This window comes from Flavobacterium sediminis, assembly GCF_003148385.1.
GTDB classification, from domain to species: domain Bacteria; phylum Bacteroidota; class Bacteroidia; order Flavobacteriales; family Flavobacteriaceae; genus Flavobacterium; species Flavobacterium sediminis.
The window spans coordinates 1613751-1671421 of the sequence record NZ_CP029463.1 but is presented as its reverse complement, the minus strand read 5'-3'; the positions used below and the strand labels follow the sequence as shown (position 1 = coordinate 1671421).

Sequence of the window (57671 nt, the reverse complement as noted above, 5' to 3'; positions counted from 1 at the left end):
CTTTTTTTATTATTTAAAACCTAAATATTTACAGTTCTAAAGCTTTTTTAGGATTATTATCCATTAAAATTTCAACCGGATTTTCCAATGCCTCTTTAACAGCAACTAAGAACCCTACAGACTCACGCCCGTCAATGATTCTATGGTCATATGATAAAGCCACATACATTACCGGAGCGATCACGATTTGTCCATTTTTAACAATCGCTCTCTCAACTACATTATGCATTCCTAAAATACCGGATTGAGGAGGATTGATAATTGGTGTAGACAACATACTTCCGAATACTCCACCATTAGAAATAGTAAATGTACCTCCGGTCATTTCATCAACTGTAATTTGTCCGTCACGAGCACGTATAGCTAAACGTTTGATTTCAGCTTCAACGCCGCGGAAAGACAATAGTTCTGCATTGCGAACTACAGGAACCATTAACCCTTTCGGACCTGATACAGCTACTGAAATATCACAAAAATCGTAAGCAATTTGCTCTTGACCGTCGATCATAGAGTTCACATCCGGATATAACTGTAAAGCTCTGGTAACTGCTTTCGTAAAGAATGACATAAATCCTAAGCCTAAACCATGTTTTGCTTTAAAAGCTTCTTTGTATTCATTACGTAAAGCATAGATAGCACTCATATCAACTTCGTTGAACGTAGTTAACATTGCTGTTTCGTTTTTAGCCGCTACTAAACGTTCTGCTACTTTACGACGCAACATTGATAATTTTTTACGCTCACTACCACGTGGACCACCGGTTGGAGTTCCCATTGAAGGTACTGCATTTACAGCATCATCTTTTGTAATCCTTCCGCCTTTTCCTGTTCCTGCAATAGTCGTAGGATCAATGTTTTTCTCGGCTAATATTTTCTTAGCAGCAGGAGACGGTGCGCTGGTAGCATAAGTTGGTGCCGGCGTTGGCGTCGGTACCGGAGCTGCTTCAACTTTTTTCTCTTCTGCTTTAGGTTCTTCTTTTGCTACAGGAGCTGCATCACCTTCAGGTTTAGCAGCACTCGTATCAATTAAACAAACTACTTGCCCCACTGCAACTGCATCACCTTCTTCTGCTTTAAGGGTAATAATACCGCTTGCTTCAGCAGGTAATTCTAAAGTCGCTTTATCTGAATCCACTTCAGCAATAGCTTGATCTTTTTCTACGTAATCACCATCTTTTACTAACCAAGTTGCAATTTCAACTTCGGTGATAGATTCTCCCGGAGAAGGGACTTTCATTTCTAAAATCATAACTCTATGTTGTTTAACGTTTTCCCTTTTCGTTCTTAATTATGAAACAGGGAGCCTTTTATTATTGTTGTGTAAAATTAATTAAATAAATCTTTATCAAAAACCATTGCAATAGCATTAGCCTGACGTTTTTTAGAACGCTCATAACTACCTGCTGCAGGAGCACTATAAGCTTTAGGCGAAGCCAATCGTAGCTTAACTAAGTTAAAATTCATCAACATGAAACTGTACGCTCCCATGTTCTTAGGTTCTTCCTGCGCCCAAACATAATCGTCAACATTAGGATAACTTGCAATTATATCTCTCAATTGCTCAACCGGCAACGGGAACAATTGTTCTAAACGCACAACTGCAACATCATTTCTTCCTAACTCTTCACGTTTAGCAATGATATCATAATATACTTTACCGGTACAGAACACCAACGATTTGATCGCTTTTTTGTCTGTTACTGCCGGATCATCAATTACTTCCTGGAATCGACCGTTAGCTAATTCATCCACCTTTGAAACTGCTAGTGGGTGACGTAATAAACTTTTTGGCGAGAATACTACCAATGGTTTACGGAAATTCGTTTTCATTTGTCTTCTCATCAAATGGAAGAAGTTAGCCGGAGTTGTACAATCAGCTATATACATGTTGTGTTTTGCACATAACTGTAAATAACGCTCCATACGTGCTGATGAGTGTTCTGCTCCCTGGTTCTCATACCCGTGAGGCAACAATAAAACAATTCCGTTTTGACTGTTCCATTTGTCTTCTCCTGCAGAAATGTACTGATCCATCATAATTTGGGCTCCGTTTGAGAAATCACCGAATTGTGCTTCCCAAATGGTTAATGTTTTAGGAGATGCTAAAGCATAACCGTATTCAAAACCAAGTACACCATATTCCGACAATAATGAATTGTAGATATAGAAGTTTCCTTTTTTGTCTGCTATTTCATTTAACAGTACTACTTCTTCTTCAGAATCTTCTACTTTAACTACGGCATGACGGTGAGAGAATGTTCCTCTTTCCACATCCTGGCCTGACATTCTTACATCATATCCTTCCGCTAATAAAGAGCCATAAGCCAATAACTCTCCCATTGCCCAATCTAACTGATCTTTCTCAAAATACATTGCATTTCTGTCAGCGATCAAGCGTGAGATTTTGTTAATGAATTTTTTGTCTTTCGGAAGATTAGTGATCGTAGTAGCAATTTCTGTTAATTTTTCTTTATCAAAAGAAGTATCTACTTTTTGAAGCATCACGTCATCTGAAACCTGATGAAAACCTTCCCACTCATTTTGCATAAAAGGAGTAATCACCGTTAGATCTTTTTTACGAGACTCTTCTAAATTTTCATCTAATTTAGCTTTGTAAGCTTCTTCTAAACTTTTTACAAAAGTGGCATCAATAACACCTTCTGATTTTAGTTTTTCAGCATAAATGTCACGAGCATTTTCGTGTTTAGAAATAATCTTGTATAGTTTCGGTTGTGTAAAACGAGGTTCATCTCCTTCATTATGTCCATATTTTCTATAGCCTAATAAATCGATGAATACATCACCGCCAAACTGCATTCTGTAATCCAATGCAAATAACATAGCGTGTACAACAGCCTCAGCATCGTCTGCATTAACATGCAACACAGGAGACAATGTTACTTTAGCTACATCTGTACAGTAGGTCGACGAACGAGCATCTAAATAGTTAGTGGTAAAACCTACCTGGTTATTGATCACTAAGTGAATTGTTCCGCCTGTTTTATAACCATCCAGTTTTGCCATCTGTACAATTTCATAAACGATTCCCTGACCTGCTATTGCAGCGTCGCCGTGAACGGCAATCGGCAATACTTTAGAAGTATCATTTGAATGATTATGATCTTGTTTAGCACGAGCAATTCCTTCAATCACAGCACCAACTGTTTCTAAGTGCGAAGGATTAGGTGCTAAATTTAAGTTTATTTTTTTACCGGAATCCGTTGAGCGATCAGATGTAAGCCCTAAATGGTATTTAACATCTCCGTCAAAATACATATCATCATCATAATCCTTACCGTCAAATTCAGAGAATATATTTTGAGTGTTTTTTCCGAAAATATTTGCCAACACATTCAATCTACCTCTATGCGCCATTCCCATTACAAATTGTTCAACTCCCTTTTCTGCAGCCGCTTCTATCAAAGCGTCTAAAGCCGGGATTGCAGATTCACACCCTTCAAGTGAGAAACGCTTTTGTCCAACATATTTAGTATGTAAAAATGTTTCGAAAGAAACTGCTTCATTGAGCTTCTTTAAGATGTTTTTCTTCTGATCCGGAGAGAAAGCCGGTTGATTGTCGTTAACATCTAACCGATTTTTAATCCATTCCTGTATTTCAGGATTTCTGATATACATAAATTCAACCCCGATAGACTGACAATAAACACGTTCAAGGTGTTTAATGATCTCAGCTAAAGTTGTCGGCTGCATATTTACCATTTTAGCAGCATCAAAAACTGTATTCAAATCAGCCGATGAAAGTCCGAAATTCTCCAGTGCTAAAGTAGGCGTGTACGTTCTTCTTTCCCGAACCGGATTTGTTTTGGTAAACAAATGCCCTCTTGTTCTGTAACCTTCAATTAATTTAAGTACATTAAATTCTTTTTGTAATTTTTCAGAAACTTTTCCTGAATCTTGGGACTCACCTGAAGCAATGTAGGCAATTTGTTGTCCTACTTCTTCTGAACCGTAATTTGCCAGTGCAAAATCGAACCCTTGAAAAAAACTTCTCCAACTTGGTTCTACGCTGTCTGGACTTTGCAAATATTGATCGTATAAATCGGCAAAAAAAGCCGTGTGTGCAGCGTTTAAAAAGGAAAACCTATCCATAATCGTGTCTAAATGACCTTTTAATTAAAAAATTTTTATGCAAAAGTAAAACATTTGTGATAATCTTTTAAAGAAAATCGTATTTTTATATCATTAATTTTTTAGAAAAGGTTTTATGAAAATGAAATTCTCAAAGATTTTAACAGTTTTATTGAATTCTGTGTTTTTATTTTATTTTAGCCTATCCATTTCTGCTCAAAATTCGCAAGAATTCAAAACAAAATCTAATTTTTGGGAAAAAGTACAGTTCGGTGGCGGTTTAGGTTTAGGATTTGGCAACGGATATACTGATATTTCTGTAGCCCCTAGTGCTATTTATAATTTTAACCAATATGTTGCTGCCGGCCTGGGATTACAGTATTCTTATTCCCAACAAAAAGACCTCTATAAAGCTAATATTTACGGAGCAAGTGTAATAGGCTTATTCAATCCTATTGAAGAAGTTCAGCTTTCCGTTGAAGTAGAACAACTAAGGGTTAATACAGTCTTTGAAGATTTCTACAACCACTATGAAGATGATTTCTGGAATACGGCTTTATTTTTCGGAGCCGGTTACAGAACTGACAATATTACTTTCGGTGTTCGCTATAATGTGTTGCACAAAGATAACCGAGGAGTCTATGCAGATGCTTTCATGCCTTTTATCAGAATCTATTTCTAAACCATACCTTTTGCCATTCTCGTTTTAAGACTAAAAAGGCAACTTGTTCTGAAAGTTCAACCAGATCAGATCCGTCTAATTTTTTTACCTCACTCTCAGAAACGTCAATCACATAAAGCAGATTAAGGTATTCTGCAAATTTATGTTGGATTAAAAAATATATCTTTTCGTGTAATTGCTGCTTCAACTCTAAAGGAAGCATTGTTGTCTCTACATCCAAACTTTCATTTGCCAGATGAAAATCCTTTTGCAATTGCAATATCAACTTTTCGTATAGATTTTCTTCTTCAGCCTGAAAGAATAAGGCTTCTATGTTTGCCGGTGGATTATACATTTCTATTCATTAAATTTTCACCAAAAGCTCTTAAAACTTTCTTTTTATCTTCAGCAACTTGTATTGCCTCTAATGTTTTCATCGCTTTATCAGTATATTCCCGAATTGCCAATTTTGTCATTTCATCAGCTCTTGAATTCCTGAAAATATTTTTAACCAATTCTACCTTCTCTGAACTATCATTAGGTTTTAATGAAAATAAATACTGCAACTGACGTTGTATATCTTCTTCCGCATTTTGCATAGCCATTAAATACAAATAGGTCTTTTTATTTTCTATGATATCCCCTCCTACTTGCTTCCCGAAAGTCTCCGGATCTCCGAAAGCATCTAAATAATCATCCTGCAATTGGAATGCAATTCCCAGATTTAAACCAAAATCATAGACCAAATTTGCATCTTCTTCATTTGCTTCAGCAACAATGGCGCCCATTTTCATTGCTGCCCCCACTAAAACAGCTGTTTTATATTCGATCATTTTTAAATATTCCGGAACCGTAACATCTTCTCGAATTTCAAAATCCACATCATATTGCTGCCCTTCACAAACTTCTAAGGCTGTTTTACTAAATAATTTTGCTAATTGCCGAAATATTTTGGGTTCGTAATTTTCAAAAAACTGATATGCCAAAATCAACATGGCATCTCCTGATAATATTCCTGTATTCAAATCCCACTTTTCATGAACTGTCTGATGTCCTCTTCTTAATGGAGCTTCATCCATAATATCGTCATGAATCAATGAAAAATTATGAAAAACCTCAACAGCAGTTGCTGCCGGCAATGCTTTTTCAATAGCACAATTAAAAATATCTGCAACCATAACGGTCAACATAGGTCTTATTCGCTTTCCTCCTATGTTTAAGATATACTGAATAGGACTGTACAAATTTGCAGGCTCTTTCTGTACATCTAAAGAGTTAAAATGTTCCGCTATGGAATTCTGATAGTCAGTTATAGTTTGCATGGATTTTAAAAAATTATCGCAAAGGCAAAGTACGCTATTTTTTTATGAAAAACCGAAAACTTTACCTGAGTTTTAAATCTTTGTTAAAAAAATGCAAAAACTTAGGAAACTTTTTTTGTTTTAAAAGTTTCCTATGTAGCTTTGTACGCAAATTAAACGCATATTATGCAAACAGAAATTTTAGAAAAAGCCACTGAAATGTTTCTTACACTAGGGTTCAAAAGTGTAACTATGGATGATATTGCTAATGAAATGGGGATTTCTAAAAAAACTATTTACCAACATTTTGCAACTAAGCCCGAATTAGTTAAGAGTGTAACACTTCGTTTGTTTGAGACTATTTCTTGCGGAATTGACGGAATCTGCAACACTGGTAAAAATCCGATTGAAGAGCTTTTTGAAGTCAAAAATTTTGTTCTTCAACATTTAAAAGATGAAAACTCTTCGCCGATTTATCAATTACAAAAATATTACCCCAAGATTCACAACACTTTAAAACAAATGCAATTTGAAAAAATGGATGATTGTGTTATTGACAATTTGAATCGCGGTATTACAGAAGGTTTGTACCGAAAAGAAATAAATACCGAGATCATCGGTCGTTTGTATTTTGCCGGCATGAACAGCATTAAAGACGGGGAACTGTTTCCTGCTAATCAATTTAGTCTGAAAAATGTTCAGAACCAATATTTAGAATATCACTTAAGAGGAATTTGCACCTTAAAAGGCATACAGATTTTAGAAAGTTTAATACAGTAAAAACAACTAATGAAGCAAAAATTTATTTTAGCGCTATTGGTCATATCAGGTTTGCTGAATGCCCAAGAAAAACAAGAGGATTATAATTTTTCCTTAGAAGAAGCTATTGCATACGCATTAGAGCATAACTATCAATCGCAAAACGCTTCTAAAGATGTTGAAGCAGCCAAAAAGAAAAAATGGGAAACAACCGCCAGTGGTTTACCACAGATCAATGCAGGAGCTGATTACCAGCACAATTTTGTGTTGCAAAAATCAATTATCCCTGCTGAATTCTTTGGTGGTAATCCCGGGGAGTTTGTAGAAGTCGCTTTCGGCACTAAACATACGATGAATGCTTACGGAAATATTAGCCAGTTGATCTTTGACGGTTCTTATTTAGTAGGACTACAATCTGCAAAAGTCTATCTTCAGATCTCAGAAAATGCTAAAGAGAAAACAGATCTTGAGATCAGAGAACTGGTAATCAACTCTTACGGAAATGTGCTTTTAGCAAGAGAAAGTGTAAGCATTTTAGAAAGCAATAAATCTTCCATAGAAAAAACACTTTTTGAGACCAATGAAACGTTCCAAAACGGTTTAACGGAAGAAGAAGATGTGGAACAATTACAAATAACACTTTCTCAGATCAACAGTTCGTTAGCCAATGCTGAACGAAATGAGATCATTGCTTTAAACATGTTGAAATATGTTTTAGGTATTGATTTAGAAGAAAGCATTACATTAAAAGATGAATTAGAAAATCTAACTCAGGAAAATGTTGATCTAACGGTTTCTCAAGGTTCTTTTTCTGTTGAAAACTCGATTGATTACAAGATTGAACAAAACAATTTAGAATCAAATCGTTTATTGCTAAAATTGGAAAAAAGTAAAGCCTTACCTAGTTTGTCTGCAAATTACAATTTCGGTTATAACGCATTTAATGACCAGTTCAAGTTCTTCACAACAGAGCAAAAATGGCTGAACTATTCCTATTTAGGTGTTAACTTAACGGTTCCTTTATTTAGCAGCTTGGCCCGAAGTGCCCGTACTCAGCAAGCCCGTATTGCTTTTGAACAATCTAAAACGAGCCTGAAATCAACAGAACAAAAGTTGCTTTTAGATTATCAAAAAGCAAAAAGCGACTACGAATTGAGCATTGAGCTATACGGAACTAATAAAGATAATTTACAACTAGCAGAGCGTATTGAGAAAAAACAATCTGTAAAATTTAAAGAAGGGATCTCCAGTAGTTTTGAATATACCGAAGCACAGAGACAATTATACTCGGCACAACAAAACTATTTACAATCCATGATCGATGTTATCAACAAAAAAACAGCTTTAGATAAAATCACCAACACAAAATAATCTTTCCTCATGAAAAAACTATATATCACAAGTCTTGCTGCTTTACTTTTAACAGCATGTGGCAATAACAAAAAAAACTCTACCGAATCTATTATAGAAAAGGGAAATTTACAAGAATTGCGTCAAAAAAGAAGCGAACTGGTAACAGAAGCTGATGCCTTAACTAAAGAAATTGAACTGATTGACAATGCTATCGGAAAATTAGATGACAATCAAAAACTAGCCTTAATCACAACTTTTACAGCAAAAGATTCGATCTTTGATCACTATCTGGAGCTACAGGCTGATGTTCAAACCAAAGAAAATATCGTTCTTAATGCTGAATATGCCGGAACTCTTCAAAAAGTTTATGTAACGGAAGGGCAAAAAGTAAGTAAAGGTCAGACTTTAGCTAAAATTGACGACGGAGGATTGAGCCAACAATTAGCCCAATTAGAGATTCAAGCAAATCTGGCTAAAACAACTTATGAAAGACAAGAAAATCTTTGGAATCAAAAAATAGGTTCTGAAATCCAATATTTACAAGCTAAATCTAATTATGAGGCTCAGGCAAAAGCCGTTGCACAACTACAAAGCCAGATCGCTAAAACTTATGTTAAAGCGCCGTTCTCCGGAACCATTGACGATGTTATTACAGATCAAGGATCAGCAGTGGCTCCCGGCACCCAACTTATCCGTATCGTCAACTTAAGCAATATGTACTTAGAAGCCGAAGTACCGGAGAAATATGTAGGTAGTGTTAAAAAAGGTACAGATGTTAATGTAAACATCCCTGTTTTAAACGAAGTATTTACTACAAAGATTAATCAGGCCAGTGATTATATCAATCCGGGAAACCGTTCGTTTAAAATATTAATCAACATTACTAATAAAAAAGGAACGATCAAACCGAATTTAACGTCTAAAATAAGCATCAAAGATTATACAAATCCGAAAGTTATTGCAGTTCCTTTGAGTATTGTATCTGAAAATGCTGAAGGAGAACAATATGTTTACATTACTGAAAAGCAAGAAAACAACTTAGTCGCTAAAAAAGTAATTGTAAAAACCGGTAAAACACAAGGAGATCTAGTAGAAATATTAGAAGGTATTAAAGATGGTGACCAAATTGTAAAAGAAGGTGCAAGAAGTGTGAAAGACGGTCAAAAAGTTTCAATCATCAAATAATTTAAGATAATGAGTAATAACACTTCCGATAAAGAATTCAGACTGTCATCGTGGGCCATTGAAAACAAAATGACCATTTATGTGATGATGGGGTTATTTTTCTTCTTGGGATTATCGGCATACTATTCTATGCCCAGAGAAGACTTCCCAGAGGTTAAAGAAACAAAAATTTACATCAGCACCGTTTATCCGGGAAATACTGCTGAAGATATTGAGCGTTTGATCATCGATCCGCTAGAAGAAGAACTAAAGAACATCAGTAATGTAGATGAGATCACTTCTACTTCTCAAGAAGATTACGGAATCATCACCATTGAATTTGATGAAAAGATCACTGTTGAAGCAGCAAAGCAAAAAGTAAAAGACAAAGTAGATGTAGAAAAAGCAAAAGAAGACTGGCCTACATTCAACGATGCTAAGGTAGATCCGAATGTATTTGACCTAAACCTTTCAGAAGAGGTTCCGATCCTGAACATTAATATTTCTGGAGATTATCCGGTAGACAAATTAAAAAAATTCGGAGAATACCTGGAAGATGAAATAGAAGCTTTAACCGAAATCAAGCAAGTCGATATCAGGGGAGCTCAGGACAAAGAAGTAGAAGTTAGTGTTGACATCTATAAAATGATGGCCTCAAAAGTAAGTTTTGACGATGTTTTAAATGCGATCAGAGGAGGCAACGTAACTACTTCTGCCGGGAACTTAATTGCTAACGGACAACGTAGAACCATTCGAATTGAAGGCGAAATTGACCAGCCTAAAGATCTGGAAAACTTTGTAGTAAAAACTCAAAACGGGGTCGTTTACCTAAGAGATATCGCAGAAGTAGAGTTCAAAGATGTTGACAAAACTACGTATGCACGTGAATTCGGTAACAGTGTCGTGATGCTCGACGTTAAAAAACGTGCTGGGAAAAACATGATTGAAGCTTCCGAAAAGATAAAAGAAATCATTAAAAATGCCGAAGAAAACGTTTTCCCCAAAGACTTAAAAATCACATTAGCAAATGACCAATCTTCAAGAACCTTGAATCAGGTTGACGACTTAGTTAACAATATTATTTTCGGTATTATTCTGGTAGTAGGAGTCCTGATGTTCTTCTTAGGGTTCCGTAACGCTTTATTCGTTGGCTTCGCCATCCCGATGTCTATGTTCATGTCATTCATGATCTTAAATTTAATGGGCTACACAATGAATACCATGATCCTTTTCGGATTAATCATGGGACTGGGAATGCTAGTAGATAACGGAATTGTAGTTGTTGAAAACGTTTACCGCTTAATGGACGAAGAAGGTATGAGCCGACTGGAAGCTGCTAAAAAAGGAATTGGCGAAATCGCATTACCTATTATTATTTCAACTGCAACTACAGTTGCCGCTTTCGTTCCGCTAGGATTGTGGCCGGGAGTAATGGGACAGTTCATGAAGTTTTTCCCGATCACACTTTCAGTTGTATTAGGTTCGTCCTTATTTGTTGCCGTGTTCTTCAACTCTTTGATGGTATCTCAATTTATGGATGTCAATGAAAAAATACTGAGTAGAAGACAACTTCTTATCTTAAGTGCTATCCTTGTTTCTATCGGAACCTTTATGTTAATTACCGGTGGTGCTGTCAGAGGTTTAGGAACAGTATTGATCTTTACGGCTGTTTGTTTCTGGATCTATCGTTATTTTATCAAAAAAATCACGACGGTTTTCCAGACCAAAATTTTATCCCGTTGGGAAAGTATTTATGAGCGTTCGCTTTTATTTTTCCTTTCCGGAAGAAAACCATACGTTGTTGTCGGCTTAATGATCGTTATGTTCTTTGTTGTATTAATGACTTATTTTGGTTGGAGCGTTGGTAGTGGTAGAACAAAAGTAGAATTCTTTCCGGATAACAAACCTAATCAGGTTATAGTTTATATTGAATACCCGCAAGGAACCGATATTGAAAAAACCAATAAAATAACTAAAGCCATTGAAAAAAGGGTTTATGCAGTAATGAACTCTCCGGAATTCACCGAAGGTGATCACAACTTCCTTGTTGAATCTGCGGTATCTCAAGTAGGTGAAGGTGCCGGAAACCCTCAAACTGACGGAGGTTCGAGTGCCGAAATGCCGCACAAAGGTAAAATAACCGTTTCTATGAGAGAATATAAATTCCGAAACGGATTAGACTCTGAGGACTTACGTAAAAAAGTACAAGAATCTCTGAAAAATATTTATCCCGGAGTATTGATTTCAGTTGAAAAAGATGCGGTAGGACCGCCTGCCGGATATCCGATTAACATCGAGATCAAAGGTGATGATTACAATGAATTGATTGTTACTGCTGAAAAGATGAAAGATTTCCTGAATGCTAAAAACATTCCCGGAATTGAAGAGCTGAAAGTAGACGTCAACAAAGATAAACCTGCCATGAAAGTGGTCGTTGACAGAGAAAAAGCAGGTGAAATGGGCGTTTCAGCCGGACAAGTCGGTAATCAGTTAAGAAGATCCGTTTTCGGAGAAAAAGCCGGTATATATAAAGAAGGTAAAGACGATTATGACATTTATGTCCGTTTTAACGAAGACAATCGCTACAATCAAAGTGCCATCTTCAATCAGAATATTACGTTTAGAGATGTTGCTACCGGTCAGTTAAAAGAAATTCCGGTTTCAACTGTCGCTACACAAAAAAATGCGTCTTCGTTTAGTGCCATTAAACACCGTGACCTTGACCGTGTAGTTGTCCTTTATTCTGCTTTGGCACCAGGATTTACAGATGCAGGTGCTATCGTAAAACAAATTCAAGCTGAAATGGGTGACTTTGATGCACCTAAATCAGTTGAATTTGATTATACAGGGCAAATTGAGGAACAAAACAAACAGATGGCTTTCTTAATGGGGGCTTTAATAAGCGGATTAGGCTTGATTATGCTCATTTTAGTATTTCAATTTAACTCTATATCTAAACCTTCGATCATTATGATCGCGGTATTCTTAAGTTTCATTGGAGTATTTTTAGGACTGATGGTAACCGGTTGGCCTTTCGTGATCATGATGACCATGATGGGGATTATTTCCCTCGCCGGTATTGTGGTAAATAACGGAGTAGTACTTCTGGATTATACTCAGTTATTGATGGATCGTAAAAAAGAACAATTGAACATTCCTGAAGGAACGTTTCTAGATAAAAAATATGTTTTTGAAGCTATTGTAAAAGGTGGAAAGTCACGTTTAAGACCGGTACTTTTAACAGCCATTACTACGGTATTAGGATTAATTCCTTTAGCTATTGGTTTTAACATCGATTTCTTTTCGCTATTCAGCGAACTAGATCCGAAAATATACATCGGTGGAGACAATGTAATTTTCTGGGGACCACTGGCATGGACTGTAATCTTCGGATTAATTTTTGCCACTTTCTTGACATTAATTGTGGTTCCGGTATTATTCTATTTGGTTTGTATACTTAAAATTTGGTGGTTCAACGAACGAAAACAAAAAGTTTTAGATTAAAAAAGGCTGCTGCTTAAGCAGCTTTTTTTATTTTTAGAAAAAATTTTCATGAAAAAGATTCTATATTCCTTTCTGGTTTCTGCCTTTTTAATTGCATGTCAAGGCAGTCAAACCTATACTGAACATAAATCTCAAAATTTCAGCATTAAGGTTCGTGACGACCTGAGTGAAACCGATGCTTTAAACGATGAGGCTATTTTACAATTTAAAAATGAATTTCAGGAATTATATCTTATTGTTCTGGAAGAGCCTAAAACTGATGTTTCTCTTTATTTTCCGGAAATCCGTGAAGAAAATGACGCTGATGAACGAATTAAGCTGTATGCCGATATTTTACTGAAAAATTATGAAAACTCATTAACGCTTACTAATTTTTCAGGATACATACCTGTAACGATCAACGGATCAAATGCTATCGAAATGACTTTTAACGCTGTTGATCCTGAAAGTAAGATCAATGTCTTTTACTACGTAACTTTTATAGAAACTCAAAACCATTTTTTTCAAATACTAACCTGGACTTTATTTGATAGTAAAAAGGAACATTTAGACAGTATGGAAAAAATGATTCGTTCTTTTAAAAGCAGAAATCAAAATATAAAATTAAAAAAGGCTACTAAAAAGTAGCCTTTTACATTTGAATTTATTTGGTTGAGTTAGTTTTTTGCTAATGCTTCTCTAGACCATTTTTTAACATCAGTTATCTTACTGTTGCTAAAATCAACTTCACTTAAGGTATTTTCACCCCAGAAGAACCATTTTCCAACTTTGGTTCCGTCTTTATATTCTCCGATGGCCTGCTTTGTTCCGTCTTCATTGTAGGCAACCCATTTACCATGTAATTTTCCGTTTAAATAATATCCCTCTTGTTTTACCTGCCCATTATCATAATAATATGTCGCTTTAACCATTTGGTCTACTATTTCAAATTTAGGTTTAACTTCTTGCGCAAATATCAAAGTTGAAACCATCAAAAATCCTGCAATCACTAAATTTTTCATAACGCAAAAGTATTAATTAGATTAACAATTATGTAACAAATATATAAATTGTTTTACAATTAAAAAACTTTTACTTAACAATTTGGTAACATTGGAACAAAATTTAACATTGGAACATAAAAAAAGCGATATGAATTCATATCGCTTTTGCATTTTATTAACCGAAAACTAATTCATTACAAATTAGTATCTAATAATTCATGAACATCAGCTGAAGAAGGTCTCGGCGCATCTGCATTAATGATTTCACCGTTTTTACCTACCAAAATAAAACGCGGAATACCGTTGATCTGGTATTGCGTTACAAAATCCGATTTCCAACTATCGTCTGCAAAAAGTTGAATTCCTCCTAACTCTTTATCTGTAACAAATTTTTTCCATTTATCGTGATCTTTAAGAGCATCTACAGAAATACTTACAAAAGCAATGTTTTTACCATGGTATTTCTTTTCCAACTCTTTTAAATGTGGAATCTCTGCTCTACACGGACCACACCAAGTTGCCCAAACATCAATATAAACCAATTTCCCTTTTAGATCTTCCAACTTTGTTTTACCTCCTTTATGATTTTCATAATCAAAAGTCGGTGACGGTTTTCCATTCAATTTTTTGACTTTCTGTGATTCCTCATAATAAGCAGATAATGCTTTCATATTTTGCTCAAAAGTCGACTTGTATTGATTTACAAAAGTCTCTCCCAACTTCTTGTTACCTTCTAATTTAGCAGCTACATCACTTTTCTTTTTTTCGATAATTGCACTGAATTTATCTTCCGGTGAATTCAACAACGTATTAAAATCCATTTGTTCATCCTCAAGAGCCATCTGAGCGATAAAATTATTCTCTTCTGAACCTTTACCACTGTATTTTATAGATTCATCGAACTCTTTTGCATCCATAGTCAACGTCAGATCATAACCGTTTTTAAGATAAAGCTGGGTATACTCTGTTCCGTCAGACAATTGGTAGAAACCTTCTGCAACGGCAAACTTATCTTTAAAAACACCATTCTTATCGGCTACAATTATCTTCGTAAAACGATTTGCTCCTTTAATAATTAAAGAATCACCGTTTCTGTTCTCAATCTTAGCAGTAAATGTAACTGTATCATCATCAACCATAGCAAATGAAAACAGCGCAAAAACACATAATAAGGCAATTAGTTTTTTCATAATTAACGTTTAATTTTTGTAAAGTTACTCTTTTTAATGATTTTTGAAAAATAAAAAAGTTCCACAATAATTTCTTTACTGCACAGCTATACTGTTTTTTGTGTTATTTTTGCAAAAAATAAAGAAAAATGTATAGAAGTCATACTTGCGGCGAACTAAATGCCTCTCACATCAATACAGAAGTTACACTTGCCGGTTGGGTCCAAAAAACACGTGACAAAGGTTTCATGATTTGGGTTGATTTACGGGATCGATATGGTATTACCCAATTGATTTTTGACGAACAAAGAACAGACCTTTCTGTTTTTGAAAAAGCCAAAACATTAGGACGTGAGTTTGTAATCCAAGTAAAAGGGACTGTGATTGAACGCGAGTCGAAAAATAAAAATATAGCAACGGGTGATATCGAAATCCTTGTTTCCGAATTAAATATTTTAAATGAAGCTAAGCTTCCCCCTTTTACTATTGAAGACGAAACGGATGGCGGTGAAGACATCAGAATGAAATACCGTTATCTGGATATCAGAAGAAATCCTGTTAAGAACAACCTTCTATTCCGTCACAATGTGGCCATGGAAGTTCGCAAATATCTTTCGGAACAAGGTTTCTGTGAAGTAGAAACACCTTATCTGATCAAATCAACTCCTGAAGGAGCCCGTGATTTTGTGGTGCCAAGCCGTATGAACGAAGGTCAGTTTTATGCGTTACCTCAATCGCCGCAAACTTTCAAACAGTTGTTAATGGTAGGCGGAATGGATAAATATTTCCAAATCGTGAAATGTTTCCGTGATGAAGATCTACGCGCTGACCGTCAACCGGAATTTACACAGATTGACTGTGAAATGGCTTTCGTAGAACAGGAAGACATTTTAAATATGTTTGAAGGCTTAACACGTCATTTATTAAAAGAAGTAAAAGGTATTGATGTAGATAAATTTCCGAGAATTACCTATGACTACGCCATGAAAACTTATGGTAACGACAAACCGGATATTCGTTTCGGAATGAAATTCGGTGAGTTGAACGAAGTAGCACAACATAAAGATTTTGGTGTTTTCAACTCTGCGGAATTAGTAGTAGGAATTGCCGTTCCCGGTTGTAGTGAATACACTCGTAAACAAATTGATGAATTGATCGACTGGGTAAAACGACCGCAAGTTGGCGCTTCAGGAATGGTTTTCTGTAAATACAATGAAGATGGAACTTTAAAATCATCTGTAGATAAGTTCTACGATCAGGAAGATTTGAAAAAATGGGCTGAAATAACAGCTGCTCAACCTGGTGACCTCATCTTGGTTCTTTCCGGTCCTGCTCACAAAACGCGTACACAGCTAAGTGCTTTACGTATGGAATTGGGTAACCGTTTAGGTCTACGCAAACCAGATGAGTTTGCTCCACTTTGGGTGATTGATTTTCCTTTGTTAGAATGGGACGAAGAGAGTGCTCGCTACCATGCCATGCACCATCCGTTTACTTCACCGAAACCTGAAGACATTCATTTAATAGCAAATGATCCGGGAGCAATCAGAGCTAATGCTTACGATATGGTATTGAACGGAAATGAGATCGGTGGTGGTTCTATTCGTATCCATGATAAAGAGCTGCAAGCTAAAATGTTTGAACTATTAGGATTTACTAAAGAAGAAGCTGAAAACCAATTTGGATTCTTAATGAATGCTTTCCAGTACGGTGCTCCTCCGCATGGTGGTTTGGCTTTTGGTCTGGATCGTTTGGTTGCTATTTTAGGCGGACAGGAAACTATTCGTGATTTTATTGCTTTCCCTAAAAACAACAGTGGTCGCGATATCATGATAGACGCTCCGGCAACAATTGATGATGCTCAACTGGAAGAATTACATATTAAATTGAAATTATAATTTATATCTCCGACTTAAAGAGAAATCTCATAATCAAATGATGAGATTTCTCCAACCGGTCGAAATGACAAATTTGAAAATTTTCAGAAACTTCATTTTCTTTACAAAATGAAATACGTATTACAACTATTATTAGTTCTATTTTTCGGCCTTGTAGGATATGGTTTTTACCAAAATTCTTTCATTCCAAAATCCGGTGATAAATGGATTGGCTTAGGTGTTTTAGTTTTAGCTTTTGGCTTAATGCCTCTGTTCATAATTTATCGATATAAAAAAAGCAAGCTGAAAGAGTTTATTAACTCTAATATCGACAAAGGAAACAAAGAAAATTCTGAAGATCAGTAAATTTATATCCAAAAAAACTTTGTTATGTAATTAATAAGACTATCTTTGATTCATTATTAATTATTTTTATTTATTACTTTAATGCGAACAGGCACAATTAAATTCTTCAACGAAGAAAAAGGCTATGGTTTCATCACTGATGAAGAGACCGGAAAAGACATTTTCGTACACGCTACTGGTTTAAAAGTAGAAAAAGTTAACCAAGGTGAACGCGTAAGCTACGAAGAAGAAGATGGGAAAAAAGGTAAAATAGCTGCTCAGGTAGTAGTTATCGAAGAATAATATAGATTACTTATTAATTTTTGATTACCTTAAGGGAACAAAATCTCTGAGCAATTGCTCAGAGATTTTTTATTTTACACCCATTTTTTCTCAGCTTCAGTAGCGTCAAGAATATCTATTCCTAAAGCTAATTTAAAATGTTCCGCAACATCAAAAGCTTTACTTTTATCAGTCGTTTTAAAAAATGTAATGTGCTTATTTCTGTCGTAAAATAAATTTACCAGAATGATATCGTATTTCTGAGTAGTCTCTGCAGTAACAACCCTTATTGTTTGACCTTCTTTAGTTTTAAAAACCGAGATATATTCAAATTCCGGAATAGGTTTCCATTTTCCGATTTTCACACTGAATAAAGAATAAAAGGTTCTAAACTCTTTACTGGTTAAATTAATATCAGAACCTTCTGCTACATTTAATCCCAAACCAATAACTAAAAAGATCAAGGCCATTAAACTTCCGGTTCCTATTAACATTACAACTCCTAACAAAGCAAACACAATTCCAAAAAAGCGTTTTACAAAAGGAATTTCTTTCTGGTAGCTAATTATATTCATCTTCATATCTCATAAAAAAAGAGATTACAAAATTGTAACCTCTCTTCAAATTTAGTTGTTTTTAGTCTTATTTGAAAAAATATTTTAACCCGAATAGTACATTTCCTTTTGGCATCGGAATCATTCCTGCCTCTATATATTCTGCATTAAAAATATTATTCGCATACATGGACAATTCCACAGCTTTAATTTTATAACTGACATTGGCATCATATACATTATAGCTCATTCCAGCAGTTCGTTCTACATATCTATACGCAATTGTAGAATTAAACCCTTTAATCCAGTTCAGTATTAAACTACCTGTAAACTGATGTTTCATTGAGTTAATGGAATATTGTGAAAAATTAGCTTCGCTCTGTTTAACATCATTGTCCAGATACGAATATCCTAAATGTAACTTCTGCTTTAATTCATTGATTGTAAACTGATAATCCATTTGCGTTTCAAAACCTTTCGTATTTACATTTTGAATGTTCCTCGCCTGCCAGGCATCCGTCTCAGTCGCTCTGACATAGTCTATTAAATTATCTGCATCGCGATTAAATACAGCAAACGTCCAACTCAATCTATTGTTGATCCATTTCAGACCAACCTCTTCCGAAACGGCTTTTTCTGCCTCTAGATCAGGATTGCTGATGGTTGTAGGCGAAGTATAATACAAATTCGTATATGTAGGCACTCTGTAGGTATAACCTGCATTAGCGTAGGCTCTTATATTTTCAGAAACCTTCACTCCTAAATCAATTCCCGGAAATACCTGATTATCAAAATCAGAAAAATAGGATGCTGCAATTCCCGGAGTTATATCTAAAAGAGTATCAAAGAACTGAAAACGATGCTCTAAAAACAACGTTCCGATCTCTCTTTGGTTATCCCCTAAACGGTTACTTGAAATATAATATTTAGAGAACTCAAATCCGAAACCTGTAATTCCTGCTTTCGACTGATACGAACCGTTTAGTTCAGCCGCTATTTTATTAGTAATATGTAAATTTCTGTAGGCTGAAGGATTATCCCTGATATACAAATATTCGTCTTGGTTCCTCCTCCAATACACTTTTGGTTTCCATGTCCAATTTCCTTTTTTAATTGTAGTTGAAAATCCAATTAAACTCGCCTGTGTTTCTTCATATTGTTGGGTTGCAGTAGCAATTCCGTAAAAACCATTGGCTCCGAACTTTCGCTCGCTAAATGAGGTTATGAAATCTATTGGTAATTTGTTTGTATTAAACTGACTTTTTACAAAAACATTGGTGTTGTCGAAATCTGTATTTTCCCGATAGCCTTCTGAAAAGTTTTTACTAACATGAATTAAATGGCTTGATGTTTCCCGACGGATCGTTCCGGTAACTTCTCCTAAGAACTGATGGAACGAACCACCTTGAATTTTGGTTACCAATGAATTTTCAGGCGCGTCTTTGGTTACAATATTAATAGCTCCGTTAAAAGCATTTTGTCCGAAAATGCGAGCAGCCGATCCTTTTATAACTTCAATTCGTTTGATAACTTCAATTGGCAAAGCTAAATTCATCGTGTGGTGTCCTGTTTGCGCATCATCAACTTTAATCCCGTCGATCAATAACAAAGTTTGGTCAAAACTTCCGCCTCGGATGTATAAATCCGATTGCATTCCGCTGACACCCTGACGGCGAACATCTATTCCGGCTACCTGCTGCAAAGCATCCGCAACATTTGTTACTCCTGATCTTTGTATATCTTCAGCCGTTACAATTTGAATAGTTCTTGAATTCTCTTTAAAAGGCAAATCAATTCGGGAAGAACTCACGATAACTTCTTTTAAAGTATCGATGTTTTGATCTTCCTGTGCTTTTCCTATTAAAGAGAGCAGAATAAAGGGCCATAAAAAATATTTATTTTTCATAAACAGTAATTTGTATTCATTTTTTAACGGCACAAAATTCGTAACTTTCCGGACTAGCAAAATAGTCCAGTTTGAAAATAACAGATAGTCCGGTTAATACTTTTTTGAAGGAGAACATTCGTTTTGAAAAAAATAGCGAAACAGCGGTTTATATCCAAATCGCCCAACAAATCATTAATGCTATTCAGCGAGGTTATTTGGCTCGGGGAACTGCATTGCCCGGAACAAGAAGCTTCAGTCGGTTATTACAAGTACACCGAAATACTGTTGTAGCGATTTATGATGAATTGGCTTCACAAGGTTGGGTTGAGATAATCCCAAATAAAGGTACTTTTATTTTGGTTCCCGAACAAAAAACCGTAACAATAAAAGCAACGCACCAGCATGCTAGCCCCGTTAATGATTACGCTCCGAAAACAGGTTTCCCTTTTCAATCTTCCTTTCATCTGGCATCTACAGAAGAAGTATCAACTACTAAATATAATATAAATGATGGTCAGCCGGATTTGAGACTGCACCCTGTTCACCAATTTTCAAAATGGTATAGTGCTTCTATGAAACGTAAATCTTTGCTCTCTAAATGGAATCAAACGACAACTTCAACGCATTCAAATTTTGAAACACAACTGAGCAACTATCTAAATATAACGCGTGGTTTTCACATTCAACCATGTAATATAATGAATACACGTAGCACAGAAATGAGTTTATACATTGTCTCCCAACTGCTCATTCGCCCGGATGATGTTATTCTTGTGGGAAACCTGAGTCATTATGCCGCCAATATGATTTTTCAACAGGCCGGAGCTATCATTAAAACTATTCCTGTTGATGAAAAAGGTCTTGATATTGATTATATCTCAAAACACTTTACCAAAGGCTCTATTCGCTGTATCTATGTTTGTTCTAATCGTCACTATCCTACTACCCGGACGCTGAGTGCTGAAAGACGCCTGAAACTATTAGAATTGGCTAAAAACCATCAATTTGCTATTATTGAAGATGACTTTGATTACGATTTTCAATTTGAAGGTTCAGCCATGCTTCCTATGGCAAGCTCAGATATTAACGGAATGGTAATTTATTTAGGAAAACTGGGACAATCACTGTTTCCTAGCTTTCAAACCGGATTTGTTGTGGCTCCTCAAAATTTAATTACAGAAGCTAAAAACTATTTACAAATGCTGGACCGCCAAGGAGATCTGATTCAGGAACAAATGCTCTCGGAATTGATCCATGAAGGCGAAATTTATCGATTATTAAAGAAAAACATAATGGTTTACAAACAAAGACGTGATCTTCTCTGCAAATGTCTGAATACGTATTTCGGGAAAGCTATTCAATGGAAGAAACCTAACGGAGGACTGGCTGTATGGTTAGAATTTGAACCAAAGATATCTTTGGTTCAATTAACAGAAGAAGCCCGAAAAGAAGATTTGTTTTTACCTAAGACCATTTTATATCAAGATAAGGATATATGCTCTATTCGTTTTGGCTTTGGACATCTGAATGAAGAAGAAATAGAAATTGCAGTTCTAAAATTAAGAACTGCATATAACAGAATTACAAATGTATTGCGATAGAATTTCTGAAATATTCCATTTCAGGCTGAATTATTTTGTGTAGTTTTGATTAGAATTTCAAAGTATCAAAACAGAAATAATATGAAAAAGCAATTTGTTCTTATACTCATCGGCCTTGTATTAGTTTTAGTGGGAATAGCCCTGAAATTAAAATTTGTTGCTTATGCTGATACAATTATTTTAGCCGGAGTGGGCTGTGAAATTGTCTTTTTAGTACTCACAATAAAAAAAGCAATGAGAGAACGGTTTAAAAAGTAAATTTCTTCCAATAAAAAAATCCTATCTGAATAAGATAGGATTTTTATTTTGACTTATGTTAAAGCTTAATCTGCTAAAACAATAATTTTGTTGTCTTGTAACTCAATGGTTCCGGAACTGATCGGCAACCAATAATTCTGCTCGCTTACTTTAGTGAATTTAGAAACAAATTCTTTTTCGATCTTAAAGTTCTGAGCATTGATTTTTATATTCCCTTTAGTTAATAATGACACAATAGGTGCGTGATTGTTTAACATTTGGAATTCACCATTAACACCCGGAACTGCTACTGAAGTAACTTCTCCTTTAAACAATGTTGCTTCTGGTGATACTATTTCTAAAATCATACTTTTCAAATTGATAATTAATAATTGCCAATGGATAATTATTGTCAACTATCAATTGTTAATTGTACATTGATTAAGCTTCTGCTAACATTTTTTCTCCGGCTTCAATAGCTTCTTCGATAGTACCTTTAAGGTTGAATGCTGCTTCCGGTAAGTGATCTAATTCACCGTCCATAATCATGTTAAAACCTTTGATAGTATCTTTAATATCTACTAATACACCAGGGATTCCTGTAAATTGCTCAGCAACGTGGAAAGGTTGAGATAAGAAACGTTGTACACGACGCGCTCTAGCTACAGCCAATTTATCATCTTCTGATAACTCTTCCATACCTAAGATAGCGATAATATCTTGTAATTCTTTATAACGTTGTAAAATCTCTTTTACTCTTTGTGCACAAGCATAGTGTTCTTTACCTAAAACTTCAGGAGTTAAGATACGAGAAGTAGAATCTAATGGATCTACCGCAGGATAAATACCTAACTCTGCAATTTTACGAGACAATACCGTTGTAGCATCTAAGTGGGCGAAAGTAGTAGCCGGCGCCGGGTCAGTTAAGTCATCCGCAGGTACATAAACCGCTTGTACAGAAGTAATAGACCCTCTTTTTGTTGAAGTAATACGCTCCTGCATAGCTCCCATCTCAGTAGCCAATGTTGGCTGGTAACCTACCGCAGACGGCATACGTCCTAATAATGCTGACACCTCAGAACCTGCTTGTGTAAAACGGAAGATGTTATCAACGAAGAACAATACGTCTTTCCCTTGATCTTCACCGGCACCATCACGGAAATATTCAGCAATAGTTAAACCTGATAACGCCACACGAGCACGAGCCCCGGTGGTTCATTCATCTGACCGAAAACGAAAGTAGCTTTAGAATCTCTCATTCCGTTTTTGTCAACTTTAGTTAAATCCCATCCTCCATTTTCCATAGAGTGCATGAAATCTTCACCATATTTAATAATACCAGATTCTAACATCTCTCTTAAAAGGTCATTTCCTTCACGAGTTCTTTCACCTACTCCGGCGAAAACTGACAAACCTCCGTGACCTTTTGCAATATTGTTAATCAACTCCTGGATCAATACTGTTTTACCTACTCCGGCACCTCCGAACAAACCGATCTTACCTCCTTTTGCATAAGGCTCAATCAAATCGATTACTTTAATACCTGTAAATAAAACTTCTGTTGAAGTTGATAATTCATCAAATTTTGGCGCTGGTCTGTGAATTGGCAAACCATTAGCACCTTCTTTAGGTAAATTACCTAAACCATCGATAGCATCACCAATTACATTAAATAAACGTCCGAAAACTTCTTGACCAACCGGCATTTGGATTGCAGCTCCGGTAGCCACAACTTCAGTTCCTCTTGACAAACCATCAGTAGAGTCCATTGAAATTGTACGAACGGTGTCCTCACCAATATGTGATTGTACTTCTAAAACTAATTTAGAACCATCAGCTTTAGCGATTTCTAATGAATCATAAATCTTAGGAAGCTCAGCATTTTCAGTGTTAAACACCACATCTACAACTGGCCCGATAATTTTTGCAACTTTTCCTGTGAATTTAGACATTGCTTATGTATTTATTTAATAGCTATTTACCTAATGAAAAACACTTCTATTTTTCAGAGTGCAAAGATAGTTTTTTTAAAAACAATTTTGCAATTTATTTTTTGTGTTTTTTGTAATAAAAATAGAAAAACAAGCAAATTTAGTATAGTTTCTTTTACCTGCTTTCAAAATTTATCTACATCGTTATCGTAAAAGGTTCTTTTTTTACTTATTTCTTTTGCATAATAAAAAAGCGAAACTTAAAGTTTCGCTTTTTTATTATTATTACCTATTCTACAGTTACTGATTTTGCTAAATTTCTTGGCTGATCTACATTACAGCCGCGCATGACTGCAATGTGATACGATAACAATTGAAGAGGTATCGTTGTCAACAAAGGGGTTAAGGCTTCATTCGTTTCCGGTATTTCAATAACATGATCCGCTAACTCTTTTACCTGCACATCTCCTTTAGTTACTACGGCAATAATCTTACCGCTTCTTGATTTGATCTCTTGTATATTACTCACTACCTTATCATAATGCCCTTTATTAGGAGCAATAACCACAACCGGCATTGACTCATCGATCAATGCTATAGGACCGTGCTTCATTTCCGCTGCCGGATAACCTTCTGCATGTATATAAGAGATCTCTTTTAATTTTAAAGCACCTTCTAAGGCTACTGGGAAATTATATCCTCTTCCTAAATACAAACAGTTTGTTGCATCTTTATAAATTGAAGCTACTTCTTTTGCTACTTCATTACTTTTCAAAGCTTCTTCCACTTTTTCAGGAATTAACTCTAATTCTAACAAATACCTTTGGTAATCAGAATTTGACATTTTACCGTTTGCTTTCGCCAAACGTAATGCTATTAAAGTAAGAACTGTGATCTGTGTTGTAAAAGCTTTTGTTGATGCCACACCGATCTCAGGACCTGCATGGGTATAAGCTCCCGCATGTGTCTCTCTGGAAATTGACGAACCGACAACATTACAAACACCAAACACAAAGGCTCCATTCTCTTTAGCCAGTTTAATGGCGGCTAATGTATCTGCTGTTTCTCCTGATTGTGAAATAGCTATAACAACATCGTCTTTGTTTATAATAGGATTGCGGTAGCGAAATTCTGAGGCATACTCTACTTCGACCGGTATACGGGCAAATTCTTCCAGCACATATTCAGCGACTAAACCGGCATGCCACGATGTTCCGCAAGCTACTATGATGATCCTTTCAGCATTTAAGAATTTCTCCAGATTATCTTCCACACCAGCCATCTGCACAATTCCTTTATTCGCTAATAAACGTCCGCGATATGTATCTTTAATAACATTCGGTTGCTCATAAATTTCTTTAAGCATGAAGTGCTCATATCCTCCTTTTTCAATTTGCTCTAAATTCATTTGGAGCTCCTGAACATAAGGGTCTACTTCTGAGTCATCCTTAATTTTATGAACTTTAAGCGGTTTATTTAAACGCACAATAGCCATTTCTTCATCTTCTAAATAAATGGCATTTGAAGTATATTCAATAAAAGGCGAAGCATCAGATGCGATGAAAAACTCTTCATCTCCGATCCCGATAGCTAAAGGAGAACCTAAACGAGCTACTACAATTTCATTCGGCTTTTGTTTATCCATCACTGCAATAGCATAAGCACCAACAACCTGATTCAGTGCGATCTGGACTGCTTTTCCTAATTTTACATTTTCCTTTTTCTTAACATCTTCAATCAGATTAACCAAAACTTCAGTATCTGTATCTGATTTGAATGTATATCCTCTTTTTATTAGTTCTTTTTTTATAGGCTCGTAATTCTCAATGATTCCATTATGAATAATTACAAGATTCCCCGAATTTGAAAAATGCGGATGAGAGTTTACATCATTCGGAACGCCATGAGTAGCCCAACGTGTATGACCTAATCCTATCTTGCCTTTTAATGTTCCTTCCTTCTCTGCTTTTTCTTCTAAATCTGAAACTTTTCCTTTAGTTTTTGAAAGTTTCAGATCAGTTCCGTCATAAAGCACAATTCCTGCACTATCATACCCTCTGTACTCTAGGCGCTTTAGCCCTTTAATCAAAACAGGATATGCTTCTCTGTGACCGATATAACCAACAATTCCGCACATAAAAAATTAATTAGGTTCTGTATAATAAATTTCGAGCTTTAATCTATTTTCTTCAAGAACACTAGGGTCATTTCCGTAAACTACTGTCCCTAAAGGGTTCATTATACTTGACAAAGGTACTGTTTCAACAGTGAAATCAGCACTCCCGCTTGGAATAGCCACCGGTAGATCAAATGTATTCCTTAAATTATAATTAGCCACATTAGCAATGGTTTCAGTAACTGCTAAGCCTAACCTGATATTCTTAAGATCTTCTATATCTTCACTTTGCAACAAATTATTAATGTAGTACAATAATCTGAATTTGTAAACTGTTCCTACATCATTATCATCAACCTCTAAAATACCTCCAAAAACATATTTATTATATTTAGCATCTGAAGCAGTGGTTGAGTCGTACGTATAATCTAATAAAACAGTATTATTAGTTGCGTCATACAAATAGATTCTTTTAGCCTCTTCATCAAAATTTATTACATCATTAGCTATTGTAAATGTCAAAACCGCATCGTTAACCATCCAACCATGCTCTCTTATTTCATCTAATTCATCTGCCACTCCGTTACCATCGGTATCATCTGTCCCAAACAAATCAATAAATGCCACTGATCCGTTACCTCCTTTTAAATACAACATTTCATCATTTGAATTTGCTGTATTTAAGACATTTTGGTAATTAGTATTATATGTATTGTCTAAAAAATTAACTGTATTTCCACTTAAATTAAGTTTTAAAGATTTTTTCTTCAAATCAGCACTGGCACTAGCTCTGGAATGATATTGTATCACTATATAACCCGAAGAAAAATCTAATTTTGCTAATGCACCGGCTGCACCGGAATTAGGTGTTACTTGAAAATACAAACCTCTGAAATACTCTTTGAAGTTATTATTATTAAACAAATCTGTTGAATTAGCTTCTAAAACTCTTGTCAAAAAATGATTTTTATCCAAATCAAGCCACATACCCGGCTTCATTCGTTCTTTAACAACTCTTTGACTAAAATCTATAGTTGTATTTCCGTCTGAATCCAAAAAATGACCTTCGCCATCCGTTTCGTAAATAACAATTTCATCTCCTAGAAATTTAAACTGATTGTTCTGAGATGTATTGGTTGAAGTATTCAATTGAGTACTTACTAAGTTCCCTTCAATTAAGTTTTTATCATCAGAATAATATCTTTGTATTTCTGAAGGATTTACAGCGTCATAACTTCTTAAAAGATAACCACTTTCATAGATTTTCAAATCAAAAGAATCACTTAAGTTCCCGTGTATCGAGTCGAGACTATAAGTATTGTTTCCGCTATCATCAGTATCTTCAAGAGTACTAAAATAAGGCACATATAGGTAAACCGAATCGATTGCTTGAATTTCAATATCAATTCCTAAATCCGGGTCTGTACTATTTAATTCCAACTGTGTTACAAAACTAGCCTTAGTTGTACCAAAAACAGGATCTTCAAACACTCCTAAAGCATTTAAAGGCATATTATTAGTCTGCACAGGACCGGTAGCTCTTGTATAAGCCGTCAAGTGCTGAACCGGATATCTGTTAAAATTATAATTTCCGTCGCCTATCAAATCAGCCCCGACAGTGTTAAAGTCTTTATCACAAGACACTAACGAAAGTAACATCAACCCTAAAAACCCTAATACTTTTTTTCTTTTCATCCTGACTTTAAAATGTTTTAAAATAAATTCTTTCGAATAAAATCAACGTATTCATCTTTGATTTTATCTTTTGGTTCGAAAGGTAAAAAAGGTTTTTCTGAAGTTTCTATATATTTTGTTAAATTTGGATTCAGCTCTTCTGAACCTATAATTAACGCATCTGAATGATCAATTGTTAACTTCATCAAATTTTCAAACGTAGGATCTTCAACTGTTTTTAAAGCGTTTTCTCCAATAGCATCAAATGCTAATTTATCTTTGAAATTTGTTTCTAATGCGCCTTCGAATCCGGAATTATAAATAGAGCTTACGATTTTAGTATCTGTAAAAATCCCTTCATTTTTATAATAATGCTTCAAATAAACCGGCAACAATGCTGCCATCCAACCATGTACATGAATTACATCCGGTACCCAATTCAATTTCTTTACCGTTTCCACAACCCCTTTTGCAAAAAAGATAGCTCTCTCATCATTGTCTGTAAAGAAATTCCCTTCTTCATCTGAAAAAGTTGCTTTTCTTTTAAAATATTCATCATTATCAATAAAATAAACCTGAATACGCTCTTTAGGAATTGAAGCAACTTTGATAATTAAAGGCATATCCATATCATTTACCACTAAATTCATCCCTGAAAGACGAATTACCTCATGCAGCTGATGCCTTCTCTCATTAATATTTCCGTATCTAGGCATAAAGATTCGTATTTGCCCACCCAGATCATTAATCATCTTAGGGAATTCATACGACTGTATTGACACTTCATTTTCTGCCAAATATGGCACTACTTCAGATGATACATATAATATCCTCTTGTCTTTCATAATATTTTGTTTATCAAATTGCTCTCAAAAAACATGCAAAATTACAAAAATTTATGGACTTATCCATTAAAATAGTAAGTTTGCACCGCAAACATAATATTTACACGATGTTTATTTTTAACGATAAGGACTCATTAGAAGCTTTTCTAAACCCTTTAATTAATCAAAAAAAGACCATTGGTTTTGTCCCTACTATGGGGCTCTGCACGAGGGACATCAATCATTAATAAAAAGATCTGTAGCAGAAAACGAAATAACCGTTATTAGCATTTTTGTTAATCCGACTCAATTTAATAACACCGAAGATTTAGAAAAATACCCGAGAACACTTGATCAGGATATTGACAAAGTAAAAGAAATAAATGATCTTATTTTAATATATGCTCCCACAGTAGAAGATATTTATGGTAAATCTCCCATTGCCGAGCATTTTAATTTTGATGGTTTAGAATTACAAATGGAGGGAAAACAAAGACCGGGTCATTTTGACGGAGTAGGAACTATTATCAAAAAACTATTTGCGACCATTAAACCTACAAGAGCATATTTCGGAGAAAAAGATTTCCAGCAGCTTCAGATCATCAAAAAATTAGTCAGCAAAGAAAAACTACCGGTAAAAATAGTTGGCTGTCCTATTCACAGAGCTTCTAGCGGTTTAGCCATGAGTTCCCGCAACGAAAGACTTTCCGCTGACGCTAAAGAAAAAGCTGCTTTTATTTACAAGGTCTTACAAGAAGCCAAAGAACAATTTCAACAACGCTCTGCAAAAGAAGTAATTGATTTTGTATACACCACTTTTGAGAAAGAACCTGACTTTGAATTGGAATATTTTGAGATCGCAGATGAAGAAACGCTTTTGTCATGCATTGAGAAAGATCCTCATAAAAAATATAGGGGATTTATTACTGCCTTTATCGAAAACATACGATTAATAGATAATATTGCCCTGTATTAAATTAACCCAAATTTCTCAATTCTTTTCTTTTAGTTAAAAAATTACATAATTTATTTGAAGATAATTACCTTTGCACCATGCAAATTCAAGTAGTAAAATCAAAAATTCACAGAGTGACCGTTACCGGTGCCGACCTAAATTACATCGGTAGCATTACCATTGATGAAGCTTTACTAGAAGCTTCTAATATCATTGAAGGTGAAAAAGTTCAAATTGTTAACATTAACAACGGTGAACGATTAGAAACATACGCTATTAAAGGTCCTCGAAATTCTGGTGAGATCACTTTAAACGGTCCTGCTGCCCGAAAAGTACACAGAGGAGATATCGTTATCATTATCTCTTATGGTTTAATGGACTTTGAAGCAGCAAAAACATTTAAGCCTACAATTGTTTTCCCTAACGAGAAGGATAATTCTTTAACTTAAAACTTGAAAAAGTTCAAAAAAATACTTAGTGTATTGCTACCTATTTTATTAGGAGCTATGCTGATAGTATATGAATTTAACAAGTTTTCCGACGATCAGATCGAACAAATGAAACACTCCATCTACGGAGCTGATTACTCTTTCATCTTATTGTCCGGAATTTTATCCTTTTTAGGCTATGCCTTGCGGGCTTATCGCTGGAAATACACTTTGGAATATGTCGGTTATCCGGCAGATTTTAAGTTCAATCTAACCGCTGTAAGCATTGGTTATTTTTTAAATTTAACCATTCCCCGATCAGGAGAAATCTCAAGAGCTGCTCTTTTAACCAAATACAAAGATGTCCCTTTTGACAAAGGCTTCGGAACCATTATTTCTGAAAGAATAATTGACTTTATTGTATTACTCTTATTCATATTAACTGCTGTTTCAATTGAATTCCACACTTTAAAAGCTTTCCTGTTAGAAAACATTCCTCTGAAACCATTAATTATTTTAGGTGTTTTAGGATTTACAGCAGCATTTATCGGGATTTACCTGCTTATCTTTTCAAAATGGAAATTCATTTTAACCATTAAATCAAAGATATCCGGTTTAACGGAAGGCATGTTAAGCGTTTTTAAAATGCCTCGCAAATGGATGTTTCTATTCCAGACTTTTTTAATCTGGTTTACTTATATCTTAATGTTCTACTCTGTTGTATTTGCCCTGCAGGAAACCAGAATGATCTCTTTCAATGCTGTAATTGTTGCATTTGTAATCGGCAGTTTAACCATTGCATTTACTAACGGTGGATTTGGTTTTTTCCCTGTTTTGATCGCTAAGATCCTTTTTCTATATAACATTCCCGAAGAATCAGGACAAGCATTCGGCTGGGTTGTCTGGACCTCTCAACTAATCATTACAATTCTTCTCGGAGGAATTGCCTTTTTAATTTTATCAACCTTTACGAAAAAAGAAATTAATTAGTATATTGCTTTTAATTTCTGTAAAAACAACTCCCCATGAGAACAGCACTTTTATTATTATTGTTTTCCATTACTTCTATTGGCTTTTCGCAAACTTTTCGCGAAACCATCGAATCTAAAAAACTAGGTGAAGCCCGAGAATTTAATGTCGTTCTTCCTCCCGGTTACGAACAAAATATAGATAAAAAATACCCCGTTTTAGTCATATTGGACGGAGAATATCTAGCCAGTCCGTTTACCGGAATTTTAAAATATGGTGCTTATTGGGACGATCTGCCGGAAATGATCGTTGTTTCGGTTTTCCAAAACGGAGACAAACGCTTTCAGGACAGCGAATTTGACGAAGCCGGACTTCCTTCAGGAACGGGAGCCAATTTCTTCGAATTTATCGGCTTTGAATTACTCCCTTACGTTGAAGGGAAGTATAGAACCCAACCTTTCAGAATTATAGCTGGTCACGATACAACCGCCGGATTTTTAAACTTCTATCTGTATAAAGACAACCCCATTTTTAACGGTTATATCTCTTTAGCGCCCGAATTTGCACCCGATATGGAAAAAAGAGTAGCTGACAGATTAGCTGTTATCACGAAACCTATTTTCTACTATCAAGCCTCCGGAGAAGGTGATTTAAAAGAATTGCAGGAGCGCGCGGCTATTTTGGACCAAAATATCAATGCAATACCCGATAAAAGTTTTAAATACCGTTCTGATATTATCAAAGGAGCTTCTCACTATTCTTTAGTAGCTCAGGCTATACCGCAGGCACTCTATTTCATATTTGACGGCTACCAACCTATTTCAATGGTAGAATTTCAGGAAAAGATCTTAAAACTGGATTCAGGTTATGCTCAATATTTAATTGACAAATACAAAAATTTAGAAGAAAAACTAGGCTTAAAGATACAGCCTCGTCTAACGGATTTTAAAGCAATTGAAGCGGCTATCATAAAAAACAAAGCATATCCGGAACTACAGGAACTTTCAAAATATGCTGAAAAGCAATATCCGAAGACAACTTTAAGTATCTACCACCAAGCATTGTATTATGAAAAAATGGGAGAATACAAAAAAGCCGTTAAAGAATACAAAAGAGCCTTTTCAAGAGAACCTATTCGTGAACTGACTAAAGATTTTATGTTATCCAGAGCTGAAAGCTTAAAAGACAAAGAAGACGACTCTAAAGTAGAAGAATACGCAGAACCACTACCGGAAGAAGGTACAACGGAAGATGGCAGCGAGAAAAAAGAAGGAGAAGAATAAACATGAGTAAAATAAAAACTGCTTTTTTTTGCCAGAAATGCGGCACGTCCTATTCTAAATGGCAAGGCCAATGTTATACTTGCAAAGAGTGGAACACTATAGTTGAAGAAGTAATCCAAAAAGAAGATAAATCCACTTGGCGAACAGCTTCCTCACAAGAAAAAACAAAAAGCAGCAAACCACTTCTCATAAAAGAAATAGACACCACTGAGGAAATCCGGTTAAACACTAATGACAAAGAGTTAAACCGGGTTTTAGGCAGTGGCTTAGTTCCCGGTTCCTTAACTTTATTAGGGGGCGAACCCGGAATCGGAAAGAGTACTCTTTTATTGCAGATCTCACTAAAACTTCCTTACAGAACTCTTTATGTCTCCGGAGAAGAAAGTCAGAAACAAATTAAAATGCGTGCTGAACGTATTTTACCATCTAGCGAGAATTGCTATATTTTAACAGAGACCAAAACACAAAATATTTTCAGACAAATTCAGGAAATAGAACCGGAAATTGTCATTATTGATTCCATTCAGACTTTACAAACCGATTACATTGAATCATCAGCCGGAAGCATTTCTCAGATCAGAGAATGTACTGCTGAATTAATAAAATTTGCCAAAGAAACTAATACACCGGTTATCCTAATCGGACATATTACTAAAGACGGAACTATTGCCGGTCCTAAAATTTTAGAGCACATGGTTGATACCGTTTTACAATTTGAAGGCGATCGAAACCATGTTTACCGGATTTTACGTTCCCTAAAAAACCGTTTCGGTTCTACTGCTGAATTAGGTATTTACGAAATGTTAGGCAACGGTTTACGGGAAGTTGAAAACCCCTCTGAAATTTTAATTTCTCACAAAGAAGAAGCTCTTTCGGGTACGGCAATTGCCTGCACTTTAGAAGGTATGCGCCCGTTAATGATTGAAATTCAGGCTTTGGTAAGTTCTGCTGTCTACGGAACACCTCAACGCAGTGCAACCGGATATAATGCCAAACGCCTGAATATGATTTTAGCTGTTTTGGAAAAACGCGCCGGTTTCCGGTTAGGAACGAAAGATGTTTTCTTAAATGTAACCGGTGGGATTTCTGTTGACGACACCGCTATCGACCTGGCTGTTGTAGCGGCTATTTTATCCTCCAATGAAGATATTGCTATAGAGGAAGGATTCTGTTTTGCAGGAGAAGTTGGACTCTCCGGAGAAATTCGTCCTGTGAATAGAATTGACCAACGAATTCAGGAAGCTGAAAAATTAGGTTTCACGACGATTTTAGTCTCTAAACACAATAAAATTTCACTAAAAAGCAGTAAAATAAAAATTGTATTGGTTTCCAAAATAGAAGATGTCGTAAGCGAATTATTTGGATAACCCTTAAAAAAACACAACAAATATTCTCTTTTTTGTTTTTAAGCGTTAATACCCCTATTTTTTACAGGGGTGTTTCAAAATATTTTTTAGTTTTGTTAAAACTACTGAATTATGAAAATAGAGAAAAGATGGGTTATTTCTTTTGCTTTGATTACCCTTATTGCTATTACCAGTTTATTTTGGACTGGTTCAAATGATTTAAAAGATCAGTTTCTTTCAGAAGACAACATTAACACTTCTGATGTTGCTTGGCTATTAACCTCTTCGTCTTTTGTCTTGTTGATGACTCCCGGACTTTCGTTCTTTTACGGGGGATGGTCGGTAAAAAAAATGTCATTTCCACTATGCTCCAAAGTTTTATTTCTTTGGGTGTTGTAAGTTTACTATGGGTAATTGTCGGTTTTAGTTTGTCTTTTGGCTCTCCTATCGGTTTTGAAATCGGAGGAACAACTTATGGATTAATCGGCAATCCATTAGATTTTCTCTTCTTCAACAATGTCTCTTCGTTACCTCATAATGCATTAGCCAGTACAATCCCTTTTGTACTGTTTGCCTTATTTCAGATGAAATTTGCCGTAATTACTCCGGCCATCATAACCGGATCTTTTGCAGAAAGAGTTCGGTTTATTTCCTATTTATTATTTATCTGCTTATTCATTGTTTTTATATATGCACCGCTTTGCCACATGGTTTGGCATCCGAACGGGCTATTAGGAAGTTTCTTCGGGGTTAAAGATTTTGCCGGTGGAACCGTTGTTCACATGAGTGCCGGTTTTGCTGCTTTAGCAGGTGTTTTGGTTTTAGGAAAAAGAAAGAACAGTGAACACATTCCAACCAATATTCCTTTTGTGCTATTGGGAACAGGTATGCTATGGTTCGGTTGGTTCGGTTTTAATGCCGGATCTGCTTTAGCTTCAAACGGAACAGCCGCTATGGCTTTTGCTACAACAACTATTGCATCTGCTTCTGCTATGGTAACCTGGATATTCTTTGACCGAATCAACGGAAGAAAAGTTTCTGCAATGAATGCCTGCATCGGAGCCGTTGTCGGTTTAGTTGTAATAACACCTGCAGCCGGATTTGTTTCGATTCCTAAAAGTATCTTCTTCGGATTTGCCGCAGCTATTGTTTCTAACCTGATGGTTAACTGGAAAAAATTAAAAGCTTTTGATGATACATTGGATGTTTTCGCCTGTCACGGTGTTGGTGGTATCATGGGAATGATTCTTACTGCTATTTTTGCAGAAGGTGAAAATGCCAGTCTATTACATGGTGGGTGGTCAGTTTTCGGTCATCACATGCTAGCATTGATCCTTGTATCTGCTTTCACCTTTTTCGGAGCTTTACTTTTATATAAAGTAACTAATTTATTTATACCTTTACGCGTATCTGATGAAGCTGAGCGCATTGGCTTAGATTTATCGCAACACGATGAAAAGCTTTAATATATGTTTAAAAAAGGTATTTTCTTTTTAATTATCTGTAGTTTGTTTTCTTTCCAAAAGAACATTTCAGATGATGAAAAGATAAAAAAAGAGATCAACCAAATTTTAGATAACTGGCATGCTGCTGCCGGCAGGGCAGATTTTGATGCCTACTTTCACCTATTGTCTGACGAATCTATTTACATTGGTACTGATGCTACTGAAAATTGGACCAAAAAAGAATTCATGGCGTTTGCCAAACCTTATTTTGACAGGGGAAAAGCATGGAATTTCATAGCTCTTGAAAGACATATTTATTTGTCGTCCGATAAAAAAACAGTTTGGTTCGACGAACTCTTGGATACCCAGATGAAACTTTGTCGGGGAAGTGGTATTCTGATTCGCGAAAAAGGGGAATGGAAGATTAAACATTATGTTCTGTCCATGACAATCCCTAACGAAAATGCTAAAGAAGTAGTAACCATCAAGTCACCTTTGGAAAACAAAATACTAGAAAGTAAAAATTAAAAAAAGCGGTCAATTGACCGCTTTTTTTAATTTCCTAAAAAGGTAATCTCTATTGCTAGAATTTCTGAAACGTAACAGGTATTTCCCTCTTTATCTTCATAACTCCTATGCGTTAATTTACCCCCAACGGCAATCTTCTTTCCTTTTACTACATATTTCTCAATGATCTCTGCAATTTTTCCCCAAGCAACAACTCTGTGCCATTCTGTTTTTTCTACTTTGTCACCATTTTCCCTGAAATATACTTCATTGGTTGCCATAGAAATATTCGCTAATTTTTTCCCTTCCTCTAAAATCTTTATTTCCGGTTCCTGACCTACATAACCGATTAATTGAACTGAATTTTTCATATCCTTATCTTTTAAATTATTTACCCAGAAACATAACCTCATTAATAACCACTTCCGTTACATAATGTTTAACGCCTTCTTTATCCTCATAGTTTCTATGTGACAATCTGCCTTCAACGGCTAACTCTTTTCCTTTGGTTACATACTGTTCGATAATTTGTGCTGTTTTTCCCCAAGCAACAACTCTATGCCATTCCGTTTGTTGTACTTTTTCTCCTTTAGAATTAGTATAGCTTTCATTTGTGGCAATTGAAAAGCTGGCGAACTTTCCTGATTCTAAATTTTTGATTTCCGGTTCTTGACCTACATGTCCGATTAATTGAACTCTGTTTTTCATGGCGTATAAAAATTAAAATGTTAAAAAATAATTTACTGTCAACAATTACACTGTTTGACGAGGCAAAGATGAAATGAGTCGCAAAATTTATTCGGTATTTATCCACTTAATTTCGGTTGTAAATAATTGTAACCGTTTGTAAACGGAAAATATTTTTATTATCTTTACTTAAAACCAACACTTTATGCGCCAAGAAATAAAAAAAGTAGAATTAAGAAACTTACAGATCGAAGACTATAAACAATTGCGAAATTCCATGATAGAAGCCTATCCTGACATGGAAAATTCCTACTGGGCTGAGAGCGACATCAAAAAATTACTTGATATTTTTCCGGAAGGGCAATTAGTAATTTTAGCAGATGACGTCGTTGTAGGTTCTGCTCTTTCAATTATTGTTCCTGAAAAACTAGCTTATAAAACTCACAACTACAAAGAAGTAACCGGCAATTACAAGTTCACTACACATACAGAAGAAGGAGACATCTTATATGGTATCGACGTATTTGTACACCCTAAATATCGCGGACTACGCTTAGGAAGACGTCTGTATGATGCCCGGAAAGAATTGTGTGAACAACTGAATTTAAAAGCCATTGTCTTCTCCGGTAGAATTCCACATTATAGTCAATTTGCAAACGAAATGTCTCCTAAAGAATATATTGATAAAGTTAACCGAAAAGAGATATATGACCCTGTTCTGACTTTTCAATTAAGCAATGACTTTCAGCCGGTACGTGTGATGCGGAATTATTTAGAAGGCGACAAACGATCGCAAGAATATGCGGTTTTACTTGACTGGAATAACATTTACTACGAAGAAAACAAAAAACTCATCAATGTTGAAAAAAGTGTCATTCGATTAGGTTTGATCCAATGGCAAATGCGTCCTTTAGCAAATCTGGAAGCCTTATTTGAACAAGTAGAATTTTTTATCGATGCTGTTTCAGGTTATGGCAGTGATTTTGCTATGTTTCCGGAACTCTTCACTGCTCCGCTCATGGCAGATTACAATCACCTGTCTGAAGCAGAAGCCATTAAAGAATTGGCAAAATATACAGAACTCGTTCGCAAGAGAATGCAAGAATTTGCCATATCATACAATATCAACATCATTACCGGAAGTATGCCTTTTGTTGAAGAAAACCATGTGTATAATGCAGGATTCCTTTGTCGTAGGGACGGAACATTCGATATGTATCGCAAGATACACATTACCCCAAATGAAATTTTCCATTGGGGAATAACCGGAGGCAATACCATTCAGACATTTGATACCGATTGCGGAAAGATAGGAATCGTTATCTGCTATGATGTTGAGTTCCCGGAATTATCTCGATTAATGGCTGATCAGGGAATGAATATTTTATTTGTTCCTTTTCTGACCGACACACAAAACGGTTATACACGTGTACGTCATTGTGCACAGGCCAGAGCTATTGAAAATGAATGTTATGTTGCCATAGCCGGATGTGTAGGCAACTTGCCTAAAGTAAATAATATGGATATCCAATATGCACAAGCAGCTGTCTTTACCCCTTCAGATTTTGCTTTTCCAAGCAATGGTGTAAAAGCCGAAGCTACTCCGAATACAGAAATGACTCTGATCGTTGATGTTGACATCGATGTTCTGAAAGAATTACATGAACACGGGAGTGTTCAGACACTCAAGGATCGAAGACATGATCTATACAAACTAAAAAAATTAAAATAATTTAAACTTTTTCCTATGCTTAAGCATTTATTTTCCATCTTATTACTATTAAGTTTATCGGGTAAAGCCATAGGGCAAAACACCCTAACCTATAATGATGAAAAAGGTTCCCCTAAAGCTACTTTACAGGATGTAAAATGGATTTCCGGAACCTGGCGGGGTGAAGCCATGGGAGGAACCTGCGAAGAATTTTGGGATCAACCAAGTGGTAATACAATGCTATTTTGCTTTAAGTTTCTCGAAAATGACAAGGTGATCTTTTATGAGTTAGGACATATTATTGAAGCAGACAATACGCTTTTTTTAGAGCTCAAACATTTCGGCCCTGACCTGAAAGGCTGGGAAAAAGCAGATGAAAAACAAACATTCCGTTTAGTGAAACAGGATGAAAACCGCGTTTATTTTGACCGCTTTACCTTTGAAAAAGTATCCGATAACGAAATAAACATTTATGTTGTTTTTGAGAAATCGGGCGAAGAAATGCTCTTTAACTATAAAAGGGAAAAATCATGAGTAAGACTTGTTTAGAATGCGGAGAAAAAATTGTAGGCCGTGAAGATAAAAAATTTTGCAGTGATAGCTGTCGTAATGCCTACAATAATAAAATGAATAAAGATCATAATAATCTAATGCGGAATATTAATAATAAATTGCGCAAAAATTATCGTATCTTAAATGAGTTGAATCCTGATGGAAAAACAAAAATCAGTCGGACCAAATTATTAAGTAAGGGGTTTGATTTTGAATTCATGACTTCCATTTATCACACCAAAAACGGGAATACCTATTATTTTTTGTATGATCAGGGGTATATGACTATTGAAAATGACCAATATGTTTTAGTAAAAAAAGATTCGTAATGGCAAAATTGCAAAAACAAGTTTCTATATTAGGCTGCGGTTGGCTTGGTTTACCGTTAGCTGAACAATTTCTGGAGCAGGATTACCTTGTTAAGGGCTCCACAACTTCTGTCGCTAATCATGACCTTTTAAAAGGCAAAAACATTATTCCGTACTTAGTAGAATTGAAAGAGAACGAAGTTTTTGGAAATTTTGACCATTTTTTAGACGGTAGTCAGATTCTAATCATCAACTTTCCTCCCCGATTTAAAGCAGATTCCCCTGAAAGTTTAGTAAAAAAAATAGAAAACTGCCTCCCGATAATTGAAAGATCAACGATTGAACATATTATTTTCGTAAGTTCAACTGCCGTATTTCCGGACAGCTTTCCTATGCAAACCATCTATGAAGACACAGCTCCTCACCCAAATAACGAAAGAGGTAAGCAACTCTTAGAAGCAGAGAATCGATTGCGTTATAACACACACTTTCAATCTACCATTATACGATTCGGAGGATTAATAAGTGAAGATAGACATCCTATTTATCACATTGCAGGAAAAAGTAACATTGATAATCCGGAAGCTCCGGTTAATTTAATTCACCGACAAGATTGTATTAACTTTATTTTTCATATTATCAATAATAAACTCTGGAACAAAACCTTAAATGTAGCTTATCCGAAACATCCCAAACGAAAAGATTATTATCCCCAAAAAGCCTTAGAATTAAATTTAGATTCCCTTACTTTTAAAGAAAACTCTATCTCAAAAGGCAAATATATTAGTTGTAAATATTTGCGTGAAAAGTACAACTTTACTTTTCAGTTTATGATTTAGTTTTACAGTCTTATTTTTTGATCCTGCTTTGTTCAGAAATAACCCATTTATTTAGCTGAAGCAGAATTTTTACAATAAAATACGATACATTACATTTTAAAAACAAAAAGTCCCGAAAGGATTTCGGGACTAAATGTTCTTGATAAGAAATAAAATTACTGCTATTAACCATCACAAATATACGACAGCCTGAACCTATCTCGGATACAGAAAAAATGTATATTTTGTTAAAGTTTTATAAAAGAACATAAATTCATAAACCGAATCCATTTCACATTATAAAGTGGCATCATTGTTTCGTCAAAGTGATAAAAGGAGGCAACACCTGTTCTGCTGTCCCGGTTAAACAATCAGTCGTTTTCTCTCCTTTAACAGCATATGCTAAATTCATCTGAGTATTGTTATTCACAACAGCTATTAGTACATAACCGTTCTGACCACATATGAAATCTTCTCCCATATACTCTAAATGATAGGTTTCACCATTTTCATCCAGATAGCTTCCTGTTATCATCATTGGTGAATCATCTAAAAGAGGAGTAGTATCTATAATCACATTTCCGGTAGAAGCATCTGTTATTTTGTAACGGATTATTAATTCATCCATTGCAATTTCTAAAAAAGAAGATGTATATTTCGTAACAACAAATTCATAATTTTTACCATCATAAATTCCAGTCCATGTACCAATATATTTATCAAATAAATTATTTACATCTTTTATATAATATCCTTCAGGAACATCGTAAGGATATGTTATATAATCTTCTATAGGTATTATATTTTGCGAAGATGATATGATTTGTGCTTTACAACCCAATAAGTTGATTATTAAAATGAATATTAATATTATCTTTTTAATCATTATTTCAATTTTAAAAATTATTTAATTTACTAACAGTCTTGAGAAGATACTCCTCCATTTTCATTTAAAAACTTTTCCTTAACCGTTTTACCGTTTATTTTAAAAAGCCTTATACCCTCAATCCCTATCTCATTTTTTAGAAATTTTAAAAAGGCTTTTTCTCTGTTAAGTTTATATTTCTTAAAATATTCCATGTATTTTTTATCCAATGTTTTATTATTCTTTAAAGTTCTTAGATTATTAATATTTGCCAGAACATCCTGAATGTCTCCTGTAAATTTTAATGTATAATCATTTACTGCTGAATACATACTTCCATAAACATCTGACAAAGGTATTCCATTGTTATCAGCATTTTGAAGTAAGATAAGAAATTTAATCACATCACCCGGAGATGGCATTTTTATAGGTTTTACTTCCTCCGGGATTCCATCACCATTACTATCAGGTACCTCATAGCGATTTATATGAGAATGAATATAGCCAATCATATTACTATTTATCGGAATATCTAAAGCATGCCCCCGTCTGCTGTAAGTTCATTGAAGCTATTATCTGAATTTTGGGAAAAACCTATCTCATGATCGGCATTAAAAGCAGAACTACTATTAACAATATGTTCTTTCTCTTTAAAATCAGAGTTATTCAACTGATCTAAAATTTTTTTACAAGGTGTGATTAGTTCTACAGCAGATTCAACTGCCGGAATAGAAATTATTGCGCCATCACTACAACCTTTGCAGCTATCTCCGGTATCAGAATTATCTCCTGTTGTACCTCCGGTACTGCCTCCGCTGCCACTACCGCCTACACCGCCCGAGGTCTCTACTCCGGTTGTGGTCGTGGTGCTTCCGCTGCTGCCATCTGTTCCGTCATCGTAGTAATTCCAGGTACACTCGTTGGAGACCAATACCCATTCTTCCGTGTAGAGTTCCCCACCTGTGTTGTCACCCTGATGCGCCGGTACGACTTCCAATGACCATATTTCTACACAACTGTATTCCAGCACCATTTTGTTTAACTCGCCGCTGTTGAAGACCGAAGTGTCAAAATCTATCGGATAATAACGAGTCGTTGTGTTGTTCAGCGTTGTTTGAGACACAGCATTGTATTCGTCCTTTGAAAAACCATATTCTACGATATACGCATCGTAACTCCCGTCGGAACGCGACGATAGCAAGAGATTTTCCAAATGGGAAGTGACCAAACTATCCCGCGTAAGCGGAAAGTTATAGGAATGTTTCCCCGTTGTGGTATCTTCCACGTATTTCACATAAGCGGTGTTTACGGAAAAGCCGTAGGTTGAATTGTAAAGGATTCGGGAAGTACCTATCGGTGTTCCCGTTCCGGTGGCTTGTGCTTTGGTTTGCCCTGCAATCTTTTGTAATTCGTCCATAACCTTAGCATTGGACAGGATCTGTTCACTATCCAGAACCCGAATGTCAAAACGGGAGGTTGTCAGATTGTAGTTTGTTGTACTTTCCTCATAGTCTTTCTCACAGTTGGTCAACAGCAGCACTAAGAGTCCCGATAAACTTAAGAGCAGTCTTTTCTTTCGTTTTAATTTCATTTAATAAACATTATACCTTTTTATTTCTCACTATGACGGCTGAAAAGGGTTTATGATCCGTTTGGGACAATTAATACCTCTACACTGTACTTTTTTACTGTACAGGAAAAGAACAAAATGTTGATAGGGGAATCGGGATCAAATGTATAGCATTGTTCTTATAACTCGGATATAGGAAAAATGTATATTTTGTTAAAATTTCATATTTTATCCTCATGAGACACAAAAAATCCACAAAAACAAAAAGTCCCGAAAGGATTTCGGGACTAGATGTTCTTGATAAGAAATAAAATTACTGCTATTAACCGTAACAAATATAGGTGCTATATTTGTTAAATTGGATACAGAAAAAATGTATATTTTGTTAAAGTTTTGGTTTGAGCAATTTATTTTGAATTCAGCAAAATAGCCGCTTCTTTGGCAAAATAGGTTGAAATTAAACTGGCTCCGGCTCTTTTAATACACATTAGCTGTTCCATCATGATTGTATCATGATCCAGCCAGCCCTTTTCTGCTGCTGCTTTAATCATAGCATATTCTCCGGAAACATGATATACTGTTACTGGAACATTCACTGCATTTTTTACTTCTCTAACTATATCTAAATATGCCATCCCCGGTTTTACCATAACCATATCAGCGCCTTCTTCTACATCCCAAAGGGCTTCTTTAATAGCTTCAATACGGTTAGCATAATCCATTTGATAGGTTTTCTTGTCTTTCGGAACTTTTACTGTTGCTTCTTTCGGAGCGCTATCTAATGCATCACGAAACGGACCGTAAAAGGCTGAAGCATATTTTGCCGAATAACTCATAATTCCGACATTCTGAAAACCGGCTGCATCTAATCCTTCACGTAACCGCAATACACGACCGTCCATCATATCACTAGGTGCTACAAAATCGGCTCCGGCCTGTGCGTGTGAAACAGCCATTTTAACTAAAGCTTCAACTGTTTCATCATTCGCAATATCGCCATCTTTAATGATCCCGTCGTGACCATAAATGGAATACGGATCTAAAGCCACATCCGGCATTACGATCATTTCCGGACAAGCTGCTTTAATTGCTCTGATTGTATTTTGCATTAACCCATTTGGATTCCATGCTTCTTTTCCGGTATTGTCTTTTAAGTCTTCACTGACCTTTACATAAATATTAACGGCTCTGATTCCCAGAGCAAATAATTCTTTAACTTCTTCAACTGTCAGATCAATAGATCTTCTGTAAATTCCGGGCATTGACGGAATTTCTACTTTTACATTTTCGCCTTCGGCAATAAACATGGGAAACATAAAATCATCCGGACTTAAAGTAGTTTCGCGAACTAAACTGCGAATGCTTTCGTTTACTCTTAATCTTCTGCCTCTGTGTATTGGGAACATAATTCTTATATTTGGAGAACAAAGTTAAAAAATATATAAGGTAAAATGCCTTTCAAAGAACTAAAGTTTTGTTATAATTGGAGAAGCTACCAAGAGCAGTTTTTAGCCGATTTTCAATCTCATATACAAGATAATCACTTACATGTAATTGCGCCTCCGGGTTCCGGAAAAACAATTTTAGGAATTGAACTAATGCGAAGGGTCAATAAAAGAGCCTTAGTACTTTGTCCTACTTTAACCATACGGAATCAATGGCAGGATCGGCTACAGACTTTTTTTATGAACGGGTGTTATTTTGAAGCATTTTCCTTTGATATTGCTAACCCTTCAAATGTTACTTTTTCAACCTATCAATCGCTTCATTCTTTTTATAAGAAGTGCGCTTCTAAAGAAGAGTATTTTAACTTCTTTCAGGAAAACAATATTGAAGTTTTGATCTTGGATGAGTGTCACCATCTCAAAAGCGAATGGTGGAAATGTTTATACGAACTGAAGGAAAAACATCAGCAGACCATTGTAGCTTTAACAGCAACTCCTCCTTATGATAGCGAAGCACTGGAAGTTCATAAATATTTTAAACTATGCGGTGAAATTGATGATGAAATTGTGGTTCCCGACTTGGTTAAGGAAGGCGACTTATGCCCGCATCAGGATTATGTTTACTTTTCTGAACCCGAGCAAAAGGAAATCGATTTTATTCTTGATTACAGAATGAAAATCGCCTCTTTTTTTGATGCTATGAGTACAAATGAAGCTTTCATTAATTTTGTAAACGAGCATCGTTTCTTAAAGGAAACGGATAAAAACCTTACTGCTATTTATGCCAATCCGGAATACCTTTCCTCTCTTTTAATTTTCCTGAACCATTGCGGAACAAAGCTTTCTAAAAACTATTTTCTCCTATTAGGATTTAAGAAGGCAGAAAAAATAGAGATTCCCGCTTTTGATTTGCCATGGGCTCAGATTTTATTGCAGAACCTATTAATCAATGACAGAAAAAATCTGGAAGCCTATGAATCTTTATTGGAGAAAACGGAACAGGAAATACGAAAAATCCATGCTTTTGAAAATAACACTGTTGATTTTGTCGGAACCAAGACACTTTATCGTTCGTTAGCTAACAGCATCAGTAAATTAGAAAGTATAATTAGTATCCTGAAAAGCGAAAATGCCACTTTAAAATCTGATTTACGAGCTGTTGTATTAACGGATTATATCAAAAAAGAATTCCTTGATGTTCCTGAAGCTGAAATCCATAGCATTAACCGCTTAGGTGTTATTCCTATTTTTTATCGTTTAAAAGGTGAATTGCCCAAAAACAAAATTGCGGTACTTTCCGGAAGCAATGTTATCATTCATAAATCGTTACAAAATTCACTTAGCGAAAACATTAGTTTTTCTACTTTAAAAACGGATGAAGAGTACATTGTTCTCAATGCCGGAAATACCTCTGATAAGATTGTCCGAACAATTACGCAACTCTTCGAAGAAGGTAAGATTACCATACTGATCGGCACAAAATCACTTTTAGGAGAAGGTTGGGATGCTCCTTCTATAAATACTCTGATCTTAGCTTCCTTTGTGGGCTCTTTTGTTTCTTCCAATCAAATGAGAGGCAGGGCTATACGAACATCAAAAGACAATCCTGATAAAACCGGGAATATCTGGCATTTAGTATGTTTAGACCCTACTGATAGTAAAGGCGGAAAAGATATTGAAACCTTAAAACGTCGTTTTGATTCTTATGTAGGCATTTCAAACGATGAGAAAGTTTACATTGAAAGCGGAATAGATCGTTTAAACCTCCCTTTTGAATACAATGCTTTCAACCTAGAGGAATTTAATCGCAATACCTTATTACAATCCGGTCAGAGAGATCAAATGAAAGAGAGATGGAACAACGCTATTCGGCTAGGTTCTTCTTTATCGAGAGAAATAAAACAATATTATCCGGGAGATAAACCCTTTCAAAAGGAAAAAGAGCAAAAATTTAAAGATGTTGTCAAGTATTCGGTCGTAGAGCTAACAGTTTCTCTTTCTTTATTTTTGCCTCAATTCTTATTAAAGAACCTGAACATTTTACTCACCAAAGGTATTCTTACCTTTGTTTACTCTCTTTTAACAGCTCTTGGACTAACCTTTGGCATTAAATCGTATAAAGCCGTTAAAGCTTATATCCAATTTGGTTTTTTACACAAAGACATCCTGAAGATCAGTCAGGCTCTTTTAGCCTCCATGTGTGAAACTGGCTTTATCAATACTCCCGAAAAAACTATTGTTCTGAATTCGTCCGTTAATCCTAAAGGAGACGTTATTGTTTCTATTAAAGGGGTTTCTGATTTTGAAAGCGGTTTATTCATAAAAGCATTAGAGCAAATTTTAGAACCGATACAAAACCCGCGTTATTTAATTGTAAAGACCAATTGGTTCCGAAAAAATTTTGAGATCGAGAATTATTATTCCGTACCGGACATTTTTGGCGACAAAAAGAAAAACTGTCAGCTTTTTGAAAAGCACTGGCAAGAAAAAGTAGGTGAATCCCGATTTTATTTTACCCGTCACTTAAAAGGCAGACGATTATTACTCAAAGCCCGGATGTTTCATATTAGTAATACCTTTAAGGAGACCACCAAAAAAGCCGTGATCTGGAATTAGAAGCTTTATCTTTCCTTAAAAGTGTTAGAAATCTCTGAAAAATACTCTTATTTTTGCAGCATGAAAAAAATGATCACTCTTTGCTTGTGTTTGCTGTTAACGGGTTGTTTCCAAATCACGGAAAAGATCAAACACAATAGTGACCAAAGCGGTGAATATAGCTTAGTTGTTGATTTTTCTGATTCATGGTTGAGAACCAAATCGGCTATTTTTTTAAAAGAAGTGGATGGTGTAAGTATTCCCAGCGAAGAAGAGATCAAAGAAAAACTGACCCAATTCAGAGCAAAAGCTTCCAAAATAAAAGGAATCTCAAAAGTGACAACGTCTTATGACTTCAGCAATTACATTTTCAAGATCCGTTTTTCATACGCCTCTGTTGAATCGTTAAATGCTGTTTTAAATTCCATCAATCAAAATCATAAAGGATTCATTCATTTTAAAAATAAGCAAGGAATTTTTGAACGTATTGCTTCTTATCCTATTCCCGAAAACCTGATAGAAAAAGAAGATAAGAAAGAAGACCTGTTAAAAGCTAATATTGTAGCTGTTTATACATTCGATGAAAATGTTGCTTCTGTTCAAAATCCTGACTCTAAATTATCCAAAACCAAGAGAACTGTTTTTTTAAAACACAACATCTGGGATGTGTTAAAGAACAATGATCTAATGAACAATACTATTCGTTTTACACCTTAATTTTTTATATGAAAAAGTTATTTTATTTTTTAGTTGCCCTTCCTGTCGTCGCTTTTAGTCAGGTTAAAAAAGAAAACTACGATTATTTTGTACAATTCAACACGCCTCAATTGAACAAAAAAGTTGATCTTGATCAATTGTTCACTCACAAAGCTTTTAAAGAATTCAACAAAGAAAACGCTAATATTAAATTAAACGATTTTATTTCTTTTATAGATAAAGAAAGAGCGATCAGTATTCATGGTAATTTTACGGACAGTATTCCTTATTATCAGGTTACGATCCCTTTAGCTCAGGTTGAAAAGTTTGAACAGTTTTTGCAAAACAGAACACAAAAAAAAGGAGATTCTATCCAGAAACATGCAACTTATGCTATGGTTACATCTAGATCCGGTTTCACTATGGCTTGGGATTCAAAAAATCTGGTTGTTTTCGAGTTATTGAATATTCCGAATTATAACACTAATCCTTATTCATATCAGTATGATGATTATAATGACGATTACTATGAAGAGGAGGAAGAGGTTGTTGAAGTTGAGATAGAAGAATATGATGAGGATACACCCACAATCAGAGAAGGAGAAATATTACCGCCGCCGCCAACAGAAGAAGAGATTGGAAATTTAGCTGAAGTTGAGCCTTATGATGAAGACTGGGAATCGGAAGAAGTTGTTGTTGAAGATGATGAATACGATGATGATTTTTATCAAGATTACAGAAAAGAAGGAGAGCAAACTCAGGAAGAAAAAATAGCCAAACAAGAAGCCTTGGTTGCTCAAATGTTTGAGAAAAGCTTTGTTGCTCCTACTTCTGCTAAAGTCAATGCTAAAGCAGATATCTCTTCATGGATCGATTACCAATCGGTTTACAGTCAAGTGAGCAGTCTTTACTCCCTTTTCTCTACATTCACTCCTAAAGCTAATGTGCCTTCAGACTATGCTATTAAAGGAATGGGAGCCGATTTATACTTTGAAAACGGGAAAGCTAGAATGGAACAAACTGTTGAATACACAGAAGCTTTAGCTAAAATCATGTCAAAAATAGTGCGCAGAAAACCAAATAAAAAAGCTTTTAATCATTTTCCGAAAAACGAACCTTTAGCATATTTAAGCTACCATATCAATACTGCTGAGGCTTTGAAAAATTACCCGAAAATAGCAGAACAAATGTTATCAAGCTTACCAGTTGAAAAACAAGACGTTGATATCATGATGGACCTGATCACTACATTGATCGATGAGGAAGCAACGGCAACTTTATTTGACGGTGACTTTACTTTGTTTTTCCACGATATGGAACAATATGAATACAGCTACACCAGTATTGAATATGATGAGGATTACCAGGAAACAGAAGTAGAAAAAACAATCACTAAAAACAAACCTGTTTTTTCTATGATCATAACATCTTCCCATCCTACTATGAGCGAAAAACTTATCAATTTGGGGGTTCGCAAACACGCTTTAACTCCTGAAAACGGACACTATACTTTTACAGACAAAGAGTTAGGAGAAGTAGCCATACTCAGAGACGGTGCAGTGCTTGTTTTTACAAATGGACTTGAGTATCTAGGAGATAATGCTCCATCTGCTTTTGCTAAAAAGGTTAAAAAGAATGTATCTTCTAATTACTGTTTCGGAAATTTTGACATCAATCGTTTTGTAAAACGTTATTTAATGAATGAAGATTTCGGAAAAGACACTGCTACTATTTTAAAAATAAGTGATCAGGTTAAAAACTTTCAGGTTAGTGCTTCTAAAAAAATAAAGCACAACAAAATGAAATTGGAAGCTGAACTTAACTTTACTTCTCAAGATCAAAATATCATTATTCAGACTTTAGATTTAATAGACTATCTGAAATAAGAAAAAAAACTTTTAAAAACAAAAAGAGCAGTTTAAAAACTGCTCTTTTTTTATACCCAATCTATCGGACTGGCTAATACTTTTATTAACTTTTCTTCTTCGCTTCCGACTTCCGGATGATAGTTGTACACCCACTGAACATGTGGCGGTAAACTCATCAATATACTTTCAATCCTTCCGTTAGTTTTTAAACCGAATAGAGTTCCTTTGTCGTATACCAAGTTGAATTCTACATAGCGTCCGCGACGAATTTCCTGCCAGGTTTTGTTGGCTTCTGTATACGGCAACTCTTTTCTTCGTTCTACTATTGGCAGGTATGCGTCCAAGAAGCTATTTCCGACTTCGGTTACGAAATTGTACCAGTCTTCCATAGACATTTTTGTATCGGTTTGCTTCGCCAATTCGCTATTGCTCGTGTCTTTTAAATAGTCAAAGAATAATCCACCTATGCCGCGTGCTTCATTTCTATGCGCATTCCAGAAATATTCATCACACTTCTTTTTATACAAAGGGTAAAATTCAGGATTGTGTTTGTCACAGGCTGTTTTACACGTTTGGTGAAAATGCTTCGCATCTTCTTCAAACAAATAATACGGCGTTAAATCTTGTCCGCCACCGAACCATTGGTTGATGATCTCTCCTTCTTCATTGTACATCTCAAAGTAACGCCAATTCGCATGAACGGTTGGCACCATCGGGCTTTTAGGATGGATAACCAAACTCAATCCGCAAGCAAAAAAATCAGCTTCACCCACACCGAACATTTTTTGCATGGTATCGGGTAATTTTCCGTGAACGGCTGAGATGTTCACACCGCCTTTTTCAAAAACGTTTCCGTTTTCAATAACACGCGTTCTTCCGCCGCCGCCTTCCGGTCGTTCCCAAAGGTCTTCCTGAAATTTGGCTTTGCCATCACTATCTTCTAAACCTTTACAGATCTGATCTTGTAATTGTTGTATGTAGGCGTAAAATTGGTCTTTCATTTTTTAGTTTACAGTTTTAAGTTTACTGTTAACAGTCATAGTGTTGATGAAATTTTACTAATTAATGAAGCTAACATTCTTTTAATTTCATCTATATTTGAAAGTATTTTCTTTGAAATTTCAAGTTCTAAATAGTTCAATTCAGCAGAGAGAAATAGTAAATACTCTAATTCATGAGCTGAACCAGATGAAATATACAAAAATCGAATAAGCTCTTTTTGTGTTTCTCTCCCACAACCCTCTGCAATATTAGTAGGTATGGAAACAACAGCACGATTGATTTGTGAAATCAGATTAAACTGTTCAGTTTTAGGAAAATTTGAAGTTATAGTGTAAACATCTAAAACCAATTGATGTGATTTTTGCCAAACAATATATTTCCTATAATCAATCATATCTGTAAACTTAAAACTGTTAACTATTTATTATACTCCTTCACCGCTTCAATAAATGCTTTCGCGTGATCCACAGGAATGTTTGGTAAAATACCATGACCTAAGTTTACGATGTAATTGTCTTTTCCGAATTCGTCAATCATTTCGTGAACCATTTTCTTAATCGTCGGAATTGGCGACAACAAACGACTTGGATCAAAATTACCTTGTAATGTAATGTTTCCACCTGTTAAATAACGGGCGTTTTTAGGCGAACACGTCCAGTCTACTCCTAAAGCAGATGCTTTTGATCTTGCCATTTCATTTAAGGCAAACCAACAACCTTTTCCGAAAACGATCACTTTGGTTTCCGAAGCTAAAGCTTCAACAATTTGGTTAATGTAATACCACGAAAATTCCTGATAATCAGTTGGCGACAACATTCCACCCCAAGAATCAAAGATCTGAACGGCATTAACCCCGTGTTTGACTTTTTCTTTTAAGTAAGCAATAGTGGTATCGGTAATTTTTTGCAATAATAGATGTGCTGCAACCGGCTCTGAAAAGCAAAATCCTTTTGCTTTATCATAACTTTTTGAGCCTTTTCCTTCAACTGCATAGCAAAAGATAGTCCATGGAGAACCTGCAAAACCGATCAATGGAACTTCGTTGTTCAACATTTCTTTTGTCATGTCAATAGCATCCATTACATAGCCCAAACTTTCATTGATATCCGGAATACGAACCTGTTCTACATCTTTCATCGAACGAATCGGATTCGGAATGATCGGTCCGATCCCGTCTTCTAATTCTACATCAATTCCCATAGCTTGCGGAACCACTAAAATATCAGAGAATAAAATAGCTGCATCGGGCTTTACAATACGAATTGGTTGCACCGTAATTTCTGACGCTAACTCAGGGGTTTTACAACGCGTAAAGAAATCATACTTTTCACGTAATGCTCTAAATTCGGGTAAATATCTTCCTGCCTGACGCATCATCCAAACCGGCGGGCGTTCTACGGATTCGTTATTTAAGGCTTTTAAGAATAAATCGTTTTTTATCATCTTTTAGGATATAAAGCTGTAGTGTATAGCATACAGCACGGTTTTAATTATAATATTTAATTACAGCCTCCATTACGTTTTCGACTGTAGGTTGATTAGCTATTTCAATATTTTGCGTTCGGTTTTCCAACGCTTTTGCTGTTGTTCTCCCGATACAGAAGCACATCTGGTCATCCAGTATATTTTCTTTTAAGAAGCTTTCAACTGCTGACGGACTGAAGAACAGAATAGCATCTGTTTTTATGTTTATTTTATAGGGTTTTAGTGCTGTTTCATAAACCTTAATTTCATTAAAGCTTATTCCGTTCTCCGTTAGTATTTCCGGTAATTCTTTTCGCCGTAAGGAACCACAAAAAAACGTAAAACTTTGATCGCTGTATTTTTTAAGAATTAACTTTCCGAGCTCTTTAGCATTTCCGGCTTGATCTGAAACTTTAAACCCTTTTTTCTTTAAAAATTTTTTTGTCTTCTTACCTACACACAAACATTCTTTCTCTAGTATAGCTGTACGTGCTTTTTTATTTTGCAATACGCTTTTTACGGCATTCTTACTGGTAAATAACATAATATTGTTACATGTTTCCAGTTGAAAACGAATAGGTTTTACCTTGATAAAATTCCTTTCAATAATCAGAAAACCTGAATTCTCAAGTACAATTTTATTCTTTTCAGAAAGTTTTTTTGTAGATAAAACGGTTTTCATTTTATTTTCTGATCTCGTGCTCTTCCTGTCCTAAACAATAATGTTCGATGTCTTTATTGTTTCCGTAAACTACCAGAATATCTCCGGGTTCTATTTTAGTGTCAGAATTAGGCCTGCCGATAGACTCTTTAATGATATTCTTTTTCCCGATTAAATTTCGTTTTTCTCTTTTACGTATAATGGTGATCAATGTCAAATGGTATTTGTCCACTGTATCCAGTTCTTCTACCGTTCTGTTGAAAAATTCCGGTTTTGCCAATACTTCTGAAATCGTAAAATTATCATCGAGCTGATAGTTTTCTAATGTTGACTTAAAATTGATCTGCTTTGTCAAGCGGTCGGCACTATCCTGTTCCGGATGAATGATATTCTGAATTCCCATTGCTTCCAAAACCGTATCGTGAATAGGCGATAATGCGCGGCTTATGATCTTTACATCGCTTAGCTTTTTAATGATTGCCGTTGTAATGATTGCTGCTCCTTCATTTTCTCCTATCGCAACGACAACTTTGTCCGAATCTTTCAAAGGAACTGCTTCATAAGCCAATTCATTAGTAGAGTCCATACAAATAGCATGAGAAATTTTATCTTTTACAAGATTCACTTTTTCCATGTTTTTGTCAATCCCTATCACTTCATTTCCGGTTTCCGTCAAACTTAAAGACAAAGACATACCGAAATTTCCTAAACCAAAAACAATGATTTTCATATCTATTTCCTATTAGTTAATCAAAATATTTTCTTTCGGATACTGATAAAACTGATGGTTGATCTGACGTAAGATTCCTATCATTAAGTTCAGCATACCTATTCTACCTATAAACATGACCGCAATAATGACATACTTACTGGGTTCTGATAATGTAGGTGTAAAATTCAAACTCAATCCAACTGTACTATAAGCTGAGAAACATTCAAATGCTACTGTTAAAAGAGGCGTCCCTTGTGGCTCTAAAATCAGTAGTGCCATAATCGCTATTCCTATTACAATTAAGGAAATACATAAAATAGCAAACGCTCTGGAAGTGGATTCACTTGAAATCCTTCTACCGAAGATCTGAATGCGTTCTTTTCCTCTGGCTATGGCCAAAATATTTAAGGTGGCCAAGGCAAACGTACTGGTTTTTATACCACCCCCGGTCGATGCCGGCGAGGCTCCGATCCACATCAGGAAGATCACAAACAACAAAGAAGGAACCGTCATCTGGCTAAAATCGATCACATTGAAACCTGCCGTTCTGGGTGTTACTGAGTTAAAAGCTGCTGTTGTTATTTTTCCGAAAAAGGTTCGGTGAGCTTCCATTGTATTGTTGTATTCAGAAAAGAATAAAAATATCCAACCGGAAACCAACAATACTGTTGTCGTATAAATTACAATTTTAGAATTCAGTGTAATGATCTTAACGTCTTTATGAACAATTTTTTTATCAAAAAATTCTGTGACGTAAGTTTTAATATATTGGTAAAAGTTGAATATGATATTGTGTCCTAATCCTCCGAAAACAATCAATATCATTATGATCCATTGGAAATAATAATTGAAACGGATGTGTTCGTCATAAAGTCCGGATGATAAAATGGAAAATCCGGCATTACAGAATGCTGAGACGGAATGGAATATAGAAAAATATAATTTATTCTCTATTGTTGCTGTTTTTAGTATGGATGTATAAATAAATATAGCTCCGATTATTTCAACTGATAAAGTAAAGATCACCACATTTAATGCCGCTCTGAATACATCTTTTAAACCCTCATGAGCAATAAAGTCACGTGTGTTCAAACCTTCTCTAAAAGAAGAACTACCTCTGAAGAAGAAAGCAAAGAATGAAGTGAATGTTAAGATTCCGATTCCTCCTAACTGAATAAGAACTAAAATGATAGACTGTCCTACAATAGTAAAATCATTAGCGGTATCTACTACAGCCAGACCCGTTACACAAACGGCACTGGTTGCTGTGAATAATGCATTGGTAAAAGTAATTCCGTTTGTTGTAGCACTGGGCAACATCATTAAAAAAGCTCCGCTTAATGCCAGAATCACAAAACTTCCTACAAATACAATCGCCGGGTTAAAATAAATATCGTAAATATGGCGCACAAAAACCATTAATCTCAGGAGGAAATAAAAGATCAGACCTCCTTCCAAGACCGGTTTTATTTTTTGTAAAACGTAATGGGTACTAAAATCGTTATTGACAACGGCTAAGACTCCGGAAATAATTAACAAAGAAGTTAAAAGTACAATATTCACTAAAGCTAATTTGATATTGCTTTTGTAATTGTATTTGTAAAACTTAAAGACATTAAATCCCAGTAAACCGAAAGTCAGAATAATTAATCCTATGACATGGGGAGTGTTGAAGTTTTCTTCAAAGTCATAACCAAAATCAAACACTATGAAAAGGAGAACAATAAGATCAAAAAATCGATATATATAATTGAGTAAAGATTCTCTTTCCATTTTTTAGTGTTCTATTTTTGTTTGGTCTTTAATACTTCTCTTAATTGTTGCATTAACTGACCGCCTCCTTTGGTTAAAATTTCTTTTGCACAATTTTCGCCAAAAGTATTATAATTGTCAAAATTACAACTTTTTTCGATAAAATATTTTTCTTTACCATCCAATGAGAACAGAACACCTTCAAAAAAAATATACTCATTTTCCACTTTAGCCAGAGCTCCTATCGGTGCGGTACAGCCTCCTTCTAAAGTTTTGAGAAATTGCCGCTCGATATACGTACAAATCTCAGTTTCCTTATCATTAAGTTTAGCTGTAGCTTCTATTACAAAGGGATCATTTTCTAATGCAACGACTAACATAGCTCCTTGTGCCGGTGCCGGAATCATCCAGTCCAGATCAATGACATTTTCCGGTTTTAAGTTAATACGTTCTAATCCGGCTGCTGCAAAAATAGCCCCATTCCATTCGTTGTCCTGTAATTTTTGCATGCGTGTATTGACATTCCCTCTCAAATCAACTACTGTATGTTCAGGATATCGATGCAACCATTGTGCTTTTCTCCTTAAACTCCCGGTTGCTATTGTGACATTATCACTTGATAAATCCAGATTGCCTTTATGAACCAATATATCAGAAACATTCGCTCTTTTTAAAACTGCTGTCTGTACAATTCCTTTCGGCAAGCTTGTCGGCACGTCTTTCATAGAATGAACGGCAATATCAACCTGACCGGTTAGCATAGCAATATCCAGTGTTTTTGTGAAAATTCCGGTAATTCCTAATTCATAAAGTGGTTTATCTAAAATAATATCTCCTTGTGACTTTACAGCTACAATCTCTGTTTTATACCCCAGATCGTTTAATTGTTTTTCTACTGTATGGGCTTGCCAAAGGGCTAATTCACTATCACGTGTTCCTATTCGAATTGTTTTCAAGGGAAGGGTTTTAATTGTTATTTAACCGAAAGACTTTCTCTATCCACTGAATGCTCTCATCAACCATTGTGTCTTCATCCTTAAGATGATTGGCAAAATGTGTGGTTATCTTTTGAATAATACGATTACTGATAATTTCTGCTTGTTCTTCGTTGAAGTTTTCGAACTTTTTTCTTTGGTAATTCAGTTCAGCCTTTTTGATATCGGCTAATTTTTCTTTCAATGAATGAATGGTTGGGGCAAATTTTCTGGCTTTGGTCCATCCTGCAAATTCATCGGCAACTTCTGTAATGATCTTTTCTGCTGCCGGAATATGCTGTTTTCGCTTTTCTAAGGTTTCATCTGTAATTTGAGAAAGGTGATCCATGTGTATCAAAGTCACTCCATCAATGTTTCGAACATCTTCATTTACATTTTTAGGAATAGACAGATCTAAAATCAGTAAAGGTTTCTTTAAATTCAGAATAGCAGCATCAACCGTAGGGTTTTGTGCCCCTGTTGCTACGACCAATACATCCGCATTCTGAATTTCAACCTGTAAGTCAGCATAATCTTTTACAATCAAATTGAACTTCCCGGCAATCTTTTCTGCTTTTTCTTTGGTTCGGTTGATTAAAACAATATGATCATTTTTGGTGTGCTTTACCAGATTCTCACATGTATTTCGTCCGATCTTACCGGTTCCGAAAAGTAAAATTCTCTTGTTTCCGATATCCGGAATATTGTTCATGATGTATTGTACGGCTGCAAATGAAACGGATGTGGCTCCGGAGCTGATCTCAGTTTCGTTTTTCACTCTTTTACTCGCCTGAATAACTGCATTGGTCAATCGTTCCAGATAAGCATTTGCCAAACTTTCCTTTTTACTGTCTACAAACCCTTGTTTGATCTGTGAAATGATCTCAAAATCACCTAAAATCTGACTATCTAAACCCGTTCCTACTCTAAAAATATGATCAATAGCCTCTCTATTTTTATACACATAAGCCACTCGCTGAAAGTCTTCAACAGATCCCTGGCTATTATCACAAAGTAGTTTTATTAATTGAAACGGATGTTGAGCGAAACCATAAATTTCTGTACGGTTACAAGTAGATATAGTTACTAAACTATCTATATGTTCAGTTTTTGCCTGCTGTAATAAATCATTTTTAGCTTTTTCGTCTAAGCTAAATTTCCCTCTCATTTCAGCATCTGCTTTTTTATAGCTTAGTCCTACAACATAAAAGCTCAAGGGCTTATTTGTATTACTGTTGTTCATAATTTTACTCTATACCTTAAAGTATAGCAAATGTATAACTATGATTTTTATAAAAATAACGCTAAAAGTACTTTTTGTTTCGTTATTGGTTTTTTTCGTAATAAAATAGTTTGCTAACAAACTTTATCTTAAATTTGTAGTAAAACCAATACTTTTGAAATTATTTATATAGAACGATTCTAAATAAACACCAAAAGAAACGACTTGTAAAGTTATTAAAAAATATCGCTATGAGTTCATTTGAAGAAATAAAAATAGAACCGGATTTAACCATGTTGCGTTTTCAGAATGATTCTGATTTTAAAGAACATTTTGAAAAACAGGTAAAAATTGGCTTCATACAATTTCACTTTAATGTGAAAGGCAAAGGGAAATTCATATTCAACCAAGGCACTTATGCCTTAGAACTAAAAGAGGAATCTTCGTTATTACTCTATAATCCGCAAAAAGAGCTTCCTCTGCACTTAGAACTTGCCCCGAAATCATGGGTCGTATCTGTTTTAATATCAATAAAACGTTTCCATACATTATTCTCTAACGATGCCGAAAAAATACCTTTTTTAAGTCCGGATAACTTAGAAAAAAAATACTATGGAGAGGAAGACATTAGCCCTTCAATGGCTATTGTTTTAAACCAGATCTTTAATTACAATCAAAACTCGTCCCTGAAAAACCTATATTTAAAAGGAAAATGTTATGAGTTGATGAGTTTGTATTTTAATAAAAATGAAGATCCATCGGCTGAAAATTGTCCGTTTCTCATTGATGAAGAAAATGTATTAAAAATTAAAAAAGCTAAAGAAATAGTCATCAATCGCTTAGCAGAGCCTCCCGGATTACAGGAACTGGCAGATGAAGTAGGATTATCTCTAAAAAAACTAAAAGTAGGCTTTAAACAAATTTACGGCGATAGCGTTTTCAATTTTTTATTTGATTATAAAATGGAAGTGGCTCGTAAGATGCTTGATTCCGGATCTTATAATGTTAACGAAGTGGGACTAAAAGTGGGCTATAGTACTTCCAGTCATTTTATTACAGCATTTAAGAAAAAGTTCGGGATAACCCCAAAAAAATATCTATTGAATCTAAATGTCAATTCATAAAAAAGAGCGCTTATAGCGCTCTTTTTTATTTTATATCTTCATCCTTTATTTTAGTTAAAGTAATAAGCAATAATCTGCAATTCATCAGCCCCTACTCCTACATACATCTTCACGGCTCCGGTTCCTGAAGTATCACGAACCGCTAACTGCGCCACAAACATAGGTGTATAGGTTCCCGGTCCCAAAATCACATAATCGGAAGCCGTATTTCTGAAATTTTTCCATTCTCCTTCTTTTAGGTAATTATTATTGTAAAACTGCCCGTTAATTGCAATAACACCAGCTTGTTCACTACAGGTTGACGTAATACAAAGAGGTATTCCGTTAATTGGGTTTCCATAATAATCAGTTATGACTGTTGGCCCTAAATAGTTACCTTGCCTGAAATATATTCCTGTTT

General features: G+C 35.3%; 51 protein-coding genes and 3 pseudogenes (1 of these 54 only partly in view). 26 read left to right on the top strand and 28 right to left on the bottom strand.

The annotated features are described in order from the left end of the window. Positions 1-28: 28 nt before the first annotated feature. Together odhB and DI487_RS07740 are read right to left on the bottom strand one after the other, a co-directional pair. Positions 29-1249 (bottom strand): 2-oxoglutarate dehydrogenase complex dihydrolipoyllysine-residue succinyltransferase, encoded by a 1221-nt coding sequence (odhB, locus tag DI487_RS07745; RefSeq protein ID WP_109569132.1) that lies wholly within the window; start codon positions 1247-1249, stop codon positions 29-31. A gap of 77 nt (positions 1250-1326) precedes the next feature. Next, positions 1327-4110, bottom strand: coding sequence for a 2-oxoglutarate dehydrogenase E1 component (locus tag DI487_RS07740; protein WP_109569131.1), 2784 nt, complete (start codon positions 4108-4110; stop codon positions 1327-1329). Positions 4111-4225: 115 nt separating this feature from the next. Here DI487_RS07740 and DI487_RS07735 point away from each other — a divergent pair, with 115 nt between their 5' ends. Further along, positions 4226-4771: a hypothetical protein gene (locus DI487_RS07735; RefSeq protein WP_109569130.1), complete on the top strand. Its 546-nt coding sequence runs from the start codon at positions 4226-4228 to the stop codon at positions 4769-4771. Here the strand turns inward: DI487_RS07735 and DI487_RS07730 are convergent. Both DI487_RS07730 and DI487_RS07725 read right to left on the bottom strand, forming a co-directional pair. Beyond that, positions 4755-5105, bottom strand: a complete 351-nt coding sequence (locus DI487_RS07730) for a hypothetical protein (RefSeq protein ID WP_109569129.1) — start codon at positions 5103-5105, stop codon at positions 4755-4757. The two genes, DI487_RS07735 and DI487_RS07730, sit on opposite strands and share 17 nt — an antisense overlap. Next, entirely contained in the window at positions 5098-6072 is a 975-nt protein-coding gene (locus DI487_RS07725) for a polyprenyl synthetase family protein (protein ID WP_109569128.1), read from the bottom strand. The genes DI487_RS07730 and DI487_RS07725 overlap by 8 nt, the downstream gene beginning before the upstream one ends. 165 nt (positions 6073-6237) lie before the next feature. Between DI487_RS07725 and DI487_RS07720 the strand changes: the two genes are divergently transcribed. From DI487_RS07720 to DI487_RS07700, 5 genes are read left to right on the top strand one after another with little or no spacing between them, the layout of a single operon-like run. Next, positions 6238-6831 carry a TetR/AcrR family transcriptional regulator gene (locus tag DI487_RS07720; protein ID WP_109569127.1) on the top strand — a complete coding sequence of 198 codons (594 nt, stop codon included), beginning with the start codon at positions 6238-6240 and terminating at the stop codon, positions 6829-6831. Between the two features lie 9 nt (positions 6832-6840). Then, complete coding sequence (locus DI487_RS07715) at positions 6841-8181, top strand: TolC family protein (RefSeq protein ID WP_109569126.1); 1341 nt, start codon at positions 6841-6843, stop codon at positions 8179-8181. 9 nt (positions 8182-8190) lie between these two features. Then, on the top strand, positions 8191-9348 hold the full coding sequence (locus DI487_RS07710) for an efflux RND transporter periplasmic adaptor subunit (protein ID WP_109569125.1): 1158 nt from the start codon (positions 8191-8193) through the stop codon (positions 9346-9348). Between the two features lie 9 nt (positions 9349-9357). Further along, on the top strand, positions 9358-12831 hold the full coding sequence (locus DI487_RS07705) for an efflux RND transporter permease subunit (RefSeq protein WP_109569124.1): 3474 nt from the start codon (positions 9358-9360) through the stop codon (positions 12829-12831). 48 nt (positions 12832-12879) lie between these two features. After that, positions 12880-13458: a hypothetical protein gene (locus tag DI487_RS07700; protein WP_109569123.1), complete on the top strand. Its 579-nt coding sequence runs from the start codon at positions 12880-12882 to the stop codon at positions 13456-13458. Positions 13459-13487: 29 nt separating this feature from the next. On the opposite strand, the gene DI487_RS07695 is transcribed toward DI487_RS07700, so the two are convergent. Together DI487_RS07695 and DI487_RS07690 are read right to left on the bottom strand one after the other, a co-directional pair. Continuing rightward, on the bottom strand, positions 13488-13832 hold the full coding sequence (locus tag DI487_RS07695) for a toxin-antitoxin system YwqK family antitoxin (RefSeq protein ID WP_109569122.1): 345 nt from the start codon (positions 13830-13832) through the stop codon (positions 13488-13490). A 176-nt stretch (positions 13833-14008) separates the two neighbouring features. Beyond that, complete coding sequence (locus tag DI487_RS07690; protein WP_109569121.1) at positions 14009-15004, bottom strand: TlpA family protein disulfide reductase; 996 nt, start codon at positions 15002-15004, stop codon at positions 14009-14011. Positions 15005-15132: 128 nt separating this feature from the next. Between DI487_RS07690 and aspS the strand changes: the two genes are divergently transcribed. The 3 genes from aspS (at position 15133) to DI487_RS07675 (ending at position 17508) form a co-directional block, all read left to right on the top strand. Then, complete coding sequence (gene aspS, locus DI487_RS07685; RefSeq protein ID WP_109569120.1) at positions 15133-16881, top strand: aspartate--tRNA ligase; 1749 nt, start codon at positions 15133-15135, stop codon at positions 16879-16881. A 108-nt stretch (positions 16882-16989) separates the two neighbouring features. Then, entirely contained in the window at positions 16990-17226 is a 237-nt protein-coding gene (locus tag DI487_RS07680; RefSeq protein ID WP_109569119.1) for a hypothetical protein, read from the top strand. Positions 17227-17307: 81 nt separating this feature from the next. Then, positions 17308-17508, top strand: a complete 201-nt coding sequence (locus DI487_RS07675; protein WP_109569118.1) for a cold-shock protein — start codon at positions 17308-17310, stop codon at positions 17506-17508. A gap of 74 nt (positions 17509-17582) precedes the next feature. Here DI487_RS07675 and DI487_RS07670 read toward each other — a convergent pair whose 3' ends face one another. Next, positions 17583-18068, bottom strand: a complete 486-nt coding sequence (locus DI487_RS07670; protein ID WP_218925793.1) for a hypothetical protein — start codon at positions 18066-18068, stop codon at positions 17583-17585. Positions 18069-18129: 61 nt separating this feature from the next. After that, the gene (locus DI487_RS07665; protein ID WP_109570634.1) at positions 18130-19947 is read right to left on the bottom strand and encodes a TonB-dependent receptor plug domain-containing protein; all 1818 of its coding nucleotides are present in this window, start codon (positions 19945-19947) and stop codon (positions 18130-18132) included. A gap of 77 nt (positions 19948-20024) precedes the next feature. Here DI487_RS07665 and DI487_RS07660 point away from each other — a divergent pair, with 77 nt between their 5' ends. Together DI487_RS07660 and DI487_RS16030 are read left to right on the top strand one after the other, a co-directional pair. Then, positions 20025-21530, top strand: a complete 1506-nt coding sequence (locus DI487_RS07660) for an aminotransferase-like domain-containing protein (protein WP_109570633.1) — start codon at positions 20025-20027, stop codon at positions 21528-21530. A gap of 81 nt (positions 21531-21611) precedes the next feature. Continuing rightward, positions 21612-21788: a hypothetical protein gene (locus DI487_RS16030; protein ID WP_170108184.1), complete on the top strand. Its 177-nt coding sequence runs from the start codon at positions 21612-21614 to the stop codon at positions 21786-21788. Positions 21789-21853: 65 nt separating this feature from the next. Here DI487_RS16030 and DI487_RS07655 read toward each other — a convergent pair whose 3' ends face one another. The 5 genes and pseudogenes from DI487_RS07655 to DI487_RS07635 all read right to left on the bottom strand — a co-directional run bounded on the left by DI487_RS07655 (position 21854) and on the right by DI487_RS07635 (position 28333). Then, a complete protein-coding gene (locus DI487_RS07655) occupies positions 21854-22135 on the bottom strand; it encodes a F0F1 ATP synthase subunit epsilon (RefSeq protein ID WP_109569116.1) in 282 nt (93 codons plus the stop codon). 73 nt (positions 22136-22208) lie between these two features. Beyond that, positions 22209-23719 (bottom strand): annotated as a pseudogene (gene atpD / locus DI487_RS07650) (F0F1 ATP synthase subunit beta). A gap of 268 nt (positions 23720-23987) precedes the next feature. Further along, positions 23988-25835, bottom strand: coding sequence for a glutamine--fructose-6-phosphate transaminase (isomerizing) (glmS, locus tag DI487_RS07645; RefSeq protein ID WP_109569115.1), 1848 nt, complete (start codon positions 25833-25835; stop codon positions 23988-23990). 6 nt (positions 25836-25841) lie between these two features. Further along, a complete protein-coding gene (locus tag DI487_RS07640; RefSeq protein ID WP_109569114.1) occupies positions 25842-27509 on the bottom strand; it encodes a DUF4270 domain-containing protein in 1668 nt (555 codons plus the stop codon). Between the two features lie 17 nt (positions 27510-27526). Then, positions 27527-28333 carry a glycogen/starch synthase gene (locus tag DI487_RS07635; protein ID WP_109569113.1) on the bottom strand — a complete coding sequence of 269 codons (807 nt, stop codon included), beginning with the start codon at positions 28331-28333 and terminating at the stop codon, positions 27527-27529. 107 nt (positions 28334-28440) lie between these two features. On the opposite strand from DI487_RS07635, the pseudogene panC reads away from it, so the two are divergent. The 7 genes and pseudogenes from panC (at position 28441) to DI487_RS07600 (ending at position 35266) form a co-directional block, all read left to right on the top strand. Further along, a pseudogene (gene panC, locus DI487_RS07630) lies at positions 28441-29288 on the top strand (pantoate--beta-alanine ligase). 77 nt (positions 29289-29365) lie between these two features. Further along, the gene (gene panD, locus DI487_RS07625; protein ID WP_109569112.1) at positions 29366-29716 is read left to right on the top strand and encodes an aspartate 1-decarboxylase; all 351 of its coding nucleotides are present in this window, start codon (positions 29366-29368) and stop codon (positions 29714-29716) included. 3 nt (positions 29717-29719) lie between these two features. Next, positions 29720-30685 carry a lysylphosphatidylglycerol synthase transmembrane domain-containing protein gene (locus DI487_RS07620; protein ID WP_245896557.1) on the top strand — a complete coding sequence of 322 codons (966 nt, stop codon included), beginning with the start codon at positions 29720-29722 and terminating at the stop codon, positions 30683-30685. A 35-nt stretch (positions 30686-30720) separates the two neighbouring features. After that, on the top strand, positions 30721-31947 hold the full coding sequence (locus DI487_RS07615) for an alpha/beta hydrolase (protein ID WP_109569110.1): 1227 nt from the start codon (positions 30721-30723) through the stop codon (positions 31945-31947). A 2-nt stretch (positions 31948-31949) separates the two neighbouring features. Next, positions 31950-33314, top strand: a complete 1365-nt coding sequence (gene radA, locus DI487_RS07610) for a DNA repair protein RadA (protein ID WP_109569109.1) — start codon at positions 31950-31952, stop codon at positions 33312-33314. Positions 33315-33425: 111 nt separating this feature from the next. Continuing rightward, positions 33426-34759, top strand: a pseudogene (locus tag DI487_RS07605) (ammonium transporter). Between the two features lie 3 nt (positions 34760-34762). Beyond that, entirely contained in the window at positions 34763-35266 is a 504-nt protein-coding gene (locus tag DI487_RS07600) for a nuclear transport factor 2 family protein (protein WP_109569108.1), read from the top strand. A 26-nt stretch (positions 35267-35292) separates the two neighbouring features. On the opposite strand, the gene DI487_RS07595 is transcribed toward DI487_RS07600, so the two are convergent. Continuing rightward, entirely contained in the window at positions 35293-35616 is a 324-nt protein-coding gene (locus DI487_RS07595; RefSeq protein ID WP_109570632.1) for a single-stranded DNA-binding protein, read from the bottom strand. Positions 35617-35632: 16 nt separating this feature from the next. Then, positions 35633-35953, bottom strand: coding sequence for a single-stranded DNA-binding protein (locus tag DI487_RS07590; protein ID WP_109569107.1), 321 nt, complete (start codon positions 35951-35953; stop codon positions 35633-35635). Positions 35954-36137: 184 nt separating this feature from the next. Between DI487_RS07590 and DI487_RS07585 the strand changes: the two genes are divergently transcribed. The 4 genes from DI487_RS07585 to DI487_RS07570 are packed head-to-tail and all read left to right on the top strand — an operon-like array spanning position 36138 to position 39342. Further along, on the top strand, positions 36138-37664 hold the full coding sequence (locus tag DI487_RS07585) for a bifunctional GNAT family N-acetyltransferase/carbon-nitrogen hydrolase family protein (protein WP_109569106.1): 1527 nt from the start codon (positions 36138-36140) through the stop codon (positions 37662-37664). A 15-nt stretch (positions 37665-37679) separates the two neighbouring features. Continuing rightward, a complete protein-coding gene (locus tag DI487_RS07580) occupies positions 37680-38177 on the top strand; it encodes a DUF6265 family protein (RefSeq protein WP_109569105.1) in 498 nt (165 codons plus the stop codon). Further along, on the top strand, positions 38174-38524 hold the full coding sequence (locus DI487_RS07575) for a DUF2116 family Zn-ribbon domain-containing protein (RefSeq protein WP_109569104.1): 351 nt from the start codon (positions 38174-38176) through the stop codon (positions 38522-38524). Before DI487_RS07580 ends, DI487_RS07575 begins: the two co-directional genes overlap by 4 nt. Then, positions 38524-39342, top strand: coding sequence for a Rossmann-fold NAD(P)-binding domain-containing protein (locus DI487_RS07570; protein WP_245896556.1), 819 nt, complete (start codon positions 38524-38526; stop codon positions 39340-39342). The genes DI487_RS07575 and DI487_RS07570 overlap by 1 nt, the downstream gene beginning before the upstream one ends. 289 nt (positions 39343-39631) lie before the next feature. Here the strand turns inward: DI487_RS07570 and DI487_RS07565 are convergent, their stop codons facing one another. From DI487_RS07565 to hemB, 4 genes are all read right to left on the bottom strand, one after another. After that, positions 39632-40162 (bottom strand): hypothetical protein, encoded by a 531-nt coding sequence (locus tag DI487_RS07565; protein WP_146193396.1) that lies wholly within the window; start codon positions 40160-40162, stop codon positions 39632-39634. A gap of 74 nt (positions 40163-40236) precedes the next feature. Continuing rightward, positions 40237-40698, bottom strand: a complete 462-nt coding sequence (locus DI487_RS07560) for a hypothetical protein (RefSeq protein WP_109569102.1) — start codon at positions 40696-40698, stop codon at positions 40237-40239. A gap of 20 nt (positions 40699-40718) precedes the next feature. Beyond that, positions 40719-41777 (bottom strand): hypothetical protein, encoded by a 1059-nt coding sequence (locus tag DI487_RS07555; RefSeq protein WP_109569101.1) that lies wholly within the window; start codon positions 41775-41777, stop codon positions 40719-40721. A gap of 386 nt (positions 41778-42163) precedes the next feature. After that, positions 42164-43162, bottom strand: coding sequence for a porphobilinogen synthase (gene hemB, locus DI487_RS07550; RefSeq protein WP_109569100.1), 999 nt, complete (start codon positions 43160-43162; stop codon positions 42164-42166). 45 nt (positions 43163-43207) lie between these two features. On the opposite strand from hemB, the gene DI487_RS07545 reads away from it, so the two are divergent. The 3 genes from DI487_RS07545 to DI487_RS07535 all read left to right on the top strand — a co-directional run bounded on the left by DI487_RS07545 (position 43208) and on the right by DI487_RS07535 (position 48378). After that, positions 43208-45817, top strand: a complete 2610-nt coding sequence (locus DI487_RS07545; protein WP_109569099.1) for a DEAD/DEAH box helicase family protein — start codon at positions 43208-43210, stop codon at positions 45815-45817. 69 nt (positions 45818-45886) lie between these two features. Then, entirely contained in the window at positions 45887-46513 is a 627-nt protein-coding gene (locus DI487_RS07540; RefSeq protein WP_245896555.1) for a hypothetical protein, read from the top strand. An 8-nt stretch (positions 46514-46521) separates the two neighbouring features. Next, positions 46522-48378 carry a hypothetical protein gene (locus DI487_RS07535; protein WP_109569097.1) on the top strand — a complete coding sequence of 619 codons (1857 nt, stop codon included), beginning with the start codon at positions 46522-46524 and terminating at the stop codon, positions 48376-48378. A gap of 50 nt (positions 48379-48428) precedes the next feature. Here the strand turns inward: DI487_RS07535 and hemF are convergent, their stop codons facing one another. The 8 genes from hemF to hemA are packed head-to-tail and all read right to left on the bottom strand — an operon-like array spanning position 48429 to position 56168. Beyond that, positions 48429-49361 (bottom strand): oxygen-dependent coproporphyrinogen oxidase, encoded by a 933-nt coding sequence (gene hemF, locus DI487_RS07530; RefSeq protein ID WP_109569096.1) that lies wholly within the window; start codon positions 49359-49361, stop codon positions 48429-48431. A gap of 35 nt (positions 49362-49396) precedes the next feature. Next, on the bottom strand, positions 49397-49756 hold the full coding sequence (locus tag DI487_RS07525; protein ID WP_109569095.1) for a four helix bundle protein: 360 nt from the start codon (positions 49754-49756) through the stop codon (positions 49397-49399). A gap of 23 nt (positions 49757-49779) precedes the next feature. Beyond that, positions 49780-50805: a uroporphyrinogen decarboxylase gene (gene hemE / locus DI487_RS07520; RefSeq protein WP_109569094.1), complete on the bottom strand. Its 1026-nt coding sequence runs from the start codon at positions 50803-50805 to the stop codon at positions 49780-49782. 43 nt (positions 50806-50848) lie between these two features. Then, positions 50849-51508 carry a uroporphyrinogen-III synthase gene (locus DI487_RS07515; protein WP_109569093.1) on the bottom strand — a complete coding sequence of 220 codons (660 nt, stop codon included), beginning with the start codon at positions 51506-51508 and terminating at the stop codon, positions 50849-50851. A gap of 1 nt (position 51509) precedes the next feature. Beyond that, a complete protein-coding gene (locus tag DI487_RS07510) occupies positions 51510-52217 on the bottom strand; it encodes a potassium channel family protein (protein WP_109569092.1) in 708 nt (235 codons plus the stop codon). A gap of 12 nt (positions 52218-52229) precedes the next feature. After that, positions 52230-53972, bottom strand: a complete 1743-nt coding sequence (locus DI487_RS07505) for a TrkH family potassium uptake protein (RefSeq protein WP_109569091.1) — start codon at positions 53970-53972, stop codon at positions 52230-52232. Positions 53973-53983: 11 nt separating this feature from the next. Then, positions 53984-54907 carry a hydroxymethylbilane synthase gene (gene hemC / locus DI487_RS07500; RefSeq protein ID WP_245896554.1) on the bottom strand — a complete coding sequence of 308 codons (924 nt, stop codon included), beginning with the start codon at positions 54905-54907 and terminating at the stop codon, positions 53984-53986. 10 nt (positions 54908-54917) lie between these two features. Continuing rightward, a complete protein-coding gene (hemA, locus tag DI487_RS07495) occupies positions 54918-56168 on the bottom strand; it encodes a glutamyl-tRNA reductase (protein ID WP_109569089.1) in 1251 nt (416 codons plus the stop codon). A 230-nt stretch (positions 56169-56398) separates the two neighbouring features. Between hemA and DI487_RS07490 the strand changes: the two genes are divergently transcribed. Then, complete coding sequence (locus tag DI487_RS07490) at positions 56399-57271, top strand: helix-turn-helix transcriptional regulator (RefSeq protein ID WP_109569088.1); 873 nt, start codon at positions 56399-56401, stop codon at positions 57269-57271. Positions 57272-57321: 50 nt separating this feature from the next. Here the strand turns inward: DI487_RS07490 and DI487_RS07485 are convergent, their stop codons facing one another. Beyond that, on the bottom strand, positions 57322-57671 hold the end of the coding sequence (locus tag DI487_RS07485) for a hypothetical protein (protein WP_109569087.1). It continues 475 nt past the right edge of the window; 350 of the gene's 825 nt are visible here — the last part of the coding sequence; its start codon lies beyond the right edge, outside the window; it ends in the stop codon at positions 57322-57324.

Coding starts and splice junctions, on each gene's coding strand:
- hemA (WP_109569089.1), bottom strand. CDS start 56,168: ATGAACAACAGTAATACAAATAAGCCCTTGAGCTTTTATGTTGTAGGA.
- radA (WP_109569109.1), top strand. CDS start 31,950: ATGAGTAAAATAAAAACTGCTTTTTTTTGCCAGAAATGCGGCACGTCC.
- DI487_RS07730 (WP_109569129.1), bottom strand. CDS start 5,105: ATGTATAATCCACCGGCAAACATAGAAGCCTTATTCTTTCAGGCTGAA.
- DI487_RS07635 (WP_109569113.1), bottom strand. CDS start 28,333: ATGAAAGACAAGAGGATATTATATGTATCATCTGAAGTAGTGCCATAT.
- DI487_RS07710 (WP_109569125.1), top strand. CDS start 8,191: ATGAAAAAACTATATATCACAAGTCTTGCTGCTTTACTTTTAACAGCA.
- DI487_RS07680 (WP_109569119.1), top strand. CDS start 16,990: ATGAAATACGTATTACAACTATTATTAGTTCTATTTTTCGGCCTTGTA.
- DI487_RS07655 (WP_109569116.1), bottom strand. CDS start 22,135: ATGATTTTAGAAATAGTATCACCAGAAGCAACATTGTTTAAAGGAGAA.
- DI487_RS07540 (WP_245896555.1), top strand. CDS start 45,887: ATGATCACTCTTTGCTTGTGTTTGCTGTTAACGGGTTGTTTCCAAATC.
- DI487_RS07700 (WP_109569123.1), top strand. CDS start 12,880: ATGAAAAAGATTCTATATTCCTTTCTGGTTTCTGCCTTTTTAATTGCA.
- DI487_RS07740 (WP_109569131.1), bottom strand. CDS start 4,110: ATGGATAGGTTTTCCTTTTTAAACGCTGCACACACGGCTTTTTTTGCC.
- DI487_RS07505 (WP_109569091.1), bottom strand. CDS start 53,972: ATGGAAAGAGAATCTTTACTCAATTATATATATCGATTTTTTGATCTT.
- DI487_RS07725 (WP_109569128.1), bottom strand. CDS start 6,072: ATGCAAACTATAACTGACTATCAGAATTCCATAGCGGAACATTTTAAC.
- DI487_RS07705 (WP_109569124.1), top strand. CDS start 9,358: ATGAGTAATAACACTTCCGATAAAGAATTCAGACTGTCATCGTGGGCC.
- DI487_RS07590 (WP_109569107.1), bottom strand. CDS start 35,953: ATGAAAAACAGAGTTCAATTAATCGGACATGTAGGTCAAGAACCGGAA.
- aspS (WP_109569120.1), top strand. CDS start 15,133: ATGTATAGAAGTCATACTTGCGGCGAACTAAATGCCTCTCACATCAAT.
- DI487_RS07545 (WP_109569099.1), top strand. CDS start 43,208: ATGCCTTTCAAAGAACTAAAGTTTTGTTATAATTGGAGAAGCTACCAA.
- odhB (WP_109569132.1), bottom strand. CDS start 1,249: ATGATTTTAGAAATGAAAGTCCCTTCTCCGGGAGAATCTATCACCGAA.
- DI487_RS07515 (WP_109569093.1), bottom strand. CDS start 51,508: ATGAAAACCGTTTTATCTACAAAAAAACTTTCTGAAAAGAATAAAATT.
- glmS (WP_109569115.1), bottom strand. CDS start 25,835: ATGTGCGGAATTGTTGGTTATATCGGTCACAGAGAAGCATATCCTGTT.
- DI487_RS07585 (WP_109569106.1), top strand. CDS start 36,138: ATGCGCCAAGAAATAAAAAAAGTAGAATTAAGAAACTTACAGATCGAA.
- DI487_RS07695 (WP_109569122.1), bottom strand. CDS start 13,832: ATGAAAAATTTAGTGATTGCAGGATTTTTGATGGTTTCAACTTTGATA.
- DI487_RS07720 (WP_109569127.1), top strand. CDS start 6,238: ATGCAAACAGAAATTTTAGAAAAAGCCACTGAAATGTTTCTTACACTA.
- DI487_RS07490 (WP_109569088.1), top strand. CDS start 56,399: ATGAGTTCATTTGAAGAAATAAAAATAGAACCGGATTTAACCATGTTG.
- DI487_RS07600 (WP_109569108.1), top strand. CDS start 34,763: ATGTTTAAAAAAGGTATTTTCTTTTTAATTATCTGTAGTTTGTTTTCT.
- DI487_RS07580 (WP_109569105.1), top strand. CDS start 37,680: ATGCTTAAGCATTTATTTTCCATCTTATTACTATTAAGTTTATCGGGT.
- DI487_RS07675 (WP_109569118.1), top strand. CDS start 17,308: ATGCGAACAGGCACAATTAAATTCTTCAACGAAGAAAAAGGCTATGGT.
- DI487_RS07525 (WP_109569095.1), bottom strand. CDS start 49,756: ATGATTGATTATAGGAAATATATTGTTTGGCAAAAATCACATCAATTG.
- DI487_RS07510 (WP_109569092.1), bottom strand. CDS start 52,217: ATGAAAATCATTGTTTTTGGTTTAGGAAATTTCGGTATGTCTTTGTCT.
- DI487_RS07665 (WP_109570634.1), bottom strand. CDS start 19,947: ATGAAAAATAAATATTTTTTATGGCCCTTTATTCTGCTCTCTTTAATA.
- hemB (WP_109569100.1), bottom strand. CDS start 43,162: ATGTTCCCAATACACAGAGGCAGAAGATTAAGAGTAAACGAAAGCATT.
- DI487_RS07735 (WP_109569130.1), top strand. CDS start 4,226: ATGAAAATGAAATTCTCAAAGATTTTAACAGTTTTATTGAATTCTGTG.
- DI487_RS07640 (WP_109569114.1), bottom strand. CDS start 27,509: ATGAAAAGAAAAAAAGTATTAGGGTTTTTAGGGTTGATGTTACTTTCG.
- DI487_RS07570 (WP_245896556.1), top strand. CDS start 38,524: ATGGCAAAATTGCAAAAACAAGTTTCTATATTAGGCTGCGGTTGGCTT.
- DI487_RS16030 (WP_170108184.1), top strand. CDS start 21,612: ATGAAAAAGCAATTTGTTCTTATACTCATCGGCCTTGTATTAGTTTTA.
- panD (WP_109569112.1), top strand. CDS start 29,366: ATGCAAATTCAAGTAGTAAAATCAAAAATTCACAGAGTGACCGTTACC.
- DI487_RS07535 (WP_109569097.1), top strand. CDS start 46,522: ATGAAAAAGTTATTTTATTTTTTAGTTGCCCTTCCTGTCGTCGCTTTT.
- DI487_RS07615 (WP_109569110.1), top strand. CDS start 30,721: ATGAGAACAGCACTTTTATTATTATTGTTTTCCATTACTTCTATTGGC.
- DI487_RS07555 (WP_109569101.1), bottom strand. CDS start 41,777: ATGAAATTAAAACGAAAGAAAAGACTGCTCTTAAGTTTATCGGGACTC.
- DI487_RS07560 (WP_109569102.1), bottom strand. CDS start 40,698: ATGATTGGCTATATTCATTCTCATATAAATCGCTATGAGGTACCTGAT.
- DI487_RS07715 (WP_109569126.1), top strand. CDS start 6,841: ATGAAGCAAAAATTTATTTTAGCGCTATTGGTCATATCAGGTTTGCTG.
- hemE (WP_109569094.1), bottom strand. CDS start 50,805: ATGATAAAAAACGATTTATTCTTAAAAGCCTTAAATAACGAATCCGTA.
- DI487_RS07595 (WP_109570632.1), bottom strand. CDS start 35,616: ATGAAAAATTCAGTTCAATTAATCGGTTATGTAGGTCAGGAACCGGAA.
- DI487_RS07575 (WP_109569104.1), top strand. CDS start 38,174: ATGAGTAAGACTTGTTTAGAATGCGGAGAAAAAATTGTAGGCCGTGAA.
- hemF (WP_109569096.1), bottom strand. CDS start 49,361: ATGAAAGACCAATTTTACGCCTACATACAACAATTACAAGATCAGATC.
- DI487_RS07690 (WP_109569121.1), bottom strand. CDS start 15,004: ATGAAAAAACTAATTGCCTTATTATGTGTTTTTGCGCTGTTTTCATTT.
- DI487_RS07670 (WP_218925793.1), bottom strand. CDS start 18,068: ATGAAGATGAATATAATTAGCTACCAGAAAGAAATTCCTTTTGTAAAA.